At 60.9% G+C, this 57,671-nt stretch carries 54 protein-coding genes (2 of these 54 cut by a window edge); 29 read left to right on the top strand and 25 right to left on the bottom strand.

Annotation, left to right across the window (positions count from 1 at the left end):
- The 7 genes in view from F2P47_RS04915 to uraD are tightly spaced (at most 34 nt apart) and all read right to left on the bottom strand, a layout consistent with a single transcriptional unit that may run on beyond the window.
- Positions 1–895 carry the 5' portion of a pyridoxal-phosphate-dependent aminotransferase family protein gene (locus F2P47_RS04915; protein ID WP_152215050.1) on the bottom strand. Its footprint begins 350 nt before the window's first position, so only the first 895 of its 1,245 coding nucleotides appear in the window; it begins with the start codon at positions 893–895; the stop codon falls past the left edge of the window.
- On the bottom strand, positions 892–2,166 hold the full coding sequence (locus tag F2P47_RS04910) for an allantoate amidohydrolase (protein ID WP_152215049.1): 1,275 nt from the start codon (positions 2,164–2,166) through the stop codon (positions 892–894). The genes F2P47_RS04915 and F2P47_RS04910 overlap by 4 nt, the downstream gene beginning before the upstream one ends.
- Before the next feature lie 34 nt (positions 2,167–2,200).
- A complete protein-coding gene (gene hpxZ / locus F2P47_RS04905; protein ID WP_152215048.1) occupies positions 2,201–2,629 on the bottom strand; it encodes an oxalurate catabolism protein HpxZ in 429 nt (142 codons plus the stop codon).
- Between the two features lie 11 nt (positions 2,630–2,640).
- The gene (locus F2P47_RS04900) at positions 2,641–3,681 is read right to left on the bottom strand and encodes an isopenicillin N synthase family dioxygenase (RefSeq protein WP_152215047.1); all 1,041 of its coding nucleotides are present in this window, start codon (positions 3,679–3,681) and stop codon (positions 2,641–2,643) included.
- Positions 3,682–3,688: 7 nt separating this feature from the next.
- Positions 3,689–4,036, bottom strand: coding sequence for a hydroxyisourate hydrolase (gene uraH / locus F2P47_RS04895; protein WP_152215046.1), 348 nt, complete (start codon positions 4,034–4,036; stop codon positions 3,689–3,691).
- Entirely contained in the window at positions 4,021–5,502 is a 1,482-nt protein-coding gene (locus F2P47_RS04890) for an NAD(P)-binding domain-containing protein (protein WP_152215045.1), read from the bottom strand. The genes uraH and F2P47_RS04890 overlap by 16 nt, the downstream gene beginning before the upstream one ends.
- A complete protein-coding gene (gene uraD, locus F2P47_RS04885; protein ID WP_152215044.1) occupies positions 5,499–6,005 on the bottom strand; it encodes a 2-oxo-4-hydroxy-4-carboxy-5-ureidoimidazoline decarboxylase in 507 nt (168 codons plus the stop codon). Before uraD ends, F2P47_RS04890 begins: the two co-directional genes overlap by 4 nt.
- Positions 6,006–6,319: 314 nt before the next feature.
- Between uraD and xdhA the strand changes: the two genes are divergently transcribed.
- From xdhA to F2P47_RS04760, 25 genes are all read left to right on the top strand, one after another.
- On the top strand, positions 6,320–7,768 hold the full coding sequence (gene xdhA, locus F2P47_RS04880; protein ID WP_152215043.1) for a xanthine dehydrogenase small subunit: 1,449 nt from the start codon (positions 6,320–6,322) through the stop codon (positions 7,766–7,768).
- Positions 7,756–10,089: a xanthine dehydrogenase molybdopterin binding subunit gene (gene xdhB / locus F2P47_RS04875; RefSeq protein ID WP_246176736.1), complete on the top strand. Its 2,334-nt coding sequence runs from the start codon at positions 7,756–7,758 to the stop codon at positions 10,087–10,089. The genes xdhA and xdhB overlap by 13 nt, the downstream gene beginning before the upstream one ends.
- Before the next feature lie 11 nt (positions 10,090–10,100).
- Entirely contained in the window at positions 10,101–10,574 is a 474-nt protein-coding gene (locus F2P47_RS04870) for a nucleoside deaminase (protein ID WP_152215042.1), read from the top strand.
- 21 nt (positions 10,575–10,595) lie between these two features.
- Positions 10,596–11,963, top strand: coding sequence for an amidohydrolase family protein (locus F2P47_RS04865; protein ID WP_152215041.1), 1,368 nt, complete (start codon positions 10,596–10,598; stop codon positions 11,961–11,963).
- 12 nt (positions 11,964–11,975) lie between these two features.
- Positions 11,976–15,188 carry a molybdopterin cofactor-binding domain-containing protein gene (locus tag F2P47_RS04860; RefSeq protein WP_152215040.1) on the top strand — a complete coding sequence of 1,071 codons (3,213 nt, stop codon included), beginning with the start codon at positions 11,976–11,978 and terminating at the stop codon, positions 15,186–15,188.
- A gap of 5 nt (positions 15,189–15,193) precedes the next feature.
- Positions 15,194–15,664 (top strand): (2Fe-2S)-binding protein, encoded by a 471-nt coding sequence (locus F2P47_RS04855; protein ID WP_152215039.1) that lies wholly within the window; start codon positions 15,194–15,196, stop codon positions 15,662–15,664.
- 237 nt (positions 15,665–15,901) lie between these two features.
- Complete coding sequence (locus F2P47_RS04850) at positions 15,902–17,098, top strand: amidohydrolase/deacetylase family metallohydrolase (RefSeq protein WP_185680945.1); 1,197 nt, start codon at positions 15,902–15,904, stop codon at positions 17,096–17,098.
- Positions 17,095–17,766 (top strand): hypothetical protein, encoded by a 672-nt coding sequence (locus F2P47_RS04845; protein ID WP_152215037.1) that lies wholly within the window; start codon positions 17,095–17,097, stop codon positions 17,764–17,766. Before F2P47_RS04850 ends, F2P47_RS04845 begins: the two co-directional genes overlap by 4 nt.
- A gap of 9 nt (positions 17,767–17,775) precedes the next feature.
- Positions 17,776–19,113: an 8-oxoguanine deaminase gene (locus F2P47_RS04840; RefSeq protein WP_152215036.1), complete on the top strand. Its 1,338-nt coding sequence runs from the start codon at positions 17,776–17,778 to the stop codon at positions 19,111–19,113.
- A gap of 13 nt (positions 19,114–19,126) precedes the next feature.
- On the top strand, positions 19,127–19,336 hold the full coding sequence (locus F2P47_RS04835) for a rubredoxin (RefSeq protein ID WP_343032302.1): 210 nt from the start codon (positions 19,127–19,129) through the stop codon (positions 19,334–19,336).
- A 149-nt stretch (positions 19,337–19,485) separates the two neighbouring features.
- Positions 19,486–20,175, top strand: coding sequence for a GntR family transcriptional regulator (locus tag F2P47_RS04830; RefSeq protein ID WP_152215035.1), 690 nt, complete (start codon positions 19,486–19,488; stop codon positions 20,173–20,175).
- A gap of 447 nt (positions 20,176–20,622) precedes the next feature.
- Positions 20,623–21,501 (top strand): outer membrane protein OmpK, encoded by an 879-nt coding sequence (locus F2P47_RS04825; protein WP_152215034.1) that lies wholly within the window; start codon positions 20,623–20,625, stop codon positions 21,499–21,501.
- 122 nt (positions 21,502–21,623) lie between these two features.
- Positions 21,624–22,298 (top strand): cysteine hydrolase family protein, encoded by a 675-nt coding sequence (locus F2P47_RS04820; RefSeq protein WP_152215033.1) that lies wholly within the window; start codon positions 21,624–21,626, stop codon positions 22,296–22,298.
- A 2-nt stretch (positions 22,299–22,300) separates the two neighbouring features.
- Positions 22,301–22,501: a DUF4089 domain-containing protein gene (locus tag F2P47_RS04815; protein ID WP_152215032.1), complete on the top strand. Its 201-nt coding sequence runs from the start codon at positions 22,301–22,303 to the stop codon at positions 22,499–22,501.
- Positions 22,498–23,892 carry an AtzE family amidohydrolase gene (locus F2P47_RS04810; RefSeq protein WP_152215031.1) on the top strand — a complete coding sequence of 465 codons (1,395 nt, stop codon included), beginning with the start codon at positions 22,498–22,500 and terminating at the stop codon, positions 23,890–23,892. The genes F2P47_RS04815 and F2P47_RS04810 overlap by 4 nt, the downstream gene beginning before the upstream one ends.
- A 10-nt stretch (positions 23,893–23,902) precedes the next feature.
- Complete coding sequence (locus F2P47_RS04805) at positions 23,903–25,438, top strand: ABC transporter ATP-binding protein (protein WP_152215030.1); 1,536 nt, start codon at positions 23,903–23,905, stop codon at positions 25,436–25,438.
- Positions 25,428–26,510: an ABC transporter permease gene (locus F2P47_RS04800; protein ID WP_152215029.1), complete on the top strand. Its 1,083-nt coding sequence runs from the start codon at positions 25,428–25,430 to the stop codon at positions 26,508–26,510. Before F2P47_RS04805 ends, F2P47_RS04800 begins: the two co-directional genes overlap by 11 nt.
- Positions 26,511–26,527: 17 nt before the next feature.
- The gene (locus F2P47_RS04795; protein ID WP_152215028.1) at positions 26,528–27,451 is read left to right on the top strand and encodes an ABC transporter permease; all 924 of its coding nucleotides are present in this window, start codon (positions 26,528–26,530) and stop codon (positions 27,449–27,451) included.
- A 115-nt stretch (positions 27,452–27,566) separates the two neighbouring features.
- Positions 27,567–28,655, top strand: coding sequence for a BMP family ABC transporter substrate-binding protein (locus F2P47_RS04790; RefSeq protein WP_152215027.1), 1,089 nt, complete (start codon positions 27,567–27,569; stop codon positions 28,653–28,655).
- Positions 28,656–28,754: 99 nt separating this feature from the next.
- Positions 28,755–29,759 carry an adenosine deaminase gene (locus F2P47_RS04785; protein WP_204886513.1) on the top strand — a complete coding sequence of 335 codons (1,005 nt, stop codon included), beginning with the start codon at positions 28,755–28,757 and terminating at the stop codon, positions 29,757–29,759.
- Positions 29,760–29,987: 228 nt separating this feature from the next.
- Positions 29,988–31,112, top strand: a complete 1,125-nt coding sequence (locus F2P47_RS04780; protein ID WP_152215026.1) for a BMP family ABC transporter substrate-binding protein — start codon at positions 29,988–29,990, stop codon at positions 31,110–31,112.
- Between the two features lie 41 nt (positions 31,113–31,153).
- The gene (locus tag F2P47_RS04775; RefSeq protein ID WP_152215025.1) at positions 31,154–32,266 is read left to right on the top strand and encodes an ABC transporter permease; all 1,113 of its coding nucleotides are present in this window, start codon (positions 31,154–31,156) and stop codon (positions 32,264–32,266) included.
- Positions 32,266–33,192, top strand: coding sequence for an ABC transporter permease (locus F2P47_RS04770; protein ID WP_152215024.1), 927 nt, complete (start codon positions 32,266–32,268; stop codon positions 33,190–33,192). The genes F2P47_RS04775 and F2P47_RS04770 overlap by 1 nt, the downstream gene beginning before the upstream one ends.
- Before the next feature lie 9 nt (positions 33,193–33,201).
- Positions 33,202–34,743 (top strand): ABC transporter ATP-binding protein, encoded by a 1,542-nt coding sequence (locus F2P47_RS04765; RefSeq protein ID WP_204886512.1) that lies wholly within the window; start codon positions 33,202–33,204, stop codon positions 34,741–34,743.
- 20 nt (positions 34,744–34,763) lie between these two features.
- Positions 34,764–35,480: a GntR family transcriptional regulator gene (locus F2P47_RS04760; protein ID WP_152215023.1), complete on the top strand. Its 717-nt coding sequence runs from the start codon at positions 34,764–34,766 to the stop codon at positions 35,478–35,480.
- On the opposite strand, the gene biuH is transcribed toward F2P47_RS04760, so the two are convergent.
- From biuH to F2P47_RS04685, 15 genes are all read right to left on the bottom strand, one after another.
- Positions 35,461–36,144 (bottom strand): biuret amidohydrolase, encoded by a 684-nt coding sequence (gene biuH / locus F2P47_RS04755; protein ID WP_152215022.1) that lies wholly within the window; start codon positions 36,142–36,144, stop codon positions 35,461–35,463. The two genes, F2P47_RS04760 and biuH, sit on opposite strands and share 20 nt — an antisense overlap.
- Positions 36,145–36,208: 64 nt before the next feature.
- A complete protein-coding gene (locus tag F2P47_RS04750) occupies positions 36,209–36,880 on the bottom strand; it encodes a cysteine hydrolase family protein (RefSeq protein WP_152215021.1) in 672 nt (223 codons plus the stop codon).
- 22 nt (positions 36,881–36,902) lie between these two features.
- The gene (locus tag F2P47_RS04745) at positions 36,903–37,841 is read right to left on the bottom strand and encodes an ABC transporter permease (protein ID WP_152215020.1); all 939 of its coding nucleotides are present in this window, start codon (positions 37,839–37,841) and stop codon (positions 36,903–36,905) included.
- A gap of 9 nt (positions 37,842–37,850) precedes the next feature.
- Positions 37,851–38,957, bottom strand: a complete 1,107-nt coding sequence (locus F2P47_RS04740) for an ABC transporter permease (RefSeq protein ID WP_152215019.1) — start codon at positions 38,955–38,957, stop codon at positions 37,851–37,853.
- Positions 38,950–40,455: an ABC transporter ATP-binding protein gene (locus tag F2P47_RS04735; protein ID WP_152215018.1), complete on the bottom strand. Its 1,506-nt coding sequence runs from the start codon at positions 40,453–40,455 to the stop codon at positions 38,950–38,952. The genes F2P47_RS04740 and F2P47_RS04735 overlap by 8 nt, the downstream gene beginning before the upstream one ends.
- Before the next feature lie 66 nt (positions 40,456–40,521).
- On the bottom strand, positions 40,522–41,619 hold the full coding sequence (locus F2P47_RS04730; RefSeq protein ID WP_152215017.1) for a BMP family ABC transporter substrate-binding protein: 1,098 nt from the start codon (positions 41,617–41,619) through the stop codon (positions 40,522–40,524).
- Between the two features lie 98 nt (positions 41,620–41,717).
- Positions 41,718–42,107, bottom strand: coding sequence for a VOC family protein (locus F2P47_RS04725; RefSeq protein WP_152215016.1), 390 nt, complete (start codon positions 42,105–42,107; stop codon positions 41,718–41,720).
- A complete protein-coding gene (locus F2P47_RS04720) occupies positions 42,107–43,108 on the bottom strand; it encodes an isopenicillin N synthase family dioxygenase (RefSeq protein ID WP_152215015.1) in 1,002 nt (333 codons plus the stop codon). The genes F2P47_RS04725 and F2P47_RS04720 overlap by 1 nt, the downstream gene beginning before the upstream one ends.
- A 259-nt stretch (positions 43,109–43,367) precedes the next feature.
- On the bottom strand, positions 43,368–44,372 hold the full coding sequence (locus tag F2P47_RS04715) for an ABC transporter substrate-binding protein (RefSeq protein ID WP_152215014.1): 1,005 nt from the start codon (positions 44,370–44,372) through the stop codon (positions 43,368–43,370).
- A gap of 48 nt (positions 44,373–44,420) precedes the next feature.
- Entirely contained in the window at positions 44,421–45,302 is an 882-nt protein-coding gene (locus tag F2P47_RS04710; protein WP_422561175.1) for an ABC transporter permease, read from the bottom strand.
- A gap of 221 nt (positions 45,303–45,523) precedes the next feature.
- The gene (locus tag F2P47_RS04705; RefSeq protein WP_152215012.1) at positions 45,524–46,447 is read right to left on the bottom strand and encodes an ABC transporter permease; all 924 of its coding nucleotides are present in this window, start codon (positions 46,445–46,447) and stop codon (positions 45,524–45,526) included.
- Positions 46,434–47,270: an ABC transporter ATP-binding protein gene (locus F2P47_RS04700; protein WP_152215011.1), complete on the bottom strand. Its 837-nt coding sequence runs from the start codon at positions 47,268–47,270 to the stop codon at positions 46,434–46,436. Before F2P47_RS04700 ends, F2P47_RS04705 begins: the two co-directional genes overlap by 14 nt.
- Positions 47,271–47,284: 14 nt before the next feature.
- Positions 47,285–48,526 (bottom strand): Zn-dependent hydrolase, encoded by a 1,242-nt coding sequence (locus tag F2P47_RS04695; RefSeq protein ID WP_152215010.1) that lies wholly within the window; start codon positions 48,524–48,526, stop codon positions 47,285–47,287.
- A 16-nt stretch (positions 48,527–48,542) separates the two neighbouring features.
- Complete coding sequence (gene preA, locus F2P47_RS04690) at positions 48,543–49,820, bottom strand: NAD-dependent dihydropyrimidine dehydrogenase subunit PreA (protein WP_152215009.1); 1,278 nt, start codon at positions 49,818–49,820, stop codon at positions 48,543–48,545.
- Positions 49,821–49,825: 5 nt separating this feature from the next.
- Positions 49,826–51,193: an NAD(P)-dependent oxidoreductase gene (locus F2P47_RS04685; RefSeq protein ID WP_152215008.1), complete on the bottom strand. Its 1,368-nt coding sequence runs from the start codon at positions 51,191–51,193 to the stop codon at positions 49,826–49,828.
- 317 nt (positions 51,194–51,510) lie between these two features.
- Here F2P47_RS04685 and F2P47_RS04680 point away from each other — a divergent pair, with 317 nt between their 5' ends.
- From F2P47_RS04680 to F2P47_RS04665, 4 genes are all read left to right on the top strand, one after another.
- Positions 51,511–52,170 carry a TetR/AcrR family transcriptional regulator gene (locus tag F2P47_RS04680; RefSeq protein WP_204886511.1) on the top strand — a complete coding sequence of 220 codons (660 nt, stop codon included), beginning with the start codon at positions 51,511–51,513 and terminating at the stop codon, positions 52,168–52,170.
- 176 nt (positions 52,171–52,346) lie between these two features.
- Complete coding sequence (gene hydA, locus F2P47_RS04675; protein ID WP_152215006.1) at positions 52,347–53,801, top strand: dihydropyrimidinase; 1,455 nt, start codon at positions 52,347–52,349, stop codon at positions 53,799–53,801.
- 15 nt (positions 53,802–53,816) lie between these two features.
- Positions 53,817–54,749, top strand: a complete 933-nt coding sequence (locus F2P47_RS04670) for a LysR family transcriptional regulator (protein ID WP_152215005.1) — start codon at positions 53,817–53,819, stop codon at positions 54,747–54,749.
- 58 nt (positions 54,750–54,807) lie between these two features.
- Entirely contained in the window at positions 54,808–55,257 is a 450-nt protein-coding gene (locus F2P47_RS04665) for a nucleoside deaminase (protein WP_152215004.1), read from the top strand.
- Positions 55,258–55,273: 16 nt separating this feature from the next.
- Here F2P47_RS04665 and F2P47_RS04660 read toward each other — a convergent pair whose 3' ends face one another.
- From F2P47_RS04660 to F2P47_RS04650, 3 genes are all read right to left on the bottom strand, one after another.
- Entirely contained in the window at positions 55,274–55,795 is a 522-nt protein-coding gene (locus F2P47_RS04660; RefSeq protein ID WP_152215003.1) for an ureidoglycolate lyase, read from the bottom strand.
- A 12-nt stretch (positions 55,796–55,807) separates the two neighbouring features.
- Positions 55,808–57,256 (bottom strand): FAD-dependent oxidoreductase, encoded by a 1,449-nt coding sequence (locus F2P47_RS04655; RefSeq protein WP_152215002.1) that lies wholly within the window; start codon positions 57,254–57,256, stop codon positions 55,808–55,810.
- A 121-nt stretch (positions 57,257–57,377) separates the two neighbouring features.
- Positions 57,378–57,671 carry the 3' end of an 8-oxoguanine deaminase gene (locus F2P47_RS04650; protein ID WP_152215001.1) on the bottom strand. It continues 1,047 nt past the right edge of the window, so only the last 294 of its 1,341 coding nucleotides appear in the window; its start codon lies off the right edge, out of view; its stop codon occupies positions 57,378–57,380.

Raw genomic sequence — 57,671 nt, 5'->3', positions numbered from 1 at the left:
TTGCAAGCGCATGGCGGGTGTAGCGCGCTTCCAGCCCTTCCTGCAGCACGATGCGTGCGCATTCGCGTGCGCCATAAAGCATGGTCGTCGCTTCGGTGTGGTGGTTGAGACGCTTTTCCGACCAATAGTCCATGATCATGGCAAGGTCGAAATAGTTGGACGCGATGCGCGGCGCGTTGCCGCCCACAAGACCTGCCGGCGCGATACCCTTCTCGACATGGCGGCGCGAGAAAATTCTCTCCGCCGCACGATCGGAAATGGTAATGGGCGCACTTCCTGACGGGCCGCCGAGGCACTTCTGCAAGCCGGCCGTCACGATATCGATGCCGAGCTTGTCCACCGGCAGCGACATGCCGCCGAGCGTCGCGGTCGCATCGACATAGAAGAGCGCATCATAGCGGCGGCAAATCTCGCCGATACCCTCAAGCGGCTGGGCCATTGTGGTCGAAGTATCGCCATGGACGCAGGCGACGAGGCGCGGCTTCACGCGCGCGACAGCCTCCTCGATCGCTTCCAACGCGACCACGGTTCCCCATTCTGCATCGACGGTCGTCACCACGGCGCCGCAACGCTGCGCGATTTCCGTGAGAAGCAGGCCGAAGCGGCCGAAATTCGGAATGACGATATTGTCGCCGGGCTCCAGAACGGAGATCAGCGCCGCCTCGATGCCTGCCCGCGACGTGCCGTCGATGAGAAAGGTCCAGCGATTTTCGGTTTCGAAGACGCGGCGATAAAGCGCCATCGTCTCGTTCATATAGGCGGTGAATTCGGGATCGAACTGGCCGAGAAGCTGCGCCGACATGGCGCGCAACACGCGCGGATGCGCGTTGACGGGCCCCGGCCCCATCAGCAGGCGCTGCGGCGGATCGATTTCGTCGAAAATGTCATTGGTCATTTCTTGTAGCTCGCTTCAAGGCGATCGATAAATCTGAGCATGGTTTCGGCGGCGAGGTCGACATCGGCTGGATCGACTGCCTCTGCCGGATTGTGGCTGATGCCGCCGGCACAGCGGATGAAAAGCATCGCCATGGGAGTGATGGCTGCAAGGGCGCCGGCGTCGTGGCCCGCGCCGCTGGCCAGCCGCAAGGGCCGCAGGCCCATATCGGAGAGAACGGCTTCGAGCATGGCGGTGAGCGCCGGGTCGCTGGGATGCGGCTGGAGGTCCAGTGTCTGACGGAGCACGAAGCCAATGCAGCGCCGCGAGGCGATGGCGGCAATACGCGTTTCCATTTCTTTTGCGGCAGCGTCGCGTATTGCGCGATCTATCGCCCGCACATCAAGCGTGATCTCGACCTTGCCGGCGATGACATTCGGCGCGCCGGGCTTTGCGTCGATGAAGCCGACCGTGCCGACGACACCTTTCGTCGCCCAGGTTTCCGCGATCTGCTCGACAGCGAGGATCGCTTCCGCGGCTGCGGCGAGCGCATCATGCCTGAGCCCCATCGGATTCGTTCCGGCGTGGCCCGCTTTGCCGGTGAATACGGCGTGGAGCCGTAATTGCGCGGAGATGCCGCTAACGACGCCAAGAGCCTGTTCTTCGGCTTCGAGGACCGGCCCCTGCTCGATATGTGCTTCGAGATAGGCGACCAGCTCCTCGGGTCTGCGAGCGGCGAGCGGAATTTTCGCGGCGTCAAGGCCGAACGCTTTCATGGCGTCTGCCAGGCTCACACCGTCGCTGTCCTTGAGCGCCGCGTATTCCGCGCCGTCGATTATCTGACCGGAGACCGCACGGCTGCAGATCATGCCGGTGGAGAAGCGCGATCCTTCCTCGTCTCCGAAGGCGACGACTTCGATGGCAAATGGAAGGCGTCGGCCTTGGGCAGCGAGGGCTTCGACGCAGGACAGGCCTAGCATCACACCGAGCGTGCCGTCATAGCAGCCTGCGTCGCGCACGGTGTCGACATGCGAGCCGATCATCAGCGCAGGCGCACCGGGCGTCGCTCCCTCATATCGCCCGACGACATTCCCTACGGGATCGAGATGCACCGTCATTCCGGCCGCGGTCATCCATTGCGTCAGACTTTCCAGCGCTGCAGCATGTGCAGGCGTCAGGAAACGTCGTGTGAGGTTGCGCGCATCTTCGCTATAGGGCGGCACGCCGAAGGCGTCGCTCCGGGCAACTGCGCGCGCGCCCAATCCGTCTTTCGTCAACTCGATCACACTCATTTTATGTCACGGGCATCGCGCCGCCCGGGAAGTCTCAGCTCGCGGGCTTCGCCTCGGGTAGAAAGCTGACATGAGCGGAGATCACCCGCCAGCCTTCCGGCAGGCGCAGCCAGGTCTGGCTCTGGCGCCCACACTTTCCATCATCGAGCCTCTGATATTCGCAATTCGCCGTCGCAAAATTGCGGCCATAGGTCGAAATTTCGACGCGCAGGAGCTTCCGCGCGATCTTCGCCGGGTTGCGGCCTGCGCGGAAGGCGGCGATTTCTTCGAAGCCATAGAGGTTTTCGCCTGCACCATAACGGATGGTGCGCGGATCTTGCCAGAAGAGTTCGTCGAGAACGTCGACATCATTCTCCATCAGCGCCTTTTCATAGTGGTCGAAGACGGCATGCACTTCGGCGACAACATCCTCGTCGTCGATCGGTTCGTCGAAGCCGTCTTCAGTGCCGAGTGAAATGGACATGGCGGGGCTCATCACATGTCTTCTTTCTTGTCGCCGCCATTCACGATATCGAACCCGTAGCCGGCGGAGAGGCGCTCCATGATGTGCTTGAGGCCAGTGGTGGGCGCGTAGTGGGCAGGGCGCTCCGGCGTCACACAGGTCGGCAGGGCTTCGATATAGGCATCGGCATTGGGATCGAAGAAGAAGGGCAGCGAATAGCGATCCTTCTCGCTGGTATTGATGACGCGGTGAAGCGTCGAGATGTAGAGATCGTTGGTCCAGCGCTGGAACATGTCGCCGATATTCATCACGAAGCAATCGGTGCGTGAGGGAATCTCGATCCATTCGCCCGCGACGTTGCGGGCCTGCAGGCCGCCGACGCCATCCTGCGCCAGAAAGGTAAAGCAGCCGAAATCCGTGTGCGCGCCGCAGCCGAGCTGTTCCTCGGTGATGACGCCTTCCTGGGGCGGATAGTGCAGGAAGCGCATGGTGGCCAGTGGGCGGTCCACCATCTTGTCGAAATAGTCTTCCGGCATGTCGAGCGAGAGCGCGAAGATGCGGATCATCCGCCGAGACAGGTCGTTCATTGCGTCGAAGTAGGTGAGCATCGCCTCGCGGAATCCGGGAAAGTCTTCCGGCCAAGCGTTAGTGCCGCACAGCGGCGTATTCCGGTCGGGATCGTCTGGCGCCAGTTCGCGGCCGATATTGTAGCCTTCCTTCAGATCGCCCGCGGCCTGCGAGGTCGGATCGAGGTTTTCCTCGCCAATGGTGAAGTAGCCGCGATTATGCCCATGCACGGCCATGGACACGGCCTGCTTCTGTTCCGGCGTTGTTTCCTTGAGAAAACGCCTTGCCCAGGAGAAGGTGCTTTCGGCGAGCGAAGGAGAAACACCGGAATTCTTCACATACATGAAGCCAGCATTAATGCAGGCATCGCGTAGATGTTTCGCGACTTCTAGCTTGCCCGCGCGCGTGCCGCTTTCAGCCGGTGCGAAGTCGATGATCGGGGCTTGCGTGAAGGGAATGCGCTTACCCTGAAGGGATGTGTCGAGAATGGCAGCCGGAGTCATCATAGTTGCACTAGCCTCCGCGATAGGTCGAATAGCCGTAGGGGCTCAGGATTAAAGGAACGTGATAATGAGAACCGGCGTCGGCGACGCCGAAATGGATGGGGATCTCGTCGAGGAAAGGCGGCTCCGGCACTTCGAGGCCATTCGCGCGCTGGTATTCGGCGGCATGAAAAATGATCTCGTATCGGCCGGTGGTGAGCGCCGCGCCATCGAGTAGCGTTGCGCGGCCGCCATTATCGAGCGTGAAGTCGACAGGCTCTGTTGCCTCCGGTGCGAGCTTGCGCAGAGTGAGTCTCAGACCCGCCGTGCCGGTACCCCGGGCCGTGTCGAGTGCGTGTACAGTCAGCTTGCCGGCCATTGTCCGATGAACTCTTCTTCGTTGTAGGCGAAATAGTCGGCCAGGATCTTGTCAGAATCATCGGCGAAAAGCTGTCGGGTGATGCCGGCGACGAGGCGAGGCAACGCGAATTTCATTCCCGAAAGAGCTGCCGCCGAAAGACCGAGGCTCGCCAGGGCGGAATAATTGTAGGCAAAGAGGCCGTAGATTCTTCCAGCGCTGTCATCGTTCTTCGGCGTGAACTCGAAGGACGGGCCGAGATAAGGATGAGCGTCGATCAGCGCGTTGGCCTTGCCCTCGGGCGGGGCATAGACGTCGCGCCAGTTCGCAATGTCACCCGCGAGGTTCGCGAGTTCCGGCCGGAGCTTCACGTCGGTCATAAGGCCGGTGCTGAGTATGATGAAGTCGAAGAGGAACGTGTCCTTCGGCGTCGTCACCTTGACGCCTTCGGGCGTCTCCTGGACGTCGGCCCAAGGCGAACCGAGATGCAGGCGGAAGCCCGGATAGGCGGCGGCGCGGCCGAACGTGTCATTCGTCGGCGGCTGGTTGTGGCCGAGGAAGAAGGAGATGCCCGCATATTTTGTGGCGTCGTCCAGCGTAGCGAAATTGCGCAGAAAGCCGGCATTCTCCATATAACGGATCGGATTGACGCGCGGCATCCTTTCGCGGCGCAGGAACACATGCACCTCGCCAACTCCGAGGCCGAGCGCATATTGCGCATTGTCGAAGGCCGAGGCGCCACCGCCGAGAATGCCGATCTTCTTGCCCTTGAGGGCCTCGAAATCAATCATCTCCGACGTATGCGCATAGCGCGACGGTGAGACCTTGCTCTCGATGAAATCCGGCACATGCCATTCGCCGCCGCCCTGAATGCCTGTGGCGAAGACGACCTTGCGGGCGAGAATGTCTCCCGCGGCGCCGGCACCGGAAACGGTGAGGCGGAAAAGCTGCGGCCCGACCGGATCGACTGAGGCGACGCGGGTTTCGTTCTGCACGGGCAGCGCCAGAACCTGTCGGAACCAGCGCAGATAGCGCATCCATTCCTCGCGCGGAATCTTGACGAGGCTGTCCCAGGCTTCCGCGCCGAACTGCGCGGTCCACCAGGCGCGGAAGGTCAGCGACGGGACGCCCAGGTCGGGGCCGGTCAGATATTTCGGCGTGCGCAACGTAACCATGCGCGCATATGTGATCCATGGGCCTTCAAAGCCAGCGGGATTTTCGTCGAGGATGAGGATGTTCTCGACTTTTTCGCGCATCAGGCCGAAGGCAGCGGCAAGTCCGCTCTGTCCGCCGCCGATGATGACGACATCATATATATGTGCGCCGGACTCATGAGCGCGCGGGCGGACCCAGGGCTTGGCCGGATAGTCGAGCATCTCGAGATCGAGGCGCACCTGTGCGGAGAGTACGAAGAGGGCCTTTTCAGCCTCGGGTGTCGGCGCATCGCAGAAAGCCGTGTCCGCGATTTTGGTCGTAATTTCATTCATGCGATTTCGAGATCCTTCAGTCTCAGGCGCGAAATTTCGCCAATCTGCTTCAGTGCCTCCATGCGCTCGGTATCGGCATCTCGCGCAAGGCGGCGCTCAAACTCGAACAGAATGGAGTCCTTGGTGTTGAGGCGGACGCAGATGATGAAGGGAATGCCGAAGCGCTGGCGATAGGCGGTATTGAGCGAGTGGAACTTTGCGAATTCCTCTGGTGACAGGTGGTCGAGCCCGGCACTGGCCTGCTCAAAGGCGGATTCAGAAGTCAGCTCGCGTGCGATGGCCGCTTTGCCCGCGAGGTCGGGATGGGCGAGGATGAGCGCGAGTTGGGCTTCGGGCATTGCCGCATGGATCACCGACATGAAGGCATTGTGCAACTCGTCGAGAGACGCGAACGGACGCTTCGTCCATGCGCCTTTCGCGACCCAGGGCGAATGCTCATAGGCGCCCCCTACGGCGGCAATAAACGCCGCTTCGTCCATGTTGTTTATTTCGGAAAGAGTCATCAAGAAAGCTCGCAGGCAAACCGTGCGGCTCGAGGAAAGCCTCGCCGCGTCTTGGTTTTCCTCTCGCAATGCTCGTGCCAGCAGCGGAGCCGCAGATTGCCGCCAGCTTGCGCAGCCTCCGTCCAAAAGATGGGCAAAAAACTGACCGCATGGACAATATGTATGCAAGTCACTGGCGCCGGCTTCCGCAGCCCGCTTTAAAAACGCGCCACTCTGCGCCATCTGCCTCGGGTTTTACTGGCACGAAAATGGCAACTCATCCGCGAGGCGTTGCCGCGCCTTGTTGCCACTCAAGCGGAGATCACGCACTGAAAATGACTGTCACTGTCCGGTTCCTCTTGAATGGCAAGCAGCGCATCGCGCGGGCTGTCGAACCGACGCGGACGGTTCTTCAGCATCTGCGCGTCCATGAACGCGCGCTCGGGACGAAGGAAGGTTGCGCCGAGGGCGATTGCGGCGCATGCACGGTGGCGCTCGGGCGTCCGAATGGCGAGGGTGGCTTCGACTTTCGGGCGGTCAACTCCTGCATCTTGCTGACAGCGGAGATCGACGGCTGCGCCATCACGAGCGTCGAGGGCCTGGCCGACGCCGAGGACAGGCCGCACCCGGCACAGGCCAAACTGGTCGAGCACCACGGCAGTCAATGCGGCTATTGTACGCCGGGCATAGCCATGAGCCTTTTTGCGCATGAGCGTGAGGGCCGGGGCGGTGCCCTCGACGATATTCACCAGACGCTCTCCGGCAATCTCTGCCGCTGCACGGGCTACAGACCCATTATTGACGCAGCCAAGGACATGGTCGCCTGCGGGCGCTCAGTAGATTTCGATGCGCGCGAGCGCCAATGGCGCGAGGCACTCGATGCGTTGATCGCTGAAGGGGCTGGCGACAAGGCGCAGATCGATATTGCGGGCTACGAAGTTCCTACGGAGCTGAAGGACCTCGACAGGCTGCTTGCAAAGCATCCAGAGGCGAGGCTGCTGGCGGGCGGCACCGATCTCGGCGTTGCCGTGGCCAAACGAGCCGAGAATCCGGGGCCGCTGATTTCACTTTCGCGCCTCAATGCGCTGAAGGTGATCGAGGAAGGCGAAGCGGGCGTCGTCATCGGAGCGGGAGCGACCTATGAAAAGGCGCTGCCGGTTCTCGACCGCCATTTCCCTGCCTTCGCCGATATCGTGCGCCGCATCGGCTCGCGTCAGGTGCGCAATCTTGCCACCATCGGCGGCAATATCTGCAATGCCTCACCCATCGGCGACAGCGCACCCTGCCTGTTGGCGCTCAATGCCGAAGTCGTGCTGCGTTCGGTCGAAGGGCGACGCATGGTGCCACTCGACAAATTCTTCATCGCCTATCGCAAGACGGCGCTGAAGCCGGGCGAATATCTGGAGGCGATCCACGTCCCCTACATGCGCGAGGGCGATGTGTTTCGCGCCTACAAGCTCTCGAAGCGCTACGATCAGGATATCTCGACAGTCTCGGCCGCTTTTGTGCTCAGGATGAGCGACAGCAAGATCGCCGCGGCCCGCGCCGCTTTTGGCGGCATGGCTGCGACGCCTGCCCGCGCTGTGGCGCTTGAAAAGGCGCTGGTTGGCGCCACCCTGGAAAGATCGGCGGAACTGGCCGCGCAACTTGGGAGGGATTTCAAGCCGCTTAGCGATTTCCGTGGCTCGGCAACCTATCGCCTTGCTGCCGGGAGCGGGCTTGTCGAGCGGCTGCTGGCCGAGGTGGCGAACAAGGACGTGCCGACGGAGGTATGGGCGCTATGAATGTGATCTCGACCTCATCGAAAGACGGCCTCCGCGCAAAGGGCGGTGTCGGCCAGTCTATCGCGCATGAAAGCGCCAATCGTCACGTGCGCGGCAGCGCCATCTATGTCGACGACATGCCGGAGACCGAGGGCCTGCTTCATGCCTGGGTGATCCTCTCCGACCGGGCGCATGCGAAAATCACGACGCTTGATCTTTCCGCCGTCAAGGTTGCACCCGGCGTTGTTTGTGTTTGCACTGCGGATGATATTCCGGGCGCCAATGACGTCGCACCCATTCTCTCCAACGAGCCGTTGCTGGCAAAGAATGTCGTCGAATATTGGGGGCAGGCGATTTCCATCATCGCCGCTGAAACGGAAGCGCAGGCCCGCGCGGCGGCATCACTTGCCGTCATTGAATATGAGAACCTTCCCGCGCTGCTGACTATCGACGCTGCGCTGGAGGCAAAGAGCCTCGTGATCAAGCCGATGGTGATGGTGCGCGGCGATGTGGACGGCGCCTTCGCCCGGGTCGGGCATATGCTTGAAGGCGAAGTGCGCGCGGGCGGGCAGGATCACTTCTATCTCGAAACTCATGTCGCCCAGGCCGAACCCGCCGAAGAAGACGAGATGCGCGTCATCTCGTCGACGCAGCATCCGAGCGAGGTGCAGCATATTGTCTGTCGTCTTCTCGGCGCTCCCTATGCCGCGATCACGGTCGAAGTCCGGCGCATGGGGGGTGGCTTTGGCGGCAAGGAAAGCCAGGCCTCGCAGATCGCCGGTATGGCCGCGGTTCTCGCCCGACTTTCCAGGCGGCCGGTGCGGCTTCGTCTCTCGCGTGATGTCGACATGATGATGACCGGCAAGCGCCATGATGTGCTGGGGCGCTTCAAGCTCGGCTTTGACGATACCGGACGGATCGAGGCGGCGGATATTGTCATTGCGATCAGGGCAGGCAATGTGCCCGATCTTTCGGGGCCGGTGCTGCAGCGCGCGCTCTGCCATGTCGACAACGCCTATTATCTGCCGAATGTGCGGGTCAACGGCTATGCCTGCAAGACGCATACGGTGTCCAACACGGCCTTCCGTGGCTTCGGCGGCCCGCAGGGCATGGTCGTTGCCGAGGCGATGATCGCGCATGTCGCGGCGAAGCTCGGCAAGACACTCGATGAGGTACGGGCCGTGAATTACTACGGCGGTGAGGGCCGCGATACGACGCCTTATGGTCAGCGCGTCACCGACAACAACATGCCCCGCATTCTCAAGGAGGTCGAAGAGAGTGCGAGCATTGCGGCGCGGCGTGAAGCCAATGCTGCGTTCAACGCATCGAGCCCTATCGTCAAGAAGGGCCTTGCGCTTTTTCCTCTGAAGTTCGGCATCTCCTTCAACATGCCGACGCTCAATCAGGCCGGCGCACTCATCCATGTCTATACGGATGGAAGTGTGCATCTCAATCAGGGTGGCACGGAGATGGGGCAGGGGCTCTATCTTAAGGTCGCTCAGGTCGTCGCTGAGAGCTTCCAGATCGACATCGAGCATGTACGCGTCTCCTCGACGCGGACGGACAAGGTGCCGAACACATCGGCGACTGCGGCGTCCGCGGGCTCGGATCTCAACGGCATGGCGGCCCTCGCCGCGGCGGAAACCATCAAGGCCCGCATGCGCGATGTGGCGGCCGCGAAGTTCGGTGTCGCGGTGGACGAGGTGATTTTCGCCAATGGTCGCATCTATGGAGGACAAAAGTCGCTGAGCTTTGCCGAGCTTGCAAAATGTTGCTGGCTGGAGCGCGTTTCGCTGTCGGCTGCAGGCTTTTACAAGACGCCCGACATTCATTTCGACGCGGAGACCTGTACGGGCGAGCCCTTCTATTACTTCACCTATGGCGTCTGCGCTGCGGAAGCGGCGATCGATACGCTGACCGGCGAGAACCGTATCTTGCGCGCCGATATCATCGAGGACGTGGGCGCGTCCCTCAATCCGGTCATCGATATTGGCCAGATCGAAGGCGCTTTCATCCAGGGCATGGGCTGGCTCACCATGGAGGAATTGTGGTGGGACAAGGACGGTCGCCTTAAGACCCATGCGCCTTCGACCTACAAGATCCCGACGAGTCGCGACATTCCGGTCGATTTTCGCGTGAAGTTGCTGGGCGACGCTCCGAACGCAAAGCCTACCATTTTCAGATCGAAGGCCATCGGCGAGCCGCCCTTCATGCTGGCGCTCGCCTGCTTCCTCGCGCTTCAGGATGCGGTAGCATCCGTCGTGGGTGCCGAGAAGGCGCTCAGGCTTGAAGCGCCCGCGACGCCGGAGGCAATCCTGCGAGCGCTTGGCCGCGTCGAATAGGGGAAGTGTGAATGTGCAATGAGAGTGATTTCATGCGGCGCGCCATAGAGCTTTCGGCCGAGGGCATGGCGAAGGGGGCAGGCGGTCCCTTTGGTGCCGTCGTCGTGAAGGATGGCAAGATCATTGCCGAAGGCTGGAACGAGGTGACGAGCACCAACGATCCAACCGCGCATGCGGAGGTGCAGGCGATCCGCAGGGCGGCCAGGGCGCTCGGCACATTCGATCTTTCCGGTTGCGATGTTTATGCGAGCTGTGAGCCCTGTCCCATGTGTCTTTCAGCCATCTACTGGTCGCGCGCATCGCATCTTTTTTATGGTGCGCATGCTGCGGACGCAGCGTCCGCCGATTTCGACGATGCGTTTCTCTATGAGCAGATAAAGCTCCCGGAAAGTGAAAGATCTTTGCCGACCAAGAGCATTTTGTCCGACGAGGCTGCGGAGGTTTTTCGCGCCTGGCTCGCGAAGCCTGACCGCGTTCCCTATTGAGTAAGAGTGCAAGCTAAAGACATGAATGAAGTTCTGCTGACCGCTGACGCGGTTCTGACCATGGATGTCGCCAATACGGTCTTTATCGACGGTGCGGTGCTGGTACGCGATGACAAAATCGCGGAAGTTGGAAGGGCTGCGGAGCTGTCAGCGCGCTATCCGGCGGTCAGGCGCAAGGATTTTGGCAAGGCGGTTCTGCTTCCCGGCCTGATCAACACGCATATGCATTCGGGCATTCTGCGCGGTACCGCCGAAGGCCTGCCGCTCTGGGATTGGCTGCGGCTCTTCATCGATCCGATGCATCGCGTGCTGCGTTCTGAGGAAGCCGAGGCATCGTCATGGCTTTGCTACGGCGAGAGCCTGCTCGCGGGCACGACCACGGCAGTCGACATGTGGCGCTTCATGTACGGCTCGGCCAAGGCCGCGGAGCAGCTCGGCTTCCGCGTCGTCATGGTGCCTTATGTCGGCGAGGAAGTCGGCTTCGATTACTTCGACAACCTCGACGACAATGAAAAGCTCATTCAGGAGTGGCACGGCAAGGCGAACGGCCGCATTAATGTCTGGGTCGGGCTCGAGCACCAGTTCTATGTCGATGAAGCGGCCTGCAAGCGCGCCATCGACATGTGCAAACGCTATGGCGTTGGTCTTCACACACATTCCAATGAATCCCGCGACGAGGTGAAGGAAGCCTATAAGCGCTATGGCATCAGCCCGATCAAGGCGCTCAAGAACAAGGGCATTCTCGACATCGAAAATGTGCTGCTCGCTCATTGCGTCTGGCTCGAGGATGAAGAGATTGCTCTGCTCCGCGACAATGGCATTGGCGTCGCGCACAATCCGACCAGCAACATGAAGATCGCGAGCGGTTCCGCGCCGGTCGTCGACATGATCAAGGCGGGTATCGCAGTCGGCATTGGCTCGGATGGTGAGAAGGAAAACAACAATCTCGACATTTTCGAGGAAATGAAGATCGCGTCCATCCTTGCCAAGCTTCGCGGCATGGACGCGGCGGCTTATGGTGCATGGGATGTGCTGCGCTCGGCCACCATCGAAGGTGCGCGCGCCATTGGCATGGCGGACAAGATCGGTTCGCTCGAAGCGGGCAAGCAGGCCGATATCGTGGCCGTGCGCGCCGACGGCCCGCATATGACGCCCTTCATCGAGGAAGGCCCCTTCTTCAATCTTCATCACAATATCGTTCATGCCGTGCAGGGCGGTGATGTCGTGATGACCATGGTGGACGGCTTCATTGCCGCCGAGAATGGCGTGCTCACTGCTGGCGATATGAAGAAGTTCATCGCCGACGCGGAGAAAGCCTGCGCCGATGTGATCGAGCGCCGTACGGAATGGTTGAAGGAAAATGAGCAGGGCGCCCTTTCGCCGGTTTGAGTAGAGCGTCCCATGAAGAAGAGCCTCGTCGCCCCCCAAATCTGGCATCCCGAAGAAGTATCGGAGGCCTGGTCGCTTCTCAAGCGCTTCGGCAAGGCCGCGCGCGTCCTTGCGGGCGGAACGGCGGTGCAACTCGACTGGGCGGCGGGCGCGCCTGTGCCGGAACACTGGATCGATCTCAACCGGCTTGACGATCTTCGGGGCGTCACGGAACTTGCCGATGGCGGTATCTGGATCGGCGCTCTGACGAGCCTGAGCGCACTCCGCCACGGCGCGCTTATTGGGAAAAAGCTGCCGATGCTGTGTGATGCTGTGGGGCGCGTCGGTTCGGCCGGTATTCGCAACCTCGCGACGCTGGGCGGGAATGTTGCGAGCGGCAGCGGCTGCATCATCCCAGCCCTGCTTGCTCTCGATGCCGAGGTTGAGCTTTTCACCGCCAAAGGATTGGTCAGACGGAATCTCCGGGCGCTCCTGTCATCGAGTCTGACGCCGATGGAAGGCGTGGTGCTCGTTGCCATCGTCGTTCCCGCAAGGTTGCCGGCGAAGACATGCTTTGAAAAGATGGGACTTCGCCGTGCTTTCACCCCAAGTGTCATCAATGCGGCGGCGGGATTGTGGTTCGACGGCGCGGGCAATGTCGTCAAGGCGCGGCTCGCCATCGGTGGCGGCATTACACCGCCGCAGCGTTTGTCCGCTGCAGAACACTCGCTTATCGGTATACCACTGTCGGCGCTCGACTGGACATCGTTGAAACGCGACATGCTTGGCGAGATGCGTGTGCCCTCCGACGCTTTTCGCAGCGCGGAATATCGGCGCAATGTCGCTGCGAATGCAATCATTGCGGGTCTTGGCGGTGGCGTTGCGCTCGACGCAGTGGCAGGCAAGGCGTCCGCTCATTGTTTTGCGTCCATACCTGCCTTCGTGCCGGTGCCCTATAGCGAGGTCGAAGTTTCTCGAGCGGCGATGAGCGAGCGCTGGCGGATGAGGCCCGATGTCACGGCCAAGGTTGAAGGGGCCTTCACCTATCTGACGGACATCCGGAAGCCTGACATGCTTGTCGGGCGCGTGCTCAGGGCAGGTTATCCCCATGCGCGGATCCTCGGTATAGATACGTCCGAGGCGGAGGCATTGCCCGGCGTTCATGCGGTGGTGACACATCGCGATGTGAAGGGGCTCAACGGCTACGGCATCGTCATTCCAGATCAGCCGGCCTTCTGCGCCGACAAGGTGCGCTATGTCGGCGATGCCGTTGCGGCGATCGCCGCCGAAAGCGAGGAGATTGCGGAGCGTGCGCTTGCGCTTATCCGCGTCGACTATGAAGTGCTGCCAATCGTGGATGACGCGGAGCGCGCCTTGGCGCCCGATGCGCCGCTTGTGCACGAGAGCGGAAATCTTCTGGCCGACCTGGGTCTTGAGCGCGGCAAGGTGGACGAGGCGTTCGCCCGGGCCGCGCATATTGTCGAGGATGTCTATGTCACGCCGCGACAGATGCATGCCTTCATGGAGACGGAGGGCGGCTATGCCGAACCGACGCCGGAGGGCGGGCTGCTCGTCTGCGTCGCCGGGCAGCATGGCTATCGCGACCGCATGCAGCTCGCCCGCATTCTCGACGTGGATGAGGAGTGCATTCGTATCGTGTCGAGCCCGTCAGGCGGCGCATTCGGCGGTAAGGATGAATTGACGGTGCAGCCCGCGCTCGCCCTCCTGGCGTTGAAGGCCGGGCGGCCCGTGCGCTTGCAGCTCGATCGCTGGGAGTCAGTGCTTGCAGGCACCAAGCGTCAGCCTATGCGGATCAGGATGCGGACGGCCTGCGACGCGGAAGGATATCTGATCGCGCAGGAGGTCGACGCGATTGCCGATGGCGGCGCTTACGCATCGCTTGGCGCATCTGTTGTCGAAACCGCGCTTGAGCATGTCACGGGCGCCTACCGCATTCCCAATGTCCGCTCGCGTGGACGGCTCGCCTATACGAATAATGGTTTCGGCGGCGCGTTTCGCGGCTTCGGCTGTAACGAGATGTTGTTCGCTGTGGAGAGCCAGATCGGGCGCCTTGCCGAAAAGGCGGGGCTCGATCCCGTGAGCTTCCGCGTGCGCAATCTGCGTCAGCCGGGCGACATGGGCTATCTGGGGCAAGTGGTGGCGCCGAGCGATCGCGGACGCGAGACGCTGGCGGCGGCGGCAGCGAGCGATCTGTGGGCACGGGAGCGCGGCGTGTCGGCGGATGGGCGCAAGGTCATCGGTGTCGGGCTCGCCGTCGCACTTCAAGGGTCTGGCCTCGGTTCCGCCATTGGCGACAGCGGCGCGGCGCGCCTGTCGCTGGCTGCGGACGGCAAGATCGAGGCGGCCTTCGGCGCGGAGGAAATCGGGCAGGGTGTCCTTGCGCTTATTCAGGAAAGCGTTGCCCGGGTGCTGGGTTGCGAGCGCGACGATGTGAGGCCGGTTATCGGCGATACGGCGAAAACGGTCGATTCCGGATCGACCACGGCTTCGCGCATGACTTATGTCGTCTGGCGCTCCGCTTCGGAGACAGGGCCGGAACTCAGCGCGAAGCTTCTGGCCGCCGCCGCGAAGGAAATGGGCAAACAGTCGGAAGAACTCGCCATCGGCGCGGGCGGCATTTACGACGCGCGACGAAATGTGCCCGACGTGCCGCTGCTCAGTTTTGCGGCACTGGCGCAGTCGCTCGGCGAGGCGGAGCGACCGAGTGCCGAGTGCGGCTTCGCCTTTCCGATTTCGCATGGCACCGTTGAAGGCAACGCGCGCTTCCTGCATTGCCATAGCGCCGTGCTGGCGCGGGTTGCCGTCGACCGCGTGACCGGGATGGTGGAAGTGCTCGATCTCGATCAGCACACTGCCGCCGGACCTGTCATGGATGTGGCCAATTATAGCGGCCAGATCGAGGGCGGGGGTGTGCAGGGGCTCGGTTTCACGCTCACCGAAGATACGCTGATCGAGGGGGGCACTTTCACCTCGCGCAATTTCGACAGTTACATGGTGCCCATGATCGCGGATGCGCCCGCGAATATGCGTGTCTTCGCCATGGAAGAACTTGATGCTGGCGATCCTTACGGTCCGCGTGGCGTCGGTGAGCTTGGCATTTCGGCGGTGTCGCCCGCCGTCGCCGCCGCTGTCGCCGATGCAGTGGGCATCTGGGTGGTGGAGGCACCATTCAGCCCGGAAAAGATACTGATTCGAACGGGCGGCATGTCCGCACCTGCGGAGTGACGGCCATGACCATCCGCTTTGTACTCAATGGAGAGCCCGTCGAGATGGACGCCCGTCCCGACGAGCGTTTTGTCGATCTGCTCCGCGACCGCCTGGGCCTGCCCGGCGCGAAGGTCGGCTGCGGCATTGGCCGCTGCGGTTCCTGTACGGTCATCATCGATGATGTGGCAATGAATGGCTGTCTGCTGCCTGCTTACAAGCTCGAAGGGCGGCGGATTACGACGGTAGAAGGGCTTGGAAGCCTGCCAGAGGGCCGCGCCGTCATATTGGCTTTCAGCGAGGGGAATGCCTTCCAGTGCGGCTATTGCGCGCCGGGTTTCACAGTCGCAATGACTGCGCTGCTCATGCGTGAGGATGTTCCGGACGAGGCCGATATTCGCGAAGCGCTGGGCGGGCATGTTTGCCGCTGCACCGGCTATCACTCGATCTTGCGCGCGGCGGCAGATGCGGCGGTCAGGTGCCAAAAGGATGACTAAATTTTGGTCATTCTGACCAGGATGGTATCGCCGATGCTATCGAATATTGCTTTAGAGCGTTGCTATTCCGCCATTCGTCCATGGCACTCGCTTTGCATACATACGCTCAGCCTCACGGCTGGGAATTTCCGGGTCTAGAGAACCACCTGGATGGGACTCCTGAGTCAAGATGGCGGGTTAGCCTCCGTCATAACGCCTATTGCGTACGGTTCTCTTCTCCTGTTCGGGAGCACGGCTATGACTCTACCCACCGAGAAGAAAACCCTCCTCAAGAATGGCCGCGTCATCGATCCGGCTTCGGGCTTCGACGCGATCGCAAATGTGCTGGTCGTGGACGGCAAGATTGCTGCCGTCGGCGCGGCTGCTGGCGCTGAAGTCGCCGATGCCGAAGTCATCGACGTCTCCGGTTGCCTCGTCACGCCGGGCCTCATCGATATTCATACGCATTGCTTCGTCGGTCTTGGCGATTTCTGCCTGCCCGCCGATATGATGGGCGTCCACTCGGGTGTGCCGGTCATCGTCGATGCCGGAACGGCTGGCGCCACGATCTTCGGTCTTGCGCGCCGCGCGGTCATCGACCATCCGGACACGAAGACCAAGGTTCTGGCCTTCATGGACCCCTGCCAGATCTATCTCGCGAACAAGGGCTATATCTGCCATCAGCTCGAAATCGCAGCCGATCTGCGTAATCTCGATCCCGAGGTGACGCTCGAGGCGCTGGAAGCCAATCGCGACGTCATCGTTGGCTTCAAGGTTCGCGCGACCTATACCGACAATCCGAAGGTCTCTCCTTTCCTTGAGATGGCGAAGGAGATCGGCAAGGACCTGCCGATCATGATTCATCTCGGCACCTTCCCGCACACGCCGGTGATCGATTATCACGACCTTCTCGATGCGCTTCGTCCGGGCGATATCATCACCCACGCGTTCCGTGGCGGTGGCGGCCAGCTCGATGCGAAGGGCGAACCGACGCCGCAGTTCATTTCGGCGGTGGAGCGTGGCGTTGTGCTCGACATCGGCCATTCGGGCGGCGATTTTCACATTCCGACGGCGCTGCGCCTGATGGAGCGCGGTTTCCGGCCCAACACGATCTCGACTGACCTCAACGTCTTCAATGTCGACGGACCAGTCTTCTCCATGTCGACGACGATGACGAAGATCTGGGCGCTCGGTGCTTCCCTCACCGAGGTCATCAGCATGAACACGGTTGGCGCGGCGGCTGCCATCCGCAAGAGCCACGAATATGGCACGCTCGGAATCGGCCGCTCCGCCGAAGTCAGCGTGTTGCGGATCGAAGAAGGCGACTTTGTGCTGACCGATGGCCACGAGACCATGCGCACCGACCAGCGTCTGCGCGCCGTTGGCTGCCTGCGCGCCGGCGAATGGTTCGACGCGACGCATGACCGTATCCGCATGCTGGAGGCCGCCGAATGAGTGTCGAAGCAACCGAAGTGATGGATCCCAAGGCTTTCTATGATGATCTCGTCGGTAGCCTGAGCAAGTGGCGCGAAGGACAGGACGAAGCGGCCAAGAGTTTTGGCGCCTCCCGTCCTTTGGGCCAAGCGGAACTTCTTGAATGGCTCAAGTTCCAATGCTGGTATGAGCGGCAGGCGGCGAACTTCATCGGTTCCTGGCTCGCGGACACGCCGGAGCCCGAAGCCTTTTTCGGTCTCTGTACGCAGATTTCCGATGAAGGCCGCCATTGCAAGATCGTGCAGTCGCATATCGAGTCGCTTGGCAGCTCGATGGAAGGCTGGGTGCCTGAGCCCGAATATGTGGAATGGGTGCAGGAGTTCTATGCGAGCGGCGACGATACGCTGGAGCGCGTTTCGGCCCATAACATCACCGGGGAAATCGGCGTGATGAATGCGTTCGAAGGATTGATGCCGCGTATTCCCGAGGCGACGCGGCATGTGATTGAGAAGATCATGCCCGACGAGGCTTTCCACATCGCGCTTGGCCGCACCATCGTTCATCGCTATGCGACGACGGCGGATCGGCAGGCGCGGGTGCGGCGGCGCGTGAGGCAGGCCTTCGAACTCGAGCAGAAGGGGCGTATCGCTTTCGATCGACGTGTCCAGGCGCTCGCGGCGGCGGAATAGGTGAGCGGTATGACCTTATGGATCAAGAATCCGCTCGGCATATTCGCCGAAGGCGCGGGGGGCGGCATCGTGGTCGATGGCACCCGCATCGTCGAGCTGGTGGCGGCGGGGGCTGCCCCGTCCACTCCGGTCGATGAGGTGTTCTATGCGTCCGAGCATGTCGTTCTGCCGGGCCTCATCAATACGCATCATCATTTCTACCAGACGCTGACGCGAGCCTTTCGACCTGCGGCCGACAAGGCGCTCTTCGACTGGCTGAAGGCGCTTTATCCGGTCTGGGGCCGGATGGAGCCGGAGGCGTTCCGTCTTGCGTCGAGACTCGCGATGGTGGAACTGCTGATGTCCGGCTGCACGACGGCCTCGGATCATCACTATGTCTTTCCGGCGGGTCTCGAAGAAGCGATCGATATCCAGATGGAAGAGGCCGAAAAGCTCGGCCTGCGCGTGGCGCTCTGCCGTGGCTCGATGGATCTCTCCGTCGAGAATGGCGGCTTGCCACCCAAACAGGTGACGCAGGATATCGACACCATCCTTGCCGACAGCGAAAGGCTGGTTGGCCGCTGGCACCAGCGTGAAGACGGCGCTATGCGGCAGGTCGTGCTTGCGCCTTGCTCGCCTTTCTCCGTTTCGGGCGACCTTATGCGCGAAAGCGCAAAGCTCGGCGAAGCGCTCGATGTGAGGCTTCATACGCATCTCGCTGAAACCTACGATGAGAACGACTATTGCGTTCAGAAATTCGGCGTTCGTCCGCTCGATTATGTCGAAAGCCTCGGTTGGGTTTCGGATCGCGTCTGGTTCGCGCATGGTATCCACTTCACCGATAACGAAATGCGACGTCTCGGCGAAGCCGGAACCGGCGTGGCCCATTGCCCGACATCCAATATGATCATCGGCTCGGGCGTCTGCTCGCCCATGGCGCTCGAAGCCCTCGGCGCTCCGGTTGGCCTTGCCTGCGATGGTGCGGCAGCCGCCGACAGCTCCAACCTCGTGCAGGAAGTGCGACAGGCGTTCCTGCTGCAACGGGCGATGCGCGGCGTTGGTGCCGTGACCCACAAGGATCCGCTGCGCTGGGCGACCAAAGGCTCCGCGCGGTGCCTTGGCCGAAAGGATATCGGTATCATCGCGCCGGGCGCACAGGCGGACTTCGCCATGTTCCGTCTCGATGAGTTGAGGTTCTCCGGTTATGACGACCCGGTTGCGGCCATTGTCATTTGCGGCGCGCATGCGGCTGACCGGATCATGGTCGCCGGCAAGTGGCGCATCGTCGATGGTGAAGTGCCCGGACTCGATCTCGCCGAATTGCGTCATGCCCATCAGGATGCGGCTCGCCGCGTTCAGGCTGCATGAACGGAAGGACATCATGAATATGAAAGTGACGATCGGTTCCGGAGCGGCGACCGAGACGAAAGCGAAATGGGTCTGCAAGGTCTGCGGCTGGATTTATGATGAAGCCGAGGGGGACCCCGACAGCGGAATTCCCGCTGGCACGCCTTTTGAAGAGATTCCTGACGATTGGGTCTGCCCGCTCTGTCTGGTGTCCAAATCAGACTTCGTTCTTCTGTCGGTCTAAGCAGAATGTGGGTGGCCCTCTCCTGAAGAGCGTATCTTTCGCGTTCGTGGATTTTCACCTGGGAGGGGAGCGTGGATACCGAACGACTGCCGACCGAAGCTTCTTGCGAACCCGAAGCTGAAAAATCGGGATCGGAGGAGGGACGGCTGATGGCTCTTCGTTTCGACGCCAATGCGGCGCGGCGGGGCTGTACACGAGCCGACGAGCTCCGTACCCGGATTGCCGACGAGATAACGAGCGGCCTCATTCCACCGGGAACCCGCCTCGACGAGGTGCAATTGGCTGAACGCTTCGATGTCTCGCGCACTCCGGTGCGCGAGGCGCTGAAGCAATTGAGCACTATCGGTCTGGTGACGCGCGGTGCGCGGCGAACCATGACGGTCGCCGAAATCTCTTCGCCTCAGCTCGACCAGATGTTCGAGCTCATGGGTGAGCTAGAGGCGACCTGCGCGCGTCTCGCCGCCGTCAAGATGACGAGCGAGGATCGGGCGCGGATCGAAAGGGCGCATGAAATCTGCCGCGAGCGCATGCGGCAGGGGGACGCCGTGGGCTATGGAGAGGCAAACGCCTCTTTTCACGCCATTATATATGCGGGCTCCCATAATCCTTACGTTGTCGAAGCGACCCAGCAGATCAGGATAAGACTCGCGCCCTTCCGCAAGGCACAGTTCTATACGCCGGACCGCATGGCCAAATCCTTCGAAGAGCATGACCACATTGTTCGCGCCATTCTCCGCGCGGATCAGGTCATGGCTGCCGACATCGTGCGCGAGCACATCGTTGCAGCGCGAATGGCCTATGCCAATTTTTTTGCGAGCGTGCAGTCGGGCGGCGACTAGCACTCGTTCTTCGCCGTGATGCTTCTATGTTCGGCGTTGATGAAGCCCCGCGTCTCTCGACAGACGAGAGCTGTCGCGCATTCATGCCAGCCCATCGGGACCAATAGTTGCGCATCTGTAACAGTGGCATCCAAATTTCAACATCGAAACGGGCTCTGGCATGGCGCTTCACTGCGTTTCATTCGAGCAAATGCTGCAGTCGCTCACTCATTGAGCAGAAAAAGTGTCGTCTGCATACAAAAAGACAGGTTTATGACGCGGTGCAGTGCAGGAACCTGACCAATCGGTCGGAAAATCCCCAAAACACCCGATATGCCGCCTGATTTCGACCGCACCCGAACTGGTACGCCGATTGCTATTCACCCCGCATGCGTTCGAACCAGCCGGCTGGATGGGCGACGTGATGGCTAAACAAGTAAATGTGCAACTTAGCGAGGTAGTGCGGGGATGTTTGTAACGAACAACGGTTTTTCAAAGGCAGTCGGTGGGGCGATTGCCGCTGGCGTGATGTCGGTCTCGCTGCTCGCGGGCGCGTCGGCCCAGGCCGCCGACTGGAGCAACACGGACATTCAGTATCTCTATGGCCGGGGCTACCAGGACTACGACAAGTCCGGCAACAAGATCGACGATCAGGCCAAGGGCGTTGTGACCATCGAGCATGCCGACGGCTGGTCCTACGGCGACAATTACTTCTTCTTCGACATTTCCAATCCGTTCGGCGGCAATAACGGCACGGACGGCCGCGGTAAAGATGGCAAGGGTACTGTCACCTATGGCGAGTGGTCGCCGCGTCTCAGCATCGGCAAGACGTTCTTCGGCAAGGAGCTCGGCTTCGGCGGCATCGTGAAGGACACCTTCCTCGCGGCGAACTTCGAATATTCGAGCGGCGACTTCTGGGCGCGCGGTCACTCGATCCTCGTCGGTCCGGGCTTTTCGCTCGATCTGCCCGGCTTCGCCTTTGCGGATATCAACTTCTACGCCCGCAAGAGCTATCGCGACGCCATGGCGAAGGACACGGGCCTTGGCGGTCAGGTGACCATCGACTGGCTCTATCCCTTCTCGATCGGTTCGACGAGCTGGTCGTTCGGCGGCTTTGCCGACTACGCCTTTGGCGAAAAGGGCGGCGTGAACATTTACGGCGGCAACGGCACGAAGGCCAATTCGCTGATCACGCAGCCGCAGCTGCTGCTTGACGTAGGCGCACTGATGGGTGCCAAGCCGGGCGTGCTGAAGGCCGGCATCGAATATGACGTCTGGATCAACAAGTACGGTCTCGACGGTGCGAACGAGAGCAACCCGAACGTCATGGTGATGTGGACCTTCTGATTGCGAAATGCTGCCGCGCTTCTCGCAGTGGCGCGGCAGCAACGTAAGCGGGGGACGGCCTCCGTGTCTGCTCCTTCGGGCGCGGAGGTCGTTTGCTCCGTCTGTCAATTCCAGGTCGTTCCATGCCGATAATCGCAGCCAAACCCTATGATTATTCCCTACCGCTCGAAGGCGCTGCGCTGATTGTCATCGACATGCAGCGCGACTTTCTGGAGCCGGGTGGCTTCGGCGAGATGCTCGGCAATGATGTGAGCGTCCTCTCTGCAATCGTGCCAACAGTAAAAAACCTGCTCGACGCGGCGCGCAATGCAGATCTTCCAATTATTCATACGAGAGAGGGGCATCGGCCAGACATGTCGGATTGCCCGCCTTCAAAGCGCCAGCGCGGCGGCGGCAAGGTGACAATCGGGGATATGGGCCCGATGGGCCGCATTCTCATTCGCGGCGAGGCGGGACATGACATTGTTCCCGAGCTTGCGCCACGTCCGGGCGAGGTCGTGCTCGACAAGTCGGGCAAGGGTTCGTTCCATGCGACCGATCTCGGCCACATTCTGGCCAACAAGCGTATTACCCATCTGATCTTTGCCGGAGTGACAACCGAAGTCTGTGTACAGACGACAATGCGCGAAGCAAATGATCGCGGTTTCGAATGCCTCCTCGCCGAGGATGCGACGGAGAGCTACTACCCCGGTTTCAAGCAGGCGACGCTCGACATGGTTCGGGCGCAAGGCGGAATTGTGGGCTGGACGGCGACAACGGATCAGATCGTTGCTGCGCTCGCCGGTGTGGGAGTGTGACCATGGCCGTTCCACTTGATCTTGAGGCCTATCTCGATGCGGCGTCGGTAATTGTTGGCCTGCCGATCGCGCCTGAATATCGCGCTGAGGTGCTGGCTAATCTCCAACGCACGACCGCAATTGCGGCGGCGGTGCTTGAATTTCCAATGTCTGATGAAGAAGAGGAGTCCGCCTCCGTCTTCTGCCCGGGTGAAGCAGAATGACGCCGGTGCAAGGCTCCGCGGCCGAGATCGCAGCCAGTGTTCGCAGCGGCGCCACCAGCGCGAGCGACGTTCTTGCGGCGGCGAAGGCGCGGATTGAAAGCGCCGACGGTGTCATCAAGGCCTTCACAGACCTGACGCTGGAACGCGCCGAGAGGCAGGCGCAGGAGATTGACGCCGCGATTGCGGTGGGGCGCGATCCGGGACCCCTCGCGGGGGTTCCGTTCGCCGTCAAGAATCTCTTCGACATCAAGGGATTGCCGACGCGCGCAGGGTCGAAGATCAATCGCGATCGGACCCCTGCCATTGAGGACGCGGTACTCATTCGCCGCCTCACCAAGGCCGGTGCGGTCCTCATCGGTGGTTTGAACATGGGCGAATATGCCTATGACTTCACCGGCGAGAATGTGCATGACGGCATTTGCTGCAACCCGCGCAACACGGATCATATGTCAGGCGGTTCGTCGAGCGGTTCTGGTGCGGCGGTTGCCGCCGGGATGGTGCCGTTGGCGCTGGGTTCGGACACGAACGGATCAATCCGCGTACCTTCGGCGTTGTGCGGTATTTTCGGTCTGAAACCAACCTATGGCCGCTTGCCGCGCAGCGGCACCTTTCCTTTTTGCGACAGCCTCGACCATCTTGGGCCGCTGGCGCGATCGGCGCAGGACCTCGCGCTGTCTTTCGACGTCATGCAGGGGCATGACGCGCATGATGTAGCCTGTGCGCGCAAGCCGTCACTCGAAACGACCAAGACGTTGGAAGCGGGTGCGAATGATCTCCGCATTGCTGTCGCCGGAGATTACTTCACACGCGGCGCGAAGCCCGAAGCGTTGGAGGCTGTCGCGAAGGCAGCTTCCGCCCTTTCCGTGACGCGCGAAGTCGTGATCCCCGAGGCGGCACGGGGGCGGGCCGCAGCTTTCGTCATCACGACGAGCGAAAGCAGCGCGCTGCATATTGACCGCCTTAGAATGCGCGCCGCCGACTTCGATCCGGATACGCGCTATCGCTTCCTCTCCGGCGCGCTGGTGCCCGCCGCCTGGTATATCAAGGCGCAGCGCTTCCGTCGCTGGTACCATGATCAGGTCATCGCGCTCTTCAAGGATGTCGACATCATTCTCGCGCCCGCGACGCCGTGCGCAGCGCCAAAGATTGGCGAGAAGCTTCTGACGCTTGGCGAAGAGACGGTGCCGCTCAGACCCAATCTCGGCCTCTTCACGCAGCCCATTTCCTGCATCGGATTTCCGGTGGTCGTGGCTCCCATCCAAAGGGAGGACGACTTGCCGCTTGGCGTACAGATCATCGCCGCGCCGTGGCGCGAGGATCTTGCGTTGCGCGTGGCCGCGGAATTGCAACGTCTGGGCGTAGCCGCTGCGCCTGTTGCAACGGGAGTTTGAGGAGATCGCCATGACCGACACGCCTTTGCTCAAACTGACCGGCATTGTGAAGCAATTTCCCGGCTGCCTCGCCAATGACCATGTCGATCTGACCGTCATGCCGGGCGAAATCCACGCGCTGCTCGGTGAAAACGGCGCGGGCAAGAGCACGCTGGTCAAGATCATCTATGGAGTTCTGCGGCCCGACGAAGGAGAAATCCTCTGGCAGGGCGAGGCGGTGTCGATCGCCAATCCCAATCATGCCCGTAAACTGGGCATCGGCATGGTCTTTCAGCACTTCTCGCTCTTCGAGGCGCTGACGGTGGCGGAAAACATCGCGCTCGGTCTCAGCGATCCGAAGGACCGTGAGGGGCTTCGAGAGCGCATCGTCGAAATCTCGACGAACTACGGACTCCCGCTCGATCCCGACCGCGCGGTTCATGACCTCTCTGTCGGCGAACGCCAGCGCATCGAAATCGTGCGCTGCCTCCTGCAGAGCCCGAAATTGCTTATCATGGACGAGCCGACTTCCGTGCTGACACCGCAGGAGGTCGAGAAACTTTTCGAGACGTTGCGCCGCCTCGCGAGCGAAGGCTGCTCGATCCTCTATATCAGCCACAAGCTCGAGGAAATTCGCGCGCTTTGCGAGAAGGCGACCATCATGCGCCTCGGCCGCGTCGTAGCGCATTGCGATCCGCGCGAGTCGACAGCGAGACAGCTTGCCGAACTCATGATCGGTACGGAACTCAAGCCGCCCTCAGCCATGCGCGCAGGCGCGATCGAGGGAACGCCTCGGCTCGAGGTCAACCGCCTGACGCTTGTGTCCGATCATCAGTTTGGAACGAGTCTTCGCGAAATTTCCTTCTCGGTTCGGGGCGGCGAAATTCTCGGCATCGGCGGTATCGCCGGAAATGGCCAGACCGAACTCATGGATGCTCTGTCGGGTGAGGTCTATGCGGGCAAGCCCCAGACGATTCTGATCGACGGTGTGCCCGCCGGGCATATGGGGCCGTCGCAGCGCCGTTCCGCTGGCGCGAGCTTCGTGCCGGAGGAGCGCAACGGCCACGGCGCTGTCTCCGCCATGACGCTTTCCGAAAATGCCTTTCTGTCGGGCCATATCCGGCACTCGCTGGCGCGGCTTGGCCTCATCGATCACGGCAAGACAACGGCGTTCGCGCAGGAAGTCATCAAGGTGTTCGACGTACGCACGGTGGGGCCAAAGGCAGAGGCGCGCGCTCTCTCTGGCGGCAATCTGCAGAAGTTTGTGATTGGCCGCGAGGTGCTCCAGAAGCCCAAGGTTCTCGTCGTCAGCCAGCCGACATGGGGCGTCGATGCGGGCGCGGCCGCAGCCATCCATCAGGCGATTATCGAGCTGGCGAATGAGGGCACCGCAGTCGTCCTCATCTCGCAGGACCTCGATGAGATTTTCGCTCTTTGCGACAACATTGCCGTGATCGCAGGCGGTCGCCTCTCCGCGCCCAAGCCCGTCAGTGCGACCAGCGTTTCGGAGATCGGAATTCTCATGGGCGGCATCAGCGATCCGGTCGGAGACAGTCATGCAGCTTAAGCTCGAACCACGCGGATTTCAGTCGAAGTTCTGGAGCTACGCTTCGCCCGTTCTCGCTATAGCGCTGACGATTGTCACGATGGGCGTCATCTTTCTGGTGCTCGGAAAAGATCCGGCCGTTTCCCTTTACACGTTCCTCATCGAACCCCTCGTTGCCGAGAATGGAGCGACGGAGCTGCTCGTCAAGGCCTCGCCGCTCATTCTCATGGGCGTCGGAATCTCGCTCGCCTATCGTGCGAATGTCTGGGACATCGGCGCGGAAGGGGAGTTTACAATCGGCGCGCTTTTCGGCGGTGGCGTCGGTCTTGCTTTTCCCGATCTACCTTTCGCGGTGCTCTTCCCGGCCATGCTCATCGCGGGCGTGATTGGCGGAATGTTTTGGGCGCTGATTGTTGCGCTGTTGCGCACACGCTTCAACGCGAACGAAATCCTGACGAGCCTGATGCTCACCTATATCGCGCAACTCATCCTTATCTATATGGTGACGGGCCCGTGGCGCGACCCCCAGGGCTTCGGCTTTCCGCAAACGGCCATGTTCTCCGCGAATGCGACCAATCCCACGATTATCGAGGGGACGCGTCTTCATCTTGGCATTTTCTTCGCGCTGGCCGCCGCCGCCGCTGGTTGGCTGCTGCTGACGCGTTCGCTTCTCGGCTTTCAGTTGCGCGTTCAAGGTTTCGCGCCACGCGCCGCGCGCTTTGCAGGCTTCAAGGAAAACAAGCTCGTGTGGACGGCGCTCGCTCTGACGGGCGGCCTTGCGGGCCTGGCCGGCACGCTCGAAGTCACCGGACCTATCGGCCAGCTCACGCCACAGATCTCGCCCGGCTACGGATACACGGCGATCATCGTTGCATTCCTCGGTCGTTTGCATCCGATCGGCGTTGTCTTTGCGGCATTGCTGCTCGGCCTTTCCTATCTCGGCGGTGAGGCCGCGCAGATCGAGCTCGCGTTGCCCAGTGCCGTTACGGGCATCTTCCAGGGCGTGTTGCTCTTCTATCTGCTCGGCTGCGACACGCTCATTCTCTATCGCCTTCGTATCCGGTCCTCGCGTCCGGCTGCCGTGCGCGCATAGAAGGGGACTGCGATTTCATGGACTTTCAGTACACCAGCTTCATTCTCAGCGTTGTCATCGCGTCGACACCATTGCTGCTCGCCGCCACGGGCGAACTTGTCGCGGAGCGTGCGGGCGTTCTCAATCTTGGCGTCGAAGGGATGATGCTGGTGGGCGCCATCGCTGCCTTCGCGGTCGCGGTGACGACGGGCAGTTCAACGCTCGGCATTCTGGCCGGTGTCGGGGCGGGCGTTCTGACCTCGCTCATCTTCGCTTTGCTGACACTCTCCTTTCTGTCCAATCAGGTAGCGACAGGCCTCGCGCTGACCATCTTTGGCACTGGCCTCAGTGCGTTGATCGGCAAGGCCTATGTCGGCATGGTGGTGGCGCGGCTACCGCAGATCCACATTCCCGGACTCTCGGACATCCCTTTCTTCGGTCCGGTCTTTTTCGGGCAGGATGTCCTCGTCTATGTGAGCTTCGCTCTCGTTGCTGCGGTCTACTGGTTTCTCTTCAGGACGCATGCGGGGTTGGTTCTGCGGGCGGTAGGCAACTCGCATGACGCGGCCCATGCCATCGGCTTCCCGGTTATCAAGATCCGCTATCTGGCAGTGATGTTCGGCGGAGGGATGTCCGGTCTTGCCGGCGCCTATATGGCGATCGCTTACAACACCAGTTGGTCGGAAGGCATGACGGCAGGACGCGGCTGGATCGCGCTGGCGCTTGTGGTCTTCGCGACATGGCGTCCGTTCTGGCTCGTCGTCGGCGCTTATCTCTTCGGCAGCATCATGTACCTGTCGCTCTATATTCAGGGTTTCGGTGTGCACATTCCTTCGCAGTTCATTTCGGCGCTGCCGTATGCGTCGACGGTTGTTGTGCTGGTCGCGATTTCCCGCGATCGCAAACGCATCAGGCTCAATGCTCCCGCCAGCCTCGGAAAGACTTTCCACGCGGCGGGATGACGAGATCGCCCGCAATGGGGGGCGAGTTAAGAGACCTTGGGGATCGCTCCAGGGGCAGTTTACGGACGGTCTTCAGGCTTTGAATGAGCCAGTAAATGACAAGGAGTCTGCTTCAATGATGAATCGTAGAAATTTCAACAAACTTCTGGGCGCCGGGCTTGTCGCCGCTGCGGCTCCGAAGATCGTCACGCCCGCGCTGGCGGATGACGTTCTCAAGGTTGGATTTGTTTATTTCGGCCCGGTCGGCGATTTCGGCTGGACCTACCAGCACGATGTGGGCCGTCAGGACATTGTCAAGAAGTTCGGCGACAAGGTCAAAACGACCTATGTCGAAAACGTGCCGGAGAGCGCGGACGCCGAGCGCGTCATCGCGAACCTCGCCGCCAAGGGACACAAGCTTATCTTCACGACGTCGTTCGGCTATATGGATCCAACGATCAAGGCCGCCAAGCGCTTTCCTAAGACCTACTTCGAGCATTGCGCCGGCTACAAGCTCGCCAGCAATGTAAGCGTCTACGAGGCGCGCTTTTACGAAGGCCGCTATGTGCAGGGCGTCATCGCCGGTATGATGTCGAAGACGGGTGTCGCGGGCTATATCGCCTCTATCCCCATTCCCGAAGTCATCATGGGCATGAACGCATTCCTGCTCGGTATGCGCAGCGTCAATCCGACGGCCAAGCTGAAGTTCATCATGGTCAACACCTGGTACGATCCGGGCAAGGAAGGCGACGCTGCCAAGGCGCTGATCGACCAGGGCTGCGATATCGTCACGCAGCACACGGATTCGACCGCGCCGCTTCAGGTCTATGCCCAGCGCGGCATCAAGGGCTTCGGTGAGGCGACGGACATGCTGAAGTTCGCGCCCACCGCCCAGCTCACGGCCTCGGTCAACAATTGGGGTCCCTATTACGTCAAGCGTGTGCAGGACGTTATCGACGGCACATGGAAGTCGGCGAACACCTGGGGCGGTCTCGCCTCCGGCATGCTGGAAATGGCGCCGTACCACAACATGCCCGACAACGTTGTCGCGGCGGCCAAGGCGACCGAAGAAGGCATCAAGAGCGGCAAGATCGTTATCTTCAAAGGCCCGCTCAAGGATCAGAAGGGCATTGCCAAGTCCACTGAGGGCGTCGTTCTCGATGATGGCAGCATATCGAGCATGGATTGGCTCGTCGAAGGCGTGGTCGGTGATCTGCCGAAGTAATTGAGCTGTCATCGGACAGTGAGATGGAGGGCCGCCCGCTTTGCTGAAGCGGCGCGGCCCTTCTTTTTTATCTCTGACGTTTGTATCGGGGAATGGCGCATGAATAGCGAAATGCATGGCTTCGTTGACGCTCTGCCCAAGGCTGAGTTGCACATCCATATAGAGGGGAGCTTCGAGCCGGAACTGATGTTCGGCATTGCCCGGCGCAATGAAATATCTTTGCCCTATGCGGATGTGGACGCCCTGCGCCGCGCCTATGCCTTCACGCGGCTTCAGGATTTTCTCGATCTCTATTATCAGGGCATGTCGGTTCTGCACACCGAGCAGGATTTTTATGATCTGGCGATAGCCTATTTCGAAAAGGCTGCTTCGCAGAATCTCCGTTACGCCGAGGTGTTTTTCGATCCGCAGGGGCATACGTCGCGGGGAGTTGCATTTTCGACAGTCATTGGCGGCCTTACGCGGGCCATAGCCGATGCAGAACTGCGCTTCGATCTGAGGGCGAAGCTCATCCTCTGTTTTCTGAGGCATCTCGATGAGGCGGACGCGGAGCGCACGCTTGACGAGGCATTGCCCTATCGCGAGAAGTTCGTCGGCATCGGCCTCGATTCATCCGAGATCGGCTTCCCTCCTTCGAAGTTCCGCAATGTTTTCCGCCGCGCGAGGGACGAGGGGTTCAAGATCGTCTGCCATGCAGGCGAGGAGGGGCCGCCCGAATATGTGTGGGAGGCGCTGGACATTCTCGGTGCCGACCGCATCGACCACGGAAATAGCGCGCTTCAGGACATGGATCTGGTCAGGCGGCTTGCCGCCGACAAGATGCCGCTGACGGTCTGCCCGCTGTCCAATTACAGGCTCTGTGGCGTTCCCGAGCTCAAGGTGCATCCCGCAAAGCGAATGCTGGATCTCGGCCTCTTCGTCACGATCAATTCCGACGATCCGGCCTATTTCGGCGGCTATGTCGGCGACAATTTCAAAGCCATCGCCGAGCATCTTCCGCTGTCTGCGGATGAACTTCGCATGATGGCTCGTAACGGCTTCCTTGCTGGCTTTATGGATGACGACGATCGGGCGCGATGCCTTGCTCTCTTCGCCGAGTGCTAGGCCGCGCACGGAAGCATCGTCTACAGATCTTGTTGAATTCGCATGCAATCGCTTGACGCGATGCATGGTTTTTGTGCGCGCGGTCAAGCCAGAGACCAGCGGCGTAAGCGCTCATCTTCATGAAAACAATGACTTGGACCAGGCGAAGAGCATGGCACGGCATTTGCTCTTGTATACAAGATTGGCTCCCATGAGGGGATTGCCGAAGGTGCTGAGGGGTAGGTCACCGTGTCGAACAAGCTCGAAATTTCACGTCGTTCTCTTCTTCTGTCGGGCGCCGTTGGCGCTGCAGGTCTCGCTGTATCGTCGCTTCCGTTCGGGCGGGCGCTTGCGGCAGGCTCCCTGTCGGTAGGCTTCATCTATGTCGGTCCGCGCGACGACTACGGCTACAACCAGGCGCATGCGCAGGGCGCGGTCGCGCTGAAGAAGCTTCCCGGTGTGAAGGTCACCGAGGAAGAGCGCGTTCCTGAGACCGTCGATGTCGAGAAGACCATGGAAAGCATGATCAATCTCGATGGTGCGAAGCTCATCTTCCCGACCTCGTTCGGCTATTTCGACCCCTATGTGCTGAAGCTCGCGAAGAAATATCCGGACGTCACGTTCATGCATTGCGGCGGCCTCTGGAAAGAGGGCGAGCCGGATAATGCACACAGCTATTTCGGCTATATCGACGAGGCCGAATATCTGTCGGGCATCGTGGCGGGTCACGCGACGAAGTCGAAGAAGCTCGGCTTCATCGCTGCGAAGCCCATTCCGCAGGTTCTGCGCAACATCAATGCCTTCACGCTCGGCGCTCGCTCGGTCGATCCCGCGATCACGACGCAGGTCATCTTCACTGGCGACTGGTCAATGCCGGTGAAAGAGGCCGAAGCAACGAACAGCATGGCCGATCAAGGTATCGACGTCGTGACCTGCCATGTGGACAGCCCCAAGGTCATCGTCGAGACGGCCGAAAAGCGCGGCATGTTCACGACCGGATATCACGCCAATCAGGCGGCGCTTGCGCCCAAAGGCTATCTCACCGGCGCCGAGTGGAACTGGGAAGCGCTCTATCCGTCCTTCGTCGCCGATGTGCTGGCGGGCACCACCATTCCGCATCTCGTTCGTGGCGGTCTGAAGGAAAAGATCGTCAAGACCTCGCCCTATGGCGCGATGGTGGGCGCAGCCGCGCGCAAGCAGGCAGATGCCGTGAAGGCCCAGTTGGAGGCCGGAACCTTCGTCATCTTCAAGGGACCGATCAAGGACAACAAGGGCAACACCGTGATCGCTGCCGGCGTCTCGCAGGGACAGACCGATATAGCGCTGGAATCGATGAGCTATCTCGTCGAAGGCGTCATCGGCTCGACTTCGTAAGGCCAGACTGAACCTGTGTTTGACGCCGGACGGGACCGAATATGAACAGTGATCTGGTATTGCGTTTTGGAGCCGGGGCGAAAGTCTTTGTCGTCTCTCTTTTCGCCATCGTGCTCAGCCTGATTGTCTTCGGCATCTTCGTTGTCCTGTCCGGCGTCAATCCTCTCGACGTCTATCGTCTGATGTATGTGGGGGCCTTTGGCTCCTGGTTCTCGTGGCAGAATACGCTGCTGCGTTCCGCACCTTTACTGCTGACGGCCTTGTGTACCGCGCTTCCGGCGCAGATGGGCATGGTCATCATCGGGGGCGAGGGGGCATTCGTGCTGGGCGGTCTTGCCGCTGCCGCAGCCGGCCTCCTCCTTTCCGACATGAGTGTGCCTGCGCTGATCGTGCAGGGCGCGATGGCGATTGCGGGCATGTGCGCCGGTGGTGCCGTCATCGCGAGCGCGGGCGCGCTCCGCCATTTGCGCGGTGTCAATGAAACGATCTCGAGTCTTCTGCTTTCCTATATCTGCATTGCTGTCCTCAACCAGATGGTCGAGGGGCCGATGCGCGATCCGACGAGCCTCAACAAGCCCTCCACCCGCGCGCTGCCGGACTGGGCCATGCTCGGCAATATTCCTGGCATGGATATTCACGTGGGCCTGATCTTCGGTCTGCTCTTCTGCCTTGCCACTTATATGCTGATGTTCCACACCACCTTTGGCTTCGCGGCCCGTATGGTCGGTGGCAATGTCAGGGCGGCGCGCATGGCGGGCCTTCCGGTCGGGCGCCTCATCCTCATCGTGACGTTCCTCGGGGGTGCCGCTGCCGGGCTCGGCGGCATGGTGGAGGTTGCGGCGGTTCAGGGACGCGCCAATGCGACCATCGCGTCGGGCTATGGGCTCACTGGCATTCTCGTCGCTTTCCTCGCCCGCCAGAATCCGCTGATCGTCATACCGGTCGCCATTCTTCTCGGCGGCATTGACGCAAGCGGCGGTCTTCTGCAGCGAAGGCTCGACATGCCAGATGCAAGTGTCGTCGTTCTGCAGGGCATCATCTTCGTCATTCTGCTCGCGAGCGAGAGCGTGCAGGAAGGCATCAATCTTCCGGGCTGGTTCCGGGGCATCAAGCCGCGGTCGAGCGCAGTCGCCGTTGCTGAAGGAGCCGAGTGATGGACGAAACCTCTATCGGCTGGTGGGGCGTGCCGCTCGCCATTTTCGCGGGTGCCATCCGCATCTCCACGCCCTTCCTCTTTGTCAGCCTCGGCGAAATGGTGACGGAGAAAAGCGGACGCATCAATCTGGGTCTTGAAGGCACGCTGATCATGGGCGCGATGAGCGCCTATGGTATTGCCTATCTCACGGGTTCGCCCTGGCTCGGCGTGCTTGTTGCCGGGCTGGTTGGCACCATCTTCGGCATGCTGCATGCGGGCATTTGCAGCCTGCCCAAGGTCAATGACATCGCCGTCGGCATCGCGCTGATGCTTTTCGGAACGGGCCTTGCCTTCTACCTTGGAAAGCCGCTGGTGCAACCGCAGGCGCCGAACCTTCCGTCGTTCAATTTCGGCTGGTGGAGCGATCTGCAGCAGGTTCAGTCGGCGCTGAAGATCAATGCTCTCTTCATCATCGGCGTCGTGCTCGCGCCCGTTTTCCTCTGGGCGCTGCGCAATACGCGCTGGGGTCTCATTCTGCGCATCGTTGGCGACAGTTCAGACGCGGCACGCGCCATGGGTTACTCGCCGCTTGCGGTCCGTCTTGTAGCGACTGCCTTCGGTGGCTTCATGGCGGGCGTTGGCGGTTCCTTCCTTTCGCTTTATTACCCTGGTAGTTGGAACGAAGGGCTTTCGAGCGGGCAGGGCATCACAGCGGTGGCGCTGGTTATCTTTGCACGCTGGAACCCGATGAATTGCCTCTGGGCGTCTCTTCTCTTTGGCGGCGCGAGTGCGCTGGGGCCCGCACTGCAATCGGTTGGCGTGACACAAGGATATTATCTGTTCAATGCCGCTCCCTATGTACTCACCTTGCTCATTCTTATTCTCTCGTCTTCGTCGCACCGGCACATTGCCGGAGCGCCCGGCGAACTCAGCGTAACGCGGTAGGAGACGCCCATGACGAGTTCGCTGATGCATGAGCCTGTTCCACCGCAAAAGGCGGTGAAGCTCGAAGTCGTCGACATGGGCAAGAGATTCGGCGGCATTGCAGCGTTGGCCGGCGTATCGATGCGGGTTGAGGCCGGTTCCGTTCACGCCCTGCTTGGCGAGAACGGTGCGGGCAAGTCCACGCTCGTCAAATGCATCATGGGCTTCTACACGCCGGACACAGGTGCTGTGATGGTCAATGACAAGGAGGTCGAAACAGACAATCCACGCCAGGCACACATGCTCGGTATCGGGATGGTCTATCAGCATTTCACGCTCGTTCCTTCGATGACAGTGCTTGAGAACCTCGTCATGGGGCGCTCGCATGTGCCTGCCCTGATCGACTGGAAGAAGGAGCGCGCGGATCTATCGAATTTTGTGAATAGCATGCCCTTTTCGGTGCCGCTGGATCTGCCGGTGGCGAGTCTCGCAGCGGGCGAGAAGCAGAAGGCGGAAATCCTCAAGCAGCTCTATCTCAATGTGCGGCTTCTTATTCTCGATGAACCGACCTCTGTACTGACGCCGCAGGAGGCGGACGAAATTCTGGGCCTCGTTCGCGGCATGGCTCACGCGGGCGATATCACCGTTCTCATCATCACGCACAAATTTCGCGAAGTTCTCGCCTATGCCGACGAGGTTTCCGTGCTGCGCCGTGGACAATATGTCGGCGGTGGCAAGGTGGCCGACCTCACCGTCGACGCGATGGCGAGGATGATGATCGGCGAGCGTGAAATTGCGCCGGCTGCGGCGCGCACCGAGCAAGCGCCGGGGGCGATTTGCCTTCAGGTGCGCGGCCTGACGGCGGATGACGAAAATGGCGATGCCGCCGTCAACGGCGTCGATCTCGACGTTGCCGCCGGCGAGATTGTCGGCATAGCGGGCGTCTCCGGCAATGGGCAGAGCGAGCTCGTGGAGGTTCTGGCGGGCCAGAGGCCGCCGACGGGTGGCGCCATCATGGTGCGGGGCGACGCCTATCACGCGACGCGGACGGAAATGTTGCGTCACAAGCTTGCGCTTCTTCCCGAAGAGCCGTTGCACAATGCCTGCGTCGGACGCATGAGCGTTGCCGAGAACATGGCTTTTCGCAACTTCGACCAGCCGCCTTTCTCGAAAGGTGTCTGGCTCAGCAAGTCGCGGATGAGGGCGGAGGCGCGCGGGCTTATCGAGCGCTATCGCGTGAAGACCTCATCGCCAGATGCGGCAATCGCGACCCTTTCCGGCGGCAACGTGCAGCGCGCGGTGCTGGCGCGCGAGCTCGGCGGCGATGTCGATGTGTTGATCGCCGCAAATCCGGTGTTTGGTCTGGATTTTGCCGCTGTGGCCGATATTCACGGACAGATCGTGGAAGCGCGAAATCGCGGTGCGGCGGTGCTGCTCGTCAGCGAAGACCTTGACGAATTGCTTGAGCTCTCGGATCGTATCCTCGTCATGTTCGATGGCAAGATTGTCTATGAGACGCCGATCGCGCAAGCGGATCGCACGAATATAGGACGTAGTATGGCCGGCCACTAGGCCGCGTCTAAGAGAGTATCATGCTTACCAAAAAGGCCAATCAAGCGGCGGAAACGGTTTATCTCCAGATCAAGGCCGACATCTTTGATTTTCGACTCTTGCCTGGAGACCGGTTCACCGAGACCGAATTGGCCGAGCGCTATGGCGTCTCGCGGACGCCGGTACGGGATGCGCTCTATCGGCTCCGCCATGAAGGCTATGTAGAGGTCGAGTTCCGAAGCGGATGGCATATCCGGCCCTTCGACTTCGTGCGTTTCGATGAGCTCTATGATTTGCGCATCATCATAGAATGCGCAGCTGTCGAGCGCATCTGCCAGCTGGACGAGCCCGACATCCTGAAAGAACTCAAGGAGAAATGGCTGGTTCCGTCATCGGAGCGAGAACAGGATGCACGCAAGGTAGCGGCTCTGGACGAGGCGTTTCACACCACGTTGGTGAAGGCGGCGGGCAATACTGAGATGGCGCGCATTCACGGCGATATCACGGAGAAAATCCGCATCATAAGGCGTCTCGACTTCCTCAACGCGCGCCGCGTCGATGTGACCTATGAAGAGCATGCCAAGGTGTTGAGATTGATTACGCGGCGCAAGGTGACAGAGGCGCAGATCCTGCTGCGGGCGCATATCACCGAGAGCAGAATGGAAGTGCGCAAGATCACGCTGCACATGCTGCATGAGGCCCGCGCCCAGGCCGGGCGCGGAGCCGGCGACGTGAAACTCAGGGCAGAACCGCGATAAGGTCGTCGGCGGTCGAGACCGAGCCGAAGACGCCGCCCTGCATTTTTACCATCTTGATGGCGTGTTCGTGGTTGGAGCGATCAGTTGCGCCGCAACAATCTTCGAGGATCACGCATTCGAATCCGCGATCGTTCGCTTCGCGCATCGTGGTGTGAACGCAGACATCAGTCGTGATGCCGGTCAGCACGATGTTGGTGATGCCGCGAATGCGCAGGATGAGCTCGAGATCTGTCGCGCAGAAAGAGCCCTTGCCCGGCTTGTCGATGATCGGCTCTCCGGGAAGGGGGCTGAGTTCGGGAATGATTTCCCAGCCCGGTTCGCCGCGCACCAATATGCGCCCACAGGGGCCTGCGTCGCCAATGCCGGCACCGATCTGGCGCGAACGCCATTGCTTGTTCGCGGGGAGGTCGGAAAGGTCAGGCTTATGCCCCTCGCGCGTATGGATGATGTGGTAGCCCTTGGTTCGCATGGCGGCGAGAATGCGGGAGATCGGCTTGATCGGCGCGCGCGTGAGGCCGAGGTCGTACCCCATCTTGTCGACATAGCCACCATCGCCGCAGAAATCGGTCTGCATGTCGATGATGATGAGTGCCGTATTTTGAGGCGTCAGATTGCCGTCAAAAGGCCAGGGATAGGGATCGGCTTTCGCAAAAGTCTTGGGCATGCGGGACTCCGGTGCTGTCGTTCCAATCTTGTATGCAAGATTGGTGCAAAACAGAGTGACGCTCTCAGGTCCTCCAGGCGGCGAGGAGATCGGCGCTGTCCATCACCAGGCCGAGATGGAGCGAAACGATCTTGAGAGCCGCATCCTCCATCTCGTCATTGGTGCCACGAACGAGATCGCGAAGTACGACGACGCGATAATTGTGGTTGCTCGCATCGAATGAGGAGTTGAGGACGCAGCAATCCGTGAAGCCGCCATCGAAGATCACGGTTTCGATGCGCATGTTGCGGAGCAGGAAATCGAGATCGGTTGGATAGAAGGCCGAGAGACGCTTCTTGGTCTCGACGATGAGGTCGCCTTCCGCGACTTCGGTGACGAAGTTCGTCCAGCGCGTACCCTCAATCGCATGTTCATCGGCATTGGGGATGTCGCCCACATATAGCGGGAAGGTGCGGCGCCACGCGGATGGGATTCCATTTATGTCATCGACGCCGCCTTTGCGGAGTACACTGCGGATGTGGATGATCGGAACGCCGAGTGCGCGGGCGGCGCGGTGAAACTTGTTGAGGGGCTCCACGATATCGCGGGCGCGTGGTGTAGGGCAGGGACAGTCGGGCGTATCCGCCAGATGACCCTCATGCATGTCGATCGATATGACGGCCGTATTCTTTCGGCTGACATAATCTTCGAAGCCTTCCGGCAACTCGCGCTTCGAGCCATAGACATAGGCCTGCATATCGATTTCCTTCGCGTGAGACTTAGCGGCGTTCTTCGCGCACGTGCGGTTGGCCGAGAGCGCCCGGCTCGTCAGTGGCGCCGCCGCGCTTCGACCATGCGACCCAGATCATCACGCCGAGCGTCACGACATAGGGGAGCATGAGCATGAAATATTGCGGCACCTTGATGCCCGCTGCCGCGATGCGCGGCATGGCGCTTTCGATGGCGCCGAAGAGAAGCGCGCCGAGAAGCGCACGCCAGGGGCGCCAGCGCGCGAAGATGACGAGAGCGAGCGCGATCCAGCCGCGGCCCGCCGTCACTCCGTCGACCCAGATTTTCGTGCTGGCGACCGAAATATAGGCGCCCGCAAGGCCGACCAGCGCGGAACCAGCCATCACAGTCAGGAAACGATAGGCGGTGACGTTGATGCCCGCGGCGTCCGACGCTTCCGGACTTTCGCCAACGGCGCGCAGGCGCAGGCCCACCATGCTGCGCGTCAGCACCCGGTTAACGAGGTAGAAGATCGGGATGATAAGGAAGACGATCAGGTCCTGACTGAAGAAGATGTGGCCGATCACGGGAATTTCAGAAAGCGGCCAGACGTCTATTCGCCCGATGCCGGTGATGGGCTGGTTTTTCCATTCGAAGAGGTTGCCGAGAAGCGCCGTCAGCCCCTGACAAAAGAAGACCATGGCGAGACCAGCAATCACCTGATTGACGCGCAGGAGAACAGTCATGGTTGCAAAGAGCGTGGAGACTAAAGAGGCCATGATCATTGCGATGATGATCGCGAGCTGCGGATAGCCGCCCATGGTCAGTGTGGCGCCGACGCCCGAAAGTGCGCCGACGAGCATGATGCCCTCGGCCGTGAGATTGAGAACGCCCGCCCGCTCACAGAGGATGAGGCCCAGTGCCGCCAGCGCGTAGGGGGCGGCGTAGCCCGGCGTATTCGCAATCCAGTTGATGAAGAGTTCGTTCACCTCAGGCCCTCAACGAACGATGTGAATGCGGTGACGGATCAGAAACTCCGACGCGGCGACGCATATGACGATGATTGCCTGCACGAGCTGAACCATGGCGAAGGGGATCTGGTAGAAAACCTGAAGGCTCTGGCCGGAGATGAAGAGCATGGAGACGAGCATCGCCACGATCACGGCGACGATGGGATTGTTGCGCGACAGGAAGGCAATGAGGATGCCCGAGAAGAGATAGCCGTCCGAGAAGTTCTGAATCAGGCGGCCTTCCTGTCCCGAAGCAACGACGAAGCCCGCAATACCCGCGAGAGCGCCAGAAAGCAGAACGGATACAAGCGTGATGCGGGCGACGGGAATACCAACCGCGCCTGCCACCTTGTCGCTGGCCTGCACGAACTTCATGTAGAAGCCGAAGCGAGTGAAGCTGACGAGCCACCAGACGCCGAGCGCGGTGATGAGGGCAAGCGGCAGCGCACCGCTAAAGCTGAAGAAATCCGGCAGGCGTTCGAAATCCGCATATTTCGGCGAATGGGGAAAGCCGTCCGTCGCATCGCGCCACGGTCCGTAGAGAAGGTGATAGAGAAAATTCAACGCGACATAGTTCATGAGTAGCGTCGAGATGATCTCATTGACCGCGAGCTTGAGCTTGAGCTGGCCCGCGATGGCCACCCAGGCCATAGCGCAGGCAGCGGCGGCAAAGATCATGATTGGCAAGCGAAGCGCTTCCGGGCCGATGTGGTGGATCGAGATGAATGTGGCGCCAATGCCGCCCCAGATCATCTGGCCTTCGAGTCCGAGATTCCAGAAGCGCGCGCGAAAGGCGACAGAGGCGCTGAGGCCCACAAGGATGAAGGGCGCGCCCTGAAACAGCACGGAACGCAGATTGTCGCTGTCGGTGAGCGTTTCGACGAGGAACTGGTCGATCAGATCGCCGGCGGGAACGCCCGCCCAGATGAGGATGATGGCCGAAATGCCAATGCCCAGCGCGATGAAGCCCGCGAGGTAAGCCGCCTGCCACCATGGCGAGATATCGCGACGGACTTCGAGATTGAAGCGTATTCCGTGCAAGCGGCGCTTGGACGTGGCGGGATTTGGAACTGTCGAAATTGCGTCCTCAGACATGACCCACCATGGCGCGTCCTACTTGTTGCCGGTCGGCCGGCGCATCGAATTCGGCGACGAGACGTCCATGCGTCATCACACCGATTCGGTCGGAAAGGGCGAGCGCCTCATCGAGGTCCTCGCTGATCAGGATCACTGCGGCACCCGCTTCTCGCGCCGACATCAGGCGCGAATGGACGGCAGCGGTTGCTCTGGCATCAAGGCCGCGGCTCGGACTATGCGCCACGATGACATTGGGCGAGCGGCTGAACTCGCGCGCGATGACGAGCTTCTGTGCATTGCCGCCGGAGAGGAGCGCAGCCTTCTGCGACAGGGTACGAACGCCCTGCACGTCGAAGGCGCCGATGGCCTCTTCCGCATCTTTTTTCATCGCGCTCTGACGAAGATGTGCCCAGGAGCCATAACGACCGGTGCCGACGCCGCCTACGGCGAAGTTCTCGGTGATCGAGAGGCTGCCCGCAAGTGCATAGCTGTAGCGATCAGCGGGGATAAAGGCGGCACCGAGGGCGCGCATTCTGGCCGGGCTCGCGGCGGAGACGGCTTCGCCCGCATCCTCGATCTGGATCAAGCCGCTTTCCGGGGTGCGAACGCCCATCAACGCTTCGGCGAGCTCGCTTTGTCCATTTCCGCTGACGCCGGCGATGCCGTAGATCTCGCCCGCGCGGACATAAAAGCTCGCATCTTCGAGCGCGATATGCCCGTCGGCGCGTGTGCAACGCAGATTGATGACCTCAATGCGGCGGCGCCCGAAATGGCCAGGCGTGCGGGCAGGGAGGGGGAGGCTGGCGCCGACGGTAAGCTCGGTCAGCTCGTCCGTCGTTTTGGTAGAGGGATCGATTGTCGCGACAGTCTTTCCGCCGCGCATAACCGTAACGCGATCGGCGAATTTCTTTACGTCGGCGAGTTTGTGGGTGACGAGAATGATTGCCGCGCCCTGAGCTGCGATGCCGCGCACCGTCGTCAGCAACGTCTCGGCTTCCTGATCGGTCAGAACGGCGGTCGGCTCGTCGAGAATGAGAATGCGCGCGCCGCCGACGAGCACCTTCAGGATTTCGGTGCGCTGCTGCTCGGCTACCGAAAGCTCACCCACGCGGCGCGTGGGGTCGATGTTGAAGCCGAGTGCATCGGAGCGCCGGCGGATTTCATCGGAGATTTCGCGGATGCCTTTGGCGAAGCTCCGGCGCGGGTTTGCGAGAAGAATATTTTCGGCGACCGTGAAGGGCTTCACCAGTTTGAAATGCTGATGGACCATACCGATGCCGCGCGCGCTGGCCTCGCTGGGGCCGGCGAGCGAAACCTCCGCGCCATCGATCAGCATTTGTCCGGCGTCAGGCGTGTAGAGGCCGCAAGCGACGTTCATCAGCGAGGATTTGCCGGCGCCGTTTTCGCCGAGCAGCGCATGGACCTCGCCTGCATAGGCAGAGAAATGAGCATCGTCCAGCGCAACAAAACCGTCGAAGGTCTTTCTGATATCGACAAGGTCGAGCGCTGGAGTCATGAAGAGAACCTCGGTTACAGAGATCAGGGACGCGAAGCGTGAGGCTTCGCGTCCCGGCTGCGTGGCTTACTTCTGCGTGATGACGCCCGGTACGTACCAATCCATCTTCCAGAGGCCGGCATCGTCCAGCACCTTGCCCGCAGACACTTGCTCCTTGCCGTTCACGTCGACGATCGGACCCGCATAGATTTCCTTGCCGTCGATGAGCGCCTGACGTTCTGCCATGACCTTCGTCACGACATCGGCGGGAACGAGATTCTTGTTCAGGATGATGTCGGTCGGACCTTCCTTGATGGTCGGGAAGGCGCCATAGGGATTGGGCTTCCAGCCGCCCGCCATGATCTTCTTGATCTCAGGTGTCAGGTAGCGGTCCCAGTACCAGACCGATGAGCAGAGCGTCGCCTTGGGGGCGAACTCGCTGAGGTCGCGGTGATGGCCCGTGCCGTAGACGCCGCGCTCCTGTGCGACGATCTGAGGGGTGGGCGTGTCGACATGCTGGCCGATCACATCGGCGCCGCCGTCGATAAGCGCTTCGGCCGCCGCGCGTTCCTTGACCGGGTCGGCCCAGGTGCCGATGAAGATCGCGGTCGTCGTGGCCTTCGGGTTCGAGAGCTTGGCACCCATTTCGAAGCCGTTCACCGTCCAGTTCACGACGCCATAGGGGTTGGCTCCGACGAAGCCGAGCTTGCCGGTCTTCGACATCGCACCGGCAACCATGCCGCAGAGATACTGGCTCTCATAGGTGCGGCCGTAGAAGGCCTGAAGGTTCGGGCCGTTGGTCGTGCCAGAGCCATTCAGGAAGGCGACGTCCGGATATTTTTTCGACAGGGCGAGGAACGTGTCGGAATAGCCGAAGGCCGTTCCAATAATGATATTATAGCCCTTCTTGATGAACTTCTCGACGGGAGGCGTGATCTTTGCCGCGTTCTCGTCGACATTTTCGACATAGGCGATCTTCATGCCCAGGTCTTTTTCCATGCGCTCGCGCGCTTCTTCAAAGGCCTGTGTCCAGCCGCCGTCGTTCTTCGCGCCATACATGATGATTGCGATTTTCGGCTTGGCCTTCAGCGAAAAGCCGGCGTCATCCGCGAAGGCGGAACCGCTCATCATGCCGACCGCAACGGTTGCCACCGCCGCGATCTTCAGCCACCAGTTTGATCTCATCGAATAACCCTCTTTCTATGGGAACGACATCAGGTCTCTTAGCGGCTACGCCCCCCATTGTCGGACCCAGGCGTAGGTTTCGGATTTTGTCGGGCGCGTTATTCCAGCATCTTGTTGATGCGGAACACGTTGCCTTCGGGATCAAGCAGCACCGCCTGATACCAGTTGTAGTAGGTCTTGTAGGGTTCCTTGATCAGCGTCGCGCCTTTGGAGAGAGCGACCGGAACCATGCGGTCAACTTCTTCCGGCGTATCGACGTCGATATTCAGAAGGAACTTGATGCCTTTCGTATCCGCATAGTCGCTGAGCTTCAGCAGCTCATAGGCGTCGAGCGCATTGAAGCCGATGGCGCTCTTGCCAGTCGCGACGCCGCGGAAGATCGGCGAACGGATCGCTTCGATCTCGGTGAAGCCGAAAACGTCCATGTAGAAGTTCGAAAGGGCAATGATGTCCTTCGCGAAGATATTGACGTAGGAGAGTTCGGCCATCACGCAGCCTCGACGGAGGTTTGCTTGACGAACTTGCTCTTCAGATGGTCACCGGAGCTGATCGGCGCATATTTGATCGGGCGATTTTCGTCGTGGCAGCTATCAAGGCAGGTCACCATCGCGTCGTAGTTCGGCTGATGGAAGAAGACGAGCGAGATGCGGCGGCTGCCGAGTGCCTTGTCGCGCGGCGGATTGACGACCCGGTGCATGGTGGATTTCCAGGTGTCGTTGGTCCACTGCATCATCAGGTCGCCGATATTGACGACGAAGGCGCCGGGAACGGGCTTCGCCGGTACCCACTCTCCATCGTCGTTGAGCACTTCAAGGCCGCCGGGCGCCTCTTCCTGACGGACGATGGTGAGGCTGCCATAGTCGGAATGTGCGCCTGCGCGCATCTGGCCGGGTTCGGGCGGCGTATTCTGATCGGGATAGTTCAACGCGCGAAGCATGCTGATGTGCTTGTCGATCTTGTCCTCGAAGAAATCTTCAGGAAGGTCGAGCGCCATGGCGAACATGGCCATGAGCTGGGCCGAAAGGTTCTCCATGGCGTGGAAATATTCGGTCCAGACAGGCTTCAGCAACGAAGGCGAAGCAGGCCAGACATTCGGCGCGAAATGGGGCCCGGCCTCCGGACCGGTGTAATAGGGGGCGCCCGCCGGCACATTGGTCGGCCCGATGGAAAAGGATTCTTTCAGATCGGGCGGGGTCTTGTCGTCGAGACTATAGGCGAGGCCTTCGCCCATCAGGGGGCTGTAGCCACGCACCTGATCGGGGCTCGGGCGCTCGACCTTCATCTTCTCTTCCTCGGGAAGGTCGAAAAAGGCTTTTGCCGTGTCGTAGGTCTGCTGGATGAGGGCCTCAGGAACCCCGTGCCCCGTGATTACGAGGAAGCCGATATCGCGGCAAGCGCGCCCCACTTCGGCTGCGACCTTCTGCTTGCCCGCAGGCGTTCCCTTGAGGAAGGGCGAAATGTCGATTACAGGCACTGCTTTGAGTGTCATCGCGCTCATCCGTCTTTGTTCGTTGCGTCGTCGTGGAATTCGTCAGAATCCTGACCAATTGGTCAGGCTTGTTCTTCAAGTCCCGTGCCATTTCGACGAAGCCGGTGGATGGCCGTTTTTCGGCAAAGGCCCTAGCGATTCGACGGATTATTGAGCAGTTAATGCATACAAATGCGGCGGAGTGCTTTTGGGAGGCCGGGCATGAAAAAACGGCGGGGTTTCCCCCGCCGTCGATGGGTCGCCGAAGGCTGGCTGCCCTCTATTTCATCGCCGCCTCGTATATGGCGTGCGTATAGGCGCCTTCGGGCTTCTTGGTGATGACCGGGTCGGACTTCGTCGACAACAGGATCGAGACGGTGCGCTCGTAATCCGCAGGCTCGAGATAGCCGAGCTTCGTGTCGCCCAGGAGCTTTGCCACTTCGGCCATCATGCGCTTCTGGTGCTTTTCGGTCTGGGCGCCGGTTGTATCGTTGTCGAGCACGATCATTGACGCCTCGTCCGGATGCGCCTTTGCCCATTCCCAGCCCTTGATGGAGGCTTTGACAAAGCGGGCGAGCTTGTCGGCATAGGCCTTGTCGGCGAGCTTCTTGCCGTTGGCATAGAGCCCGTCCTCGAGCATGCCCACGCCCTCATCCGAATATTTGAAGATGACGAGATCGGACGGTTTGAAACCCGCGTCGATGACCTGCCAATACTCATTATAGGTCATGGTCGAGATGCAATCGGCCTGCTTCTGGATGATGGGATCGACATTGAAGCCCTGCTTCAGAACCTTCACACCCTTGGCGCTGCCATCGGTCGGGATGCCAAGCTTCGCCATCCAGGCGAGGAAGGGATATTCATTGCCGAAGAACCAGACGCCAAGCGTGTGACCCGGAAAGTCCTTGGGAGACTTGATCCCGCTTGTCGCTGCGCAGGTCAGTTCCATGCCTGATTTCTGGAAAGTCTGCGAGATGTTGACGAGGGGCACGCCCTTCTCGCGGGCCGCGAGTGCTGCGGGCATCCAGTCGACGATGACGTCGGCACCGCCGGCGGCGAGCACCTGTTCAGGCGCGATGTCCGGGCCGCCCGGCTTGATGGTGACATCGAGATCGGCGTCCTTGTAAAAGCCCTTGTCCTTGGCGACGTAGTAGCCCGCGAACTGTGCCTGCGTGACCCATTTGAGCTGCAAGGTCACGGCGTCGGCAGCCTGGGCGCCGGTCGCGCCGAGCGACCCAAGCAGCGCTGCCCCCAGCATCGCTCCGTAAATTGCCCTCAACTTCATGCAATTACTCCTCTGTGTTGCCCCTTGAGACTCTGCCTCGGGGAAAGATCACGGCTTGCGAAACGACGGGTGCCAGAATGTGAAGCGGCGTTCCGCGAGGGCGATGAGCCCATAGCTCGCAGAACCGGCGACGGCGGCGACGGCGATCGTCGCCCAGACCATCGAGATATTCATGCGTCCGACCTCGGTTGAAATGCGAAAGCCCATGCCCACGATCGGGGTGCCGAAAAACTCTGCAACGATCGCGCCAATCAGCGCCAAGGTGGAGTTGACCTTGAGCGCGTTGAAGACGAAGGGTAGCGCGGCGGGAAGCTTGGCCATGGAGAGTGTCTGTCCATAGCTCGCGGCATAGGTCGCCATGAGGTCGCGTTCAATGCGTCCCAGCGCCTCGAGACCGGCGATGGTGTTCACCAGCATCGGGAAGAAGGTCATGATGACCACGACGGCCGCCTTTGACTGCCAGTCGAAACCGAACCACATCACCATGATCGGCGCGACGGCGACGATGGGGAGCGCGCTGACCAGATTGCCGAGTGGGAGAAGGCCACGCTGAAGGAAGGGCATGTGGTCGACGAGGAGGCCGGTGACGAAGCCCGCGCCGCCGCCAATGAAAAAGCCCGGGATGACGGCCTTGATGAAGGTCTGCACGAAATCGGCTGCGAGCGTTTCCCGGGCACCGATGAGCGCAGCGCAGATCACGCTGGGAGCGGGCAGCAGAACGCCCGGCACCTTGAAGCCAAGGACCAGCACCTGCCAGACATAGAGGAGCCAGATGCCGAAGATGAGCGGTGCGGCGATGAGTGTTGCGATGCCGGGACGCTCAATGCCGAGCATGGCCGCGCGCTCAACCACGCGCCAGATGAGGAAGAAAAGTGATGCGAGCCCCGTCCAGAGCGCTAGCGCTTCGCCGCCGTTCGCGCCGGCCTCAATGAGTTGCAGTAGAGAATAACCGCCAGCGAGCGCGGCAAACGCGAGTAGCACGAAGGCGCGTGTAGTCGGAAGAGGTCGAAGGGTCTGGAATGCCGAGGCAGCGAACATGGCGAGCCATAGCGCGAACGCCATGGGCGCTGCGGTCCAGGATGCGCCGCCGAGCGGAAGGAACAGGGCAAGGCCGGCAAGGGCCAGGGCAATGATGAGGACAGGATCGCGTTTCATCGCTGGCCTCCGAGGCGTCGGTCGAGCCAGCGTTCGCCCAAGTCGATGAGGCCGACCGAGGCGCCAGAAAGGACCGAGGCCGCGACGAGCGCCGACCAGATCTGCACTGTCTGCCCGTAATAGGAACCGGCCAGGAGCCGCGCGCCGAGGCCAGCCTGCGCGCCGGTTGGCAGCTCCCCGACAATCGCGCCGACAATGGCGAGCGCCACGGCGACCTTCATGCTCGGAAAGAGGAAGGAGAGCGAGGCAGGAAGGCGCAGATAACGCAGCGTCTGAACTTCGCTGGCGCTGTATGTGCGCAACAGGTCGAGCTGGATGGGTTCCGGCGAGGAAAGTCCCTTCACCATGCCGATGGTCACAGGGAAAAAGCAGAGATAGGTGGAGATCAGCGCCTTCGGCAACAGGCCGACAAAGCCGATGGAGCCCAGCACGACGATGATCATAGGTGCGATGGCGAGCGTCGGCACGGTCTGCGAAGCGATGACCCAAGGCAGAAGCGCGCGTTCGAGACTTTTCAGATGAACGATGGCAATGGCGAGCGCGATACCAAGCAGGTTGCCGAAGCCGAAGCCGAGGAAGGCCGCCGAGAAGGTGACCCAGGCGTGATAGAGCAGGTTGCGCTTCGAGGTCAGCCTGACGCCGAAGATCGACTTCTCAAGTTCCGCCGCCACCTGATGAGGCGCTGGCAGGACTGGGCGCTCCATCGACATCGTGTCGGCGATGAACTCTTCCGTCGTCCAACTCGTCTTCCTGTCACGCTGATATTGATCGGTGACAACGGCTGCATTGAGAAAGACTGTGCCCGCATACCAGAGGGTGAGCGCGAGAAGGAGAATGGTCGCGACGGGAAGGGCAGTCCCTCGCGCCGCGCGCCGGATGAGGTCGGCGGGAAATGCGAAGATGGCGCTAGTGGTCGTCATAGGAATGCCCGGCCTTCAGGCCTTCGCGAACGCGGTGGGCGATCTCAGCGAATTCCGGCGTCTCGCGAATGTCCAGCGTCCGGTCGCGCGGCAGAGACGACTCGATGATGTCGATGATCCGGCCGGGGCGGGGCGACATCACCACGATCTTGGTCGAAAGGAATACGGCCTCGGGGATCGAATGGGTGACGAAGACCAGCGTCTTTTCGGTGCGTCGCCAGAGATCGAGCAATTGCTCGTTCAGATGATCGCGAATGATTTCGTCCAGCGCGCCGAAGGGTTCGTCCATCAGCAGCAGATTGGGATCGAAGGAAAGCGCGCGGGCAATCGAAACGCGTTGCTGCATGCCGCCTGAAAGCTGCCACGGAAACTTGCGCGCGAAACCGGAAAGATTGACAAGCTCCAGCACGCGCTTCGCACGAGCCTTTTGCTCTGTCTTGGTGAGCCCCATGATCTCAAGCGGAAGCGTGATGTTGCGTTCCACGGTCCGCCACGGGAAGAGGGCGGGTGACTGAAAGACATAGCCATAGGCGCGGTCGAGGCGCGCCGCCTGAGGGCTGGTGCCGTTCACTTCTATCGTGCCGCCAGTTGCCTGCTGAAGATCGGCGATAACGCGCAGAAGGGTCGTCTTGCCGCAGCCGGAGGGGCCGATGAACGAAACAAACTCCCCCTTCTCGATGGTGAGATCTACATGCGACAGCGCGTGGACGGGTGCGTCCGCCGTCTGGAAGACAAGGCTCAGATCCTTCACCTCAACCGCGGGAATGCAACCGGGCTTGAGCGAGTTGCCGTCTTCCGGTCGCGGCTGAGGAACTGTCGTCATGGCCTCTCTGTCTCCTAAGCGGCGAGTTCCACCATTGCACGCATCAGCACGTTGCAGCCTGCGGCGAGATCTTCCGGCAGGGCGGATTCGATCTCATTGTGGCTGATACCTTCAGCACAGGGAACGAAGATCATGCCAACAGGCGCGACGCGAGCGATATAGCCCGCGTCATGGCCGGCCCCCGAGACGATGTCGCGGTTGGGGAGGCCCGCCTCGTCGGCCGCCTTTCGGACCGCGTCGATGCAGGCGGGATCGTAATGGATCGCGGGCGAGTTCCAGATTTCCTGCAGGTCGTATTCGACGTCGAGGTTGCCGCAGATTTTGGCGGCGCCCGCATCGAGCGCAGCCTTCATCTTCTCGAGTTCCTCGTCGTAAGGGTGCCGCAGATCGACGGTGAAGAAGACCTTGCCGGGAATGACGTTACGTGAATTGGGATGGACGGTCATCAGGCCCACCGTACCGACGCCTGGCAGATGGTCGAGCGCGATCTTGTTGACGAGATCGACCATGCGGGCGGCGGCAAGCATCGCATCCTTGCGCCGGTTCATCGGCGTGGTGCCGGCATGGCAATCCTGCCCCGTCAGCGTCACCTCGAACCATTTGATGCCCTGAATGCCCTGCACGACGCCGATGATCTTGTCTTCGGCTTCAAGGATCGGGCCCTGCTCGATATGTGCTTCGAAGAAGGCTTTGAACGGGCGGCCGCCGACGGGTGCATCGCCGAAATAGCCGATGCGCTTCAGCTCCTCGCCGATGGTCTTGCCGTCGAGATCGGCGCGGCTATGCCCATATTCTTCGGTGAAGACGCCGCCAAAAACGCCGGAGGCAATCATGGCCGGGGCAAAGCGCGAGCCTTCTTCGTTCGTCCAGACCGAAACCTCGATCGGCGCTTCGGTCTCGAACTTGTAGTCGTTCAAGGTTCGGATGACTTCAAGTCCGGCGAGGACGCCGAACACGCCGTCGAACTTGCCGCCGGTCGGCTGCGTGTCGAGATGGCTGCCGGTCACCACCGGCGGCAGGTCGTTGTTCCGGCCGGGGCGGCGGGCGAAGATGTTGCCCATGCGGTCAACTGTGATCGTGCAGCCCGCCTCCTTGCACCATTGCACGAAGAGATCCCGGCCCTGCTTGTCGAGATCGGTAAGGGCGAGGCGGGCGCAGCCACCTTTTTCCGTCGCGCCGATCTTCGCCATCTCCATCAGGCTATCCCAGAGACGATCCTGATTGATTTGAAGGTTCTGGATTGTCTTCGTGCTCATGGTGTCGTCCTTCGGTTTACTCGGCTGCCTGCTTCCGCATCGGATTGTTCGGATGCTGCGTCCAGTTGAGGTAGGGCAGACCGTTATCGACAGGGTTCATGGTGATGCAGCTTTCGACCGGGCAGACATGCGCGCAGAGATTGCAGCCCACACATTCTTCCTCGATTACCTCATATTTGCGAGTGCCATCCTCCAGCAGCGAAGCGATCGACTGGTGTGACGTGTCTTCGCAGGCAATGTGGCAGAGGCCGCATTTGATGCAGAGGTCCTGGTTGATGTTCGCGATGGTCTTGAAGTTGAGGTTGAGATACTGCCAGTCGGTGACGTTCGGCACTGCCTTGCCGCGGAAGTCCTCGATGGTGGCGTAGCCCTTCGCGTCCATCCAGCGTTTCAATCCGTCGATCATGTCGTCGACGATGTGGAAGCCGTAATGCATGGCTGCGGTGCAGACCTGCATGGTGCCGCAGCCGAGCGCGCCGAACTCGGCGGCGTCGCGCCATGTTTCGATGCCGCCGATGCCCGAGATCGGGATGCCCGCACATTCCGGATCGCGCGAAATCTCCGCCACCATGTGCATGGCGATGGGCTTTACCGCGGGGCCGCAATAGCCGCCATGCGTGCCCTTGCCATCGACCACCGGCGTTGGTGCCATGGCGTCGAGATCGATGGACATGATCGAGTTGATCGTGTTGATGAGGCTGACGGCATCCGCGCCGCCGCGAACGGCAGCGCGTGCGGAGCCCAGGATGTTGGTGACGTTCGGCGTCAGCTTCACGATCACCGGCATGCGGCTATATTGCTTGCACCAGCGCGTGACCATCTCGACATATTCGGGCACCTGACCGACGGCGGCGCCCATGCCACGCTCCGACATGCCATGCGGGCAGCCGAAGTTGAGTTCGATGCCGTCGGCGCCTGTGTTTTCGACGCGGGCGAGGATGGATTTCCAGCTTTCCTCGGTGCAGGGCACCATCAGGGAGACGACAAGCGCACGGCCCGGCCAGTCGCGCTTGACCTCCTTGATCTCCCGCAGATTGACGTCAAGCGGACGGTCAGTGATGAGCTCGATATTGTTGAAGCCGGCGACGCGGTTGCCCTTGTAGGAATAGGCGCCATAGCGCGACGAGACGTTGACGACGTGCGGATCTTCTCCGAGCGTCTTCCAGACGACGCCACCCCAGCCCGCCTTGTAGGCCCGGACGACATTATAGGCCTTGTCGGTCGGCGGCGCAGAGGCGAGCCAGAATGGGTTCGGCGATTTGATGCCTGCGAAAATGCTGGAAATGTCAGCCATCTGTCTCACTTCCTCAATACGCGGTCGATCGAATGCGCGGCGATCTTGCCCGCCTGCACTGACTCGACTGTCAGATCCTGTCCACCGGCGACGCAGTCGCCACCCGCCCAGACACCTCCGAGGGAGGTCCGGCCTTCGTCATCAGCCTTGATGCGTCCCTGGCTAAGTTCGAGAAGACTCTGCTCACTATCCTTGAGCGGATCGGCCACGAAGCTCTGGCCGATCGCCTTGAAGACCATGTCGGCCTCAATGACGAATTCGCGGCCGGTGCCTACAAGCTTGCCGTTTGTATCCAGGCCCGTGTGTTCAAACACCACCTTGGTCACATGGTCGTTGACTCCTTCGATGCGCAGCGGACGCGACCAATATTTGATGGTAACTCCATTTGTCTGGGCGAATTCCTGCTCGTGATCGGTGGCGCTCATCGCTTCCGCATCACGACGATAAACGAGCGTTACGTCTTCCGCTCCGAGGCGCTTCGCCTGAACGGCAATGTCGATGGCCGTATTGCCGCCGCCGATGACGACGATCCGCCGCCCAATGGGCAGCAAGGCGAAATCTTCCGCTTGGCGAATGGAGGCGATGTAATCGACTGCGTTATAGACGCCTTCGAGCGTCTCGCCCTCGCAGTCCAGCGCCTTGACCGCGCCGAGGCCGAGGCCGAGGAAGATGGCATCATATTCGGCGCGCAAACCGGCAAGCGTCACGTCGCGGCCGAGCGCCGTTCCGAGCTTCACCTCAATTCCGCCGATCTCCATGATGAAGGCGACTTCGCGGGCGGCAAAATCATTGGCGAGCTTGTATTCGGCGACACCATATTCGTTGAGGCCACCAAGTTTCTCGCGCGCCTCGAAGATCGTGACCTCATGGCCGAGCATGGCGAGACGATGTGCGCAGGCCAGACCCGCCGGCCCGCCGCCGACGACGGCGACGCGCTTGCCCGTCGTCTCCGCGCGGGTGAAGGGATGAGGCATGCCGTCGAGGCCATTGTCCATCGCGTAGCGTTGCAGGCTGCCGATGGTGATCGGACTTTCGCCCTCCGCATTGCGGACGCAAGCCTGCTCGCAAAGGATCTCCGTGGGGCAATCGCGCGCGCAGGAGCCGCCGAGGATGTTCTGTTCGAGAATGCGGACGGCGGCGCCTGTCAGATTATCCGTCGCGATCTTCTTGATGAAGCCCGGAATGTCGATACCCGTGGGGCAGGCAGTCATGCAGGGGGCGTTGTAGCAGAAGTAGCAGCGGTTCGCCTCGACGCGCGCAGTCTGCGGATTGAGCGGCGGGACCGCGTCGTCGAAGTTGATCGCATACTCGCTAAGGTCGAGTCGCCCGGCCGAGATGTCGGGACTGTCTTTGGTGAGATTCGAGGTTCCCATCGCGTGCTCCGCTCATTGCATCCTGAATCCCCCTTCGCAAGAACGATGCCGTTTCAGCGTATGCGGATTGTCTTCAACGAAATCGTAGGTTTAGAGTAGAAAAAACCTGACCTTTCGGTCAAAATATTTTCCGGGGCTTGCCGTTGCCGCCGGCCCCGCGCTACTCATGTGAAGCAGAAAGTTTGCCCGCCCTCTATGCAATTGCTCAAAGCGTCGTCACCAAATCTGCTCAACCGGGAGATAAGATGCCGAGACGGAAGACAGAAAAGGCCGCTGTTACGGGCGGTCGGCCCGCATCGAGAAGGGCCGCGAAAACGGTGAGCAAGGGGAGCGCTTCTCCCGCCGATGGAGGCTTTGGGAGCGCAGGTGCGATCCGTCAGCGCAATGTCGCAAAGATATTGAAGGCGGCTGAAGCCGTATTTTCGAAAGACGGCTTCAGCGGCGCCAGCACGGCGGAAATTGCCCGCCGGGCGGACGTGCCTAAGGCCAATCTGCATTACTATTTCCGGACGAAGCAGGATCTCTATTCGGCGGTGCTGGTCGAGATCGTCGAATCCTGGCTCGACGCGCTCGAGGACATAGAAGAGGACAGCGATCCGGCAGCGGCCCTCGCGGAATATATCGCCCGGAAGATGAAGGCGGCGCAGAGTTCCGCGCAGCCGTCGCGTCTCTGGGCAATCGAGATTATCGGCGGCGGGCGGCATGTGCAGCCCTTCCTCAAGGGCCGGCTGCGCAAGCTCGTGGAGGAGAAGGGCGCGATCGTCCAGAAGTGGATCGATCAGGGGAAGATCAGCGACATTGATCCCAGGCATCTCTTCTTCATGATCTGGGCAATGACGCAGACCTATGCTGATTTCGGGGCGCAGATGACCGCGGTGCTGGGCAAGAGAACGCTCGACGATGAGGCGTTTGCGGATGCGACGCAGACGGCGACCCGGCTTATCCTGCGGGGTTTGGGGCTGAAATCGCCCCTGTGACGATCTGCATTCCAGACGACCAACGCGCCGAATAAAGCGGCAGGCTGAAAACATCTCCTTGCAAGAATCCGCCGGTTGCTGCGCCTTTGACGATGGCACGTCTCATGCTTCTTGACCGAATGGTCAGATAAGGCCTGAGCAAGAAAAGCGCAGCTAGTCGGCAGAAGGAGGCTCGGATGGGAATCCTCGTTCGCGGTGGAACGGTGGTCAATGCGGACATCAGTCGGCGGGCTGATGTGTATATCGAAGACGGGTCGGTCAAGGCGGTCGGGGCCGGTCTGGAGGCGCCCGGGGGCTGCGAGATCATCGACGCCGGTGGCGCATTGGTCATGCCGGGCGGCATCGATCCGCATACACATATGGAGCTGCCCTTCATGGGCACGGTCGCCTCTGAGGATTTCTTTTCGGGCACAACGGCGGGCGCTGTCGGCGGCACGACGACCATCATCGACTTTGCCATTCCCGATCCGCAGGAAAACCTGATCGCGGCTTACAAGCGGTGTCGGGGTTGGGCCGAGAAGGCGGCGACCGATTACAGCTTCCATGTCGCTATCACCTGGTGGGACGAAACCGTCCACGCCGACATGGCCACGCTGGTGCAGGAGCACGGGGTCAACAGCTTCAAGCACTTCATGGCCTACAAGAATGCGATCATGGCCGATGACGAAATTCTGGTGAACAGCTTCACGCGAGCCCGGGAGCTTGGCGCGCTGTGTACGGTGCATGCGGAAAACGGTGAGCTCGTCTTCCATCTGCAGCGCGAGATTTTTGCAAAGGGCATCACCGGGCCGGAGGGGCATCCGTTGTCGCGCCCCACTGAGGTTGAGGGCGAGGCGGCAAACCGCGCCATCCGCATCGCACAGGTTCTCAATGTACCCCTTTATGTCGTTCACAATTCCTGCCGTGAGGCGGTCGAGGCAATCGCGCGGGCGCGAGGCGAGGGGCAGCGCGTCTTCGGCGAGGTATTGGCCGGGCACCTGCTTGTGGACAGCTCGGTTTATGAGCATCCAGATTTCGACGTCGCGGCGGCGCATGTCATGAGCCCGCCCTTCCGTCCGAAGGAGCATCAGGAACATCTCTGGCATGCCTTGCAGGCGGGGCATCTGCAGACCACGGCGACAGATCACTGCTGCTTCTGCGCGCCGCAAAAAGCCGCCGGCCGCAATGATTTCACCAGGATTCCGAACGGCACCGGCGGTGTCGAGGACCGGATGCATGTTCTCTGGCATCACGGCGTCAACGCCGGACGGCTGACGCCCAATGAGTTTGTCGCCGTTACCTCTGCCAATGCGGCAAAGATATTCAACATCTATCCGCGCAAGGGCGTGATCGCGCCGGGCGCCGACGCAGATCTCGTCGTGTGGGATACCAAGAAGTCGCGGACAATCTCGGCGAAGACCCATCATCAGAATGTCGACTACAACATCTTTGAGGGCATGGAGGTGCAAGGCATCAACACCATCACGATCGCCAATGGCAGGGTTGTGTACCGGGATGGCGACGTTCGCACGGTGAAAGGCGCGGGGCGCAACATCGAGCGTCCGGCTTACGCCACCTATTATGGCGCGATGGACCGTCAGGCTGCCCTTCATGCGCCAAAAGCGGTTCATCGCGGCGAGGCGGCCGAGTAACCACGGGAGCGCGGCGTGCATTTTCATTTCGTCGCGCTTCTCTATTTCAGGGAGACGGTCGAGCGTGGGTCCATTCGTCAGGCGGCGGAGGCGCTCAATGTCGCGGCGTCTGCCATCAATCGCCAGATATTGAAACTGGAGGAACAGCTCGGCTGCGATCTCTTTGAGCGCGTCTCTGGCGGGATGAGGCTTACCGGGGCAGGCGAAGTCTTCCACGCGTATGTCCTGCGACATGCACAGGATTTCGAACGCACACTTTCGGAGATTGAGGATCTGCGCGGCATCAGGCGCGGCCATGTCACGATCTGCTGCGAGGAGGGATTTGCGAAGGATTTTCTTCCCCGCGTGTTGAGGCCCTTTCATCAGCAGTTTCCGCGCGTTACCTACAAGGTTGACGTGGCGGGTCTTCCTGCCGTTGTCGCGGCGGTTGAGGACGGCACTGCGGACATCGGTATTGGTTTTGAACCGGACTTCGATACGGATTTGCGCCGCGCGGCCGAAGTTCATGTCGAGTTGGGCGCGGCCATGGCGCATGAGCACCCACTTGCGGGGCGAGCCAACCTGCATCTTTCGGAACTTGTGGGCGAGGCGCTGATCCTGCCCGACGCGAATTACGATATTCACGATCGCCTCAACAAGCTGATGCAGGGCGCGGGGCTCAAACTGTCAAGGATTTTCGAGACCAACTCCTTTGAAGCGATGACGAGCCTCATCATCGCAGGCCTCGGAATCGGCCTGCGTACCCGTGTCGGCATTTCGGCGGAAATCGCGCGCGGCGAGATTGCCTTTGTGCCGATCGCCGATCGAGCGTTCCGAAGCACGCAGGTCGTCATTCTGACCAAGGCGCGGCGCGCGCCGCCCGTCGCTGCCGCTCTTTTGTGTGAGCGCATGGCGGCAATGTTCGCCGCGCTCGCCGAAAAGAAAGCGCCCGGCGCCTATGGGCACTGACGCCTTGATTGTGGTGCGTGCCAAGATCAAAATCAAAATAGACTCAGGAGAGTGATCCATGCCGCCGAAAGATGTCTTTCTCGCCGAAGCTCTCGCCGAAGCCGCCAAGGGGCGCGACGAGGGCGGAATTCCCATTGGCTCGGTGCTCGTCCGCGGTGGCGTCATCATCGGACGCGGTCACAACAGGCGCGTGCAGGATGGCAGCGTGATTCATCATGCAGAGATGAACTGCCTCGAAAATGCAGGCCGTCTTGCCCCCGGCATCTATCGAGAGGCGACGCTCTATACGACCCTGTCACCCTGCTCGATGTGCGCGGGCGCGGCGGCGCTCTTCGGCGTCAAGAAGGTCGTGATCGGCGAGAATCGAACCTTCGAGATGAGCGAGGACTTCCTGCGCAGCAAGGGCATCGAGGTCGAGGTGGCCGACGATGCGGAGTGCTACAAGATCCTTCAGGACTTCATCAAGGATCATCCAGAAGTGTGGGATGAGGATATCGGCGGCCACTGATCGGTCGTCGATGCTCTCATGCGATCAGACGGAACGCCCTTGAGAAGTGGTCGGGTAGCTTGCATGTCTGATGGTCGACTTCGTTCGTGTCGGCAAGTTCGAGATTGAAGAAGCTTGTTTCCGTGTCGTCGAAATAAGGCCCCGCGTGCCATGTGCCGCGAAAGAGCATCACGCCGACATTGCCGGGAATATCGAAGGCCATGATCTCGTCGAGATGAGGCTCGGCGCTCGGGTTGTCGATGTCATGAGGTGGCGCGACGACGAGCTGCCATGCCTTGCCGCCGACAGACGCAAGAACCTGCGTCGTCTGACGATGCCGTGTGAGATGGCGTGCGATCCGCTCGCGGAATTCGAGCCGCATGATGTAGAAGCGCGGGATTCCTCGGGAGAGGTCGAGCTGCGCATCCTGAGGGCCGAAAGGCGTGCCGTCCTCAGTCGCTTCGACGAGCGTGCCATAGGGCCGGAAATTCCCGGCCGTGATCGGCGTGAGCTTGAGGTCTTCGATGACGAGCGGCGTATCATTCGTTTTCGTTGTCATTTTTGTGCCTATCTATTCCGCTGCCATGCTCTGGAGATTTGGCGGTATGACCAGATCGACATCCTTATAGGCGAGGAGGTCGGGGATCACGTGTTCTTCCTGTTCGAGGAAGAGGCGGCGCACAAGGCCGCGTACCAGCCTCGGCAGCGCATATTTATGCCCGCTGATCGAGGTCGAATGCGGTCCCATGCTGACGGCGCCGGAGAAATTAAAGGCGTGTATGCGCTCGATCCAGGGTGCGGTTCCAGCTTCACGTGGCTGATATTCATAGGAAAGACCGAGATAGGGAAACTCACCGAGCATGGGATGCTCCGCGCCTTCGGGCGGCGTGTAGCGATCTTTCCAGCGAGCGACGAAGGGGGAGAGGGTCGCGAGTTCCGGACGAGCCGAATAATCGACCATGTAGCCCGTCGCGGCGATGAGATAGTCGAAGACATGTTCGCCGCGCGGCGTCGTCACCCTGATAGCGTCGCCTTCCTGCCGGACGTCAAGCCACGGACTCGACGCATGCATGCGGAAGCCGGGAAGTGCGGTCGCCGCGAAGAACCCTGAATGTGCTGGCGGTTGGTCGACTTCGCGGAAATAGCGCGCGATCGCCCATCGCGTTGCATCGGAAAGCTCCGGGAAGTTTGCGAGACAGCCTGCCGTTTCGACATGCCGGTGCGGATTGACGGTCGGCAGCGCCGGGCGGCGAAAGCAGACATCGGCTGAGGTCGCGCCCGCCTTGAGGGCCGCTGCCGCATTGTCGAAGGCGGATGCGGCATGGCCGAGAATGCCGACGCGCTTGCCAGCGAGCCGCGCAAAGTCGATTTCCACATTGGAATGGGAATAGAGCGACCTGGGGAGGTTCTTGCTGATGATCTCCGGTACACTCCAGCGGCCCGCGCCGTCAAAGCCGGTCGCCAGCACGACGAGCCGTCCCGGATGAGTTTCGATTTTGCCATTCCGCCGTGTGGTCACGACGATGTGGTCGCCTTCGGGCCCGACCGCCTCGACTTCCGTATTGTTGACGACGGGGAGGTTCAGCGTTTTTCGATACCAGCGAAGATATTCCATCCAGGCGAGGCGTGGGACACGGTCGAGCGCTTCCCATGCCTCGCGCCCATATCGCGCCATGTACCAGCGCTGGAGGGACAGGTTCGGTTGCCCGATCTCCATGCCACACAGCGCCTTGGGCGTGCGCAGATGCGACATGCGGGCGAAATTCTCCCAGACGCCTTCATAGCCCTCGGGGCTGCGGTCCAGAACCAGGACATTGTCGACGCCCTGCCGCATCAGCGAATGCGCGATGAGAAGGCCTGACTGTCCACCTCCGACAATGACCACGTCATAAAGCTGCCGCCCCTTGGCATCGAAGTGAGGTTTCGTCCATCGCCGGTCGGGATAGGAGAGGAGCGCCAATTCCTCCTGCGCAAGCTCGGCGAGCGCCGTTTCGTCGAGGGGGGCGTCGATGGGAGACATGGATGACCTCAGATGCTTTCGCGCGGAAGGAGCCTTCGATGCCTTAGTCTCTTCTACTTCTGGCGTTCTATAAAAGAAGCGTGTTTCGAACATTCCGTTGCCAAATAGGCAACAGCGCACATCAGAGCGTTTTCAAAAATGCCTTGGCCGCTTCGCCATGCTCGTGGCGGAGTTGTGCGAGATCGAGCCCGACGGGCTGGCCCTCCGTCACGCGCCACTTGCCACCGATCATCACGCGATCGGCGTGATGCGCACCGCAAAGAACGAGGGCCGCGATGGGATCGCCGGCACCTGAGAAGCGCAATTCGTCGAGTGTGAAGAGGGCGAGGTCAGCCTGACGGCCAATTTCGATCTTGCCGATATCAGTGCGGCCGAGACAAGCGGCAGACCCTTCGGTGGCCCAGCGAAGAGCGTC

This window comes from Parvibaculum sedimenti (assembly GCF_009184905.1).
Classification (GTDB): Bacteria; Pseudomonadota; Alphaproteobacteria; order Parvibaculales; family Parvibaculaceae; genus Parvibaculum; species Parvibaculum sedimenti.
Note: the sequence above shows the minus strand (reverse complement) of the source record. Positions and strands in the feature narration are given on the sequence as shown.

Bases quoted from the DNA above. Each gene is read 5' to 3' on its own strand.
- F2P47_RS04695 (WP_152215010.1), bottom strand. From the start codon at position 48,526: ATGAGCACGAAGACAATCCAGAACCTTCAAATCAATCAGGATCGTCTC.
- F2P47_RS04740 (WP_152215019.1), bottom strand. From the start codon at position 38,957: ATGTCTGAGGACGCAATTTCGACAGTTCCAAATCCCGCCACGTCCAAG.
- F2P47_RS04720 (WP_152215015.1), bottom strand. From the start codon at position 43,108: ATGACACTCAAAGCAGTGCCTGTAATCGACATTTCGCCCTTCCTCAAG.
- F2P47_RS04765 (WP_204886512.1), top strand. From the start codon at position 33,202: ATGACGAGTTCGCTGATGCATGAGCCTGTTCCACCGCAAAAGGCGGTG.
- F2P47_RS04835 (WP_343032302.1), top strand. From the start codon at position 19,127: ATGAATATGAAAGTGACGATCGGTTCCGGAGCGGCGACCGAGACGAAA.
- hpxZ (WP_152215048.1), bottom strand. From the start codon at position 2,629: ATGTCCATTTCACTCGGCACTGAAGACGGCTTCGACGAACCGATCGAC.
- F2P47_RS04840 (WP_152215036.1), top strand. From the start codon at position 17,776: ATGACCTTATGGATCAAGAATCCGCTCGGCATATTCGCCGAAGGCGCG.
- F2P47_RS04870 (WP_152215042.1), top strand. From the start codon at position 10,101: ATGTGCAATGAGAGTGATTTCATGCGGCGCGCCATAGAGCTTTCGGCC.
- F2P47_RS04735 (WP_152215018.1), bottom strand. From the start codon at position 40,455: ATGACTCCAGCGCTCGACCTTGTCGATATCAGAAAGACCTTCGACGGT.
- F2P47_RS04855 (WP_152215039.1), top strand. From the start codon at position 15,194: ATGACCATCCGCTTTGTACTCAATGGAGAGCCCGTCGAGATGGACGCC.
- F2P47_RS04800 (WP_152215029.1), top strand. From the start codon at position 25,428: ATGCAGCTTAAGCTCGAACCACGCGGATTTCAGTCGAAGTTCTGGAGC.
- F2P47_RS04830 (WP_152215035.1), top strand. From the start codon at position 19,486: ATGGCTCTTCGTTTCGACGCCAATGCGGCGCGGCGGGGCTGTACACGA.
- F2P47_RS04820 (WP_152215033.1), top strand. From the start codon at position 21,624: ATGCCGATAATCGCAGCCAAACCCTATGATTATTCCCTACCGCTCGAA.
- F2P47_RS04805 (WP_152215030.1), top strand. From the start codon at position 23,903: ATGACCGACACGCCTTTGCTCAAACTGACCGGCATTGTGAAGCAATTT.
- biuH (WP_152215022.1), bottom strand. From the start codon at position 36,144: ATGCCCAAGACTTTTGCGAAAGCCGATCCCTATCCCTGGCCTTTTGAC.
- F2P47_RS04775 (WP_152215025.1), top strand. From the start codon at position 31,154: ATGAACAGTGATCTGGTATTGCGTTTTGGAGCCGGGGCGAAAGTCTTT.
- F2P47_RS04815 (WP_152215032.1), top strand. From the start codon at position 22,301: ATGGCCGTTCCACTTGATCTTGAGGCCTATCTCGATGCGGCGTCGGTA.
- F2P47_RS04715 (WP_152215014.1), bottom strand. From the start codon at position 44,372: ATGAAGTTGAGGGCAATTTACGGAGCGATGCTGGGGGCAGCGCTGCTT.
- F2P47_RS04845 (WP_152215037.1), top strand. From the start codon at position 17,095: ATGAGTGTCGAAGCAACCGAAGTGATGGATCCCAAGGCTTTCTATGAT.
- hydA (WP_152215006.1), top strand. From the start codon at position 52,347: ATGGGAATCCTCGTTCGCGGTGGAACGGTGGTCAATGCGGACATCAGT.
- F2P47_RS04900 (WP_152215047.1), bottom strand. From the start codon at position 3,681: ATGATGACTCCGGCTGCCATTCTCGACACATCCCTTCAGGGTAAGCGC.
- F2P47_RS04725 (WP_152215016.1), bottom strand. From the start codon at position 42,107: ATGGCCGAACTCTCCTACGTCAATATCTTCGCGAAGGACATCATTGCC.
- xdhA (WP_152215043.1), top strand. From the start codon at position 6,320: ATGACTGTCACTGTCCGGTTCCTCTTGAATGGCAAGCAGCGCATCGCG.
- F2P47_RS04860 (WP_152215040.1), top strand. From the start codon at position 11,976: ATGAAGAAGAGCCTCGTCGCCCCCCAAATCTGGCATCCCGAAGAAGTA.
- uraH (WP_152215046.1), bottom strand. From the start codon at position 4,036: ATGGCCGGCAAGCTGACTGTACACGCACTCGACACGGCCCGGGGTACC.
- F2P47_RS04705 (WP_152215012.1), bottom strand. From the start codon at position 46,447: ATGACGACCACTAGCGCCATCTTCGCATTTCCCGCCGACCTCATCCGG.
- F2P47_RS04850 (WP_185680945.1), top strand. From the start codon at position 15,902: ATGACTCTACCCACCGAGAAGAAAACCCTCCTCAAGAATGGCCGCGTC.
- preA (WP_152215009.1), bottom strand. From the start codon at position 49,820: ATGGCTGACATTTCCAGCATTTTCGCAGGCATCAAATCGCCGAACCCA.
- F2P47_RS04785 (WP_204886513.1), top strand. From the start codon at position 28,755: ATGAATAGCGAAATGCATGGCTTCGTTGACGCTCTGCCCAAGGCTGAG.
- F2P47_RS04865 (WP_152215041.1), top strand. From the start codon at position 10,596: ATGAATGAAGTTCTGCTGACCGCTGACGCGGTTCTGACCATGGATGTC.
- F2P47_RS04665 (WP_152215004.1), top strand. From the start codon at position 54,808: ATGCCGCCGAAAGATGTCTTTCTCGCCGAAGCTCTCGCCGAAGCCGCC.
- F2P47_RS04700 (WP_152215011.1), bottom strand. From the start codon at position 47,270: ATGACGACAGTTCCTCAGCCGCGACCGGAAGACGGCAACTCGCTCAAG.
- F2P47_RS04655 (WP_152215002.1), bottom strand. From the start codon at position 57,256: ATGTCTCCCATCGACGCCCCCCTCGACGAAACGGCGCTCGCCGAGCTT.
- F2P47_RS04910 (WP_152215049.1), bottom strand. From the start codon at position 2,166: ATGAGTGTGATCGAGTTGACGAAAGACGGATTGGGCGCGCGCGCAGTT.
- xdhB (WP_246176736.1), top strand. From the start codon at position 7,756: ATGGGCGCTATGAATGTGATCTCGACCTCATCGAAAGACGGCCTCCGC.
- F2P47_RS04795 (WP_152215028.1), top strand. From the start codon at position 26,528: ATGGACTTTCAGTACACCAGCTTCATTCTCAGCGTTGTCATCGCGTCG.
- F2P47_RS04810 (WP_152215031.1), top strand. From the start codon at position 22,498: ATGACGCCGGTGCAAGGCTCCGCGGCCGAGATCGCAGCCAGTGTTCGC.
- F2P47_RS04730 (WP_152215017.1), bottom strand. From the start codon at position 41,619: ATGAGATCAAACTGGTGGCTGAAGATCGCGGCGGTGGCAACCGTTGCG.
- F2P47_RS04770 (WP_152215024.1), top strand. From the start codon at position 32,266: ATGGACGAAACCTCTATCGGCTGGTGGGGCGTGCCGCTCGCCATTTTC.
- F2P47_RS04660 (WP_152215003.1), bottom strand. From the start codon at position 55,795: ATGACAACGAAAACGAATGATACGCCGCTCGTCATCGAAGACCTCAAG.
- F2P47_RS04760 (WP_152215023.1), top strand. From the start codon at position 34,764: ATGCTTACCAAAAAGGCCAATCAAGCGGCGGAAACGGTTTATCTCCAG.
- F2P47_RS04890 (WP_152215045.1), bottom strand. From the start codon at position 5,502: ATGAATGAAATTACGACCAAAATCGCGGACACGGCTTTCTGCGATGCG.
- uraD (WP_152215044.1), bottom strand. From the start codon at position 6,005: ATGACTCTTTCCGAAATAAACAACATGGACGAAGCGGCGTTTATTGCC.
- F2P47_RS04790 (WP_152215027.1), top strand. From the start codon at position 27,567: ATGATGAATCGTAGAAATTTCAACAAACTTCTGGGCGCCGGGCTTGTC.
- F2P47_RS04685 (WP_152215008.1), bottom strand. From the start codon at position 51,193: ATGGGAACCTCGAATCTCACCAAAGACAGTCCCGACATCTCGGCCGGG.
- F2P47_RS04825 (WP_152215034.1), top strand. From the start codon at position 20,623: ATGTTTGTAACGAACAACGGTTTTTCAAAGGCAGTCGGTGGGGCGATT.
- F2P47_RS04750 (WP_152215021.1), bottom strand. From the start codon at position 36,880: ATGCAGGCCTATGTCTATGGCTCGAAGCGCGAGTTGCCGGAAGGCTTC.